A 55,726-nucleotide genomic window follows, 5' to 3' on the forward strand; every position below is an offset into this window, starting at 1 on the left:
GCGCCTTCTGACGAGCGTTCTGCGACTTGTTGCCATGGATGACGGCGGCCTTGAAGCCATCACGATCGAGATCCTTGGTCACCCTGTCGGCGCCATGCTTGGTGCGCGAAAAGATGATGACGGACTTCATCGCTTCATCGGCGAGCATCTTCGACAGCACCTGGCGCTTCTGCTTGGTGCGGGCAAGGACGACGCTCTGGACGATCTCAGCCGCCGCCGTGCTTTGCGGCGCGACTTCGACGCGAACTGGGGTCTTCAACAGGCCCTTGGCCAATTCGGCGATCTCGTCCGGCATGGTTGCCGAGAACAGCGCCGTCTGGCGGTCGGGCGCGGTCGCCTTGGCGATGCGCTTGACGTCGTTGATGAAACCCATGTCGAGCATGCGGTCGCCTTCGTCGAGCACCAGCCATTTGGTGTCGGCGAGGATCAGATCGCCCTCACGCACCAGGTCGGTCAGCCGGCCGGGCGTGGCGATCAGGATATCGACGCCGGGCGCGATCTTCTTCACCTGGCTGAAGCGCGAGACGCCGCCGAGCACCAGCGCGGTCGAGACATGCGCGCCCTTGGCGAGGATCTTGATCGTGTCCTCGATCTGCACGGCGAGCTCGCGCGTCGGCGCCAGGATCAGCGCACGTGTGGTCTTCGGCCGGCGCTTGGTGCCGAGTCCGATGATCTTCGAGAGGATCGGCAGCGCGAAGGCCGCGGTCTTGCCCGAACCGGTCTGGGCGATGCCGAAAATGTCGCGGCCTTCCAGCTGCGGCGGGATCGCCTGGACCTGGATCGGCTTTGGATCCGTGAAGCCCGCGGCATGAGTGGCCTTGAGCAGCGCGCCGGAGATCCCGAGCGCGGCGAAACCATTCTGTTCCGCTGTGTTTTCGTTGGTCAAAATAATCTTCTTTCACGCGGCCTTCTGGCCGCAACATCGATGGCGGCAGGGCGCAACCTGCCGTCGAAAAATTGTCATGGAACGACAAGGCGGCGGACGGAACGTCCGCGCGGCTGCGCTGTCGTGCCCGCAAGCATCATGCCTCGGGGCTTTTTCGCCACTTTGTGATGTACCGGAAAGAGAGGCCGATATACCGGAAAGAGGGAAAACAGACGCAACCAGTCTCATTCGTCGAGAAGGCCGGACAATGCCGGCCCAAGCGCCTATGCCGCCGCATATGGACGAGTTCGCTTCGAAATGCAAGGGCTGCATGCTGCAATGCAGCAAAACGGCGGCGAAAGTGGCGCTTGCACTCCCCTGCCCGCATCATTTACGACAAACGCACCTATCCGTTTGGGGGACCGGCGATGAAGGACGTGCTGAAGGAACTTGAGCGCCGCCGCGAGATCGCCCGCATGGGCGGCGGCAAGGCCCGCATCGACGCCCAGCACCAGAAGGGTAAGCTCACCGCCCGCGAGCGCATCGATGTCTTCCTCGACGAGGGCTCGTTCGAGGAGTTCGACATGTATGTCGAGCATCGCTCGACCGATTTCGGCATGGAGAAGACCAAGATCGCCGGCGACGGTGTCGTCACCGGCTGGGGGACGGTCAATGGCCGGCCCGTCTACATCTTCGCCAAGGACTTCACCGTGTTCGGCGGCTCGCTGTCGGAAGCGCATGCCGAGAAGGTCATCAAGGTGCAGGAGATGGCGCTGCGCAACCGCGCGCCGATCATCGGCCTCTACGACGCCGGCGGCGCCCGCATCCAGGAAGGCGTGGCGGCACTCGGCGGCTATGCCGAAATCTTCCAGCGCAATGTTCTGGCCTCCGGCGTCATCCCGCAGATCTCGCTGATCATGGGCCCTTGCGCGGGCGGCGATGTCTACTCGCCGGCGATGACCGACTTCATCTTCATGGTGCGCGACACCTCCTACATGTTCGTCACCGGGCCGGATGTGGTGAAGACCGTCACCAACGAGACGGTGACCGCCGAGAGCCTCGGCGGCGCCTCGGTCCACACCACCAAATCCTCGATCGCCGACGGCGCCTACGACAACGACGTCGAGGCGCTGTTGCAGATGCGCCGGCTGGTCGATCTCTTGCCTGCCTCCAACACCTCGGAAATCCCGGAAATCGAGTGCTACCAGTCGGTCACCGACCACGACCTGTCGCTCGACCGGCTGATCCCCGACAACGCCAACAAACCCTACGATATCAAGGAATTGATCCTGAAAGTCGCCGACGAGGGCGACTTCTTCGAGATCCAGCAGAGCTTTGCGAAAAACATCGTCACCGGTTTCGGCCGGGTCAAGGGCCGCACGGTCGGCTTCGTCGCAAACCAGCCGATGGTGCTGGCCGGCGTGCTCGATTCCGACGCCAGCCGCAAGGCGGCGCGCTTCGTGCGCTTCTGCGACTGCTTTTCCATTCCGATCGTCACCTTCGTCGATGTCCCGGGCTTCCTGCCCGGCACCGCGCAGGAATATGGCGGGCTGATCAAGCATGGCGCCAAGCTTCTGTTCGCCTATGCCGAGGCGACCGTGCCGAAGATCACCGTCATCACCCGCAAAGCCTATGGCGGCGCCTATGACGTCATGGCGTCGAAGCATCTGCGCGGCGACATGAACTACGCCTGGCCGACAGCGCAGATCGCGGTGATGGGCGCCAGGGGCGCGGTCGAGATCATCTACCGCAAGGACATCGGCAATGCGGAAAAGATAGCAGCGCATACAAAGGCTTATGAGGATCGCTTCCTGTCGCCCTTCGTCGCCGCCGAACGCGGCTATGTCGACGAGGTGATCATGCCGCATTCGACCCGCCGCCGCGTCGCCCGGGCGCTGAGGATGCTGCGCAACAAGGACATGCAGAACCCCTGGAAGAAGCACGACAACATCCCGCTGTGACCTGAATGTCGCGCTTCATCATCAGCGCTGGGCGGCGGTTCGGCAGGTTCGCGGTGCTGTCCGCTGCGGCGCGAGATCATGGGAGCCTTGCGACCGCCTCGACCGCCGCTTGCCCGCCTTCTGGAAATGGCCGCAGACTTGTCGCAAAGCCAGTATTTGAATGGTTGCGCCCAAAGGGCGTGGGAACGTCCGGATGACGGCAAGTCGACACACCCGTCATGGGCACAGCGTCTGGCCGCGCTGGGATACGTGGAGACGCCTGAGATCGAACCGATACGGCGGACAGCACTCTCCACGCTGCTTAACCCAGAGACGGCCGAACAACAGATCGCCGGGTTTAACAACAGATGGACCGAGCGGATGGAGGACTATCTCCAGCGCTAAGCGGCGGTCCTACTCGTAGTTTTCGTAGGATTTTTCCTCGATTAGGGAGGAGCTGAGCAACACGTTTATCTCGCGCTTCAGCGCGGCGCGGCGGTCGTTGGTTCGGTAGACGCCGCGGGCGAGTTCGATGAAACGATCACCGAAGCGCTTGTTGAGTTCTTCGACGCGGATATCGTCCTCGATGACCCAGAGCGCCTGGTTGACGGCCTTCAGTTCCGCGTAAAGGCCGGCCAGCGTCTCCGACGCCGGGAGGTGGTCGTCGCGAACGCGCGATAGCTCCTCCAGTTCGTGCAGGACGTTCGCCAGTTTGGACGCGTCGGCGATGCTTGCCGCCTTGATCTCGAGGATCGATATCTTGTCCAGCAGTTCGCCGGGGGCGATCTCGACGCGTATGGGGCGGACCATGCAATTGCCCTTTTCTGATGAGCCTTGTCAAACATCGCCGGCGGGGAATATGGACCCACCGGACGGAGTAGCGGCAATAGGCAGCCGAAACGAGCCAAGTCAATCTCCTGGATGGCGGCGGCTGCGCCGACGCCGATGAATTGAAAGGTATGCGTCTTGGATCCAATCCTCTTGGTCGGCTTTCCGGCGGTCGGCGATTTCGTCCGCTGTCATTCGGCCATCCGCATCCTCGCGGAGCGGTTTCCCGAGCGCCCGATCGACGTCGTGACCTCGCCCGGCAACGTCTCTTTTGCGCGGTTCATGCCGCATGTCCGCAAAGCGTGGCCCCTAAAGAAGCGTCATATGGAGCTCGGCCTGGCGGAGCGCCGCAGCCTGGTGCGCGAGCTTCGCCAGCAGAACTATGGCTCGGCCTATCTCATGACGAGCACGATCAAGGCGGCCCTGATACCGTTCATGGCCGGCATACCGGAGCGCATCGGCTACCCGCAGGAGCTGCAGTTCGGGTTGGTCAATCGCTTCCCAGCCGGCTGGCTGCGCCATTTGTGGGCGTTCGGTCCGCGCAAGACGCGTCTCTATGAGGAGGTTTGCTCCATCGCCACCCTAGACGCGAGGCCGGCCAACGTCGATTGGCCAGCGCCGCAGCTGGTCATCCCGGCCGCGGAATTGGATGAATGGCGCAGCCGTGCCGGGGTCGAGGCCGGCAAGCCAGCACTGGCAATCTTCACCGGAGACATGACCAGCTCCCGATCGTGGCCAATGGAGCGCTTTATCTCGGTCGCCAAGGACCATTCCAATCGCGGCTGGGCGGTATGGATCGTCGGCGGTCCTCGCGAACACGATGCGGCGAACCGAATTCGCGCCGAGCTGCCGCAAGCGGTCGATTTCACCACGACGCCGCTGCTCGACGTGATGTATCAGCTTGGCGCGTCGGCGCTGTTCCTTGGCGTCGATGGCGGCATGTCTCATGCTGCCGCGGCCTTGAATGTTCCCTGCGTGCAGATCTTCGGCTCGAACCTTTCCTACATACATGGGCCGGTCAACGACCATGTTCGCTTTCTCGAGCCGCCCATTTCGACCCCGAGCTGGATCGAGGATACATCGGGGGTCAGCGAGGAACGGGTGCGCGAGGCGCTGGCCGCTGCCTTCGCGGAACCGCGCCGCCAGCAAGGCGCCTGATATCAGCTACTCCTCTTGCGCCGCTCCGAAACCCGCACCCATGGTGGCGCGTGCCGCGCTCGCCCAGGGCGTGGCGTGATTGTCGATGCGCATCTGGAAGATGAAATAGGTCGGCGAGCAGAAGCCGATGCCCTTCACCTTGGCGGCGCCCGGCGTGTCCGCCGGCAGCGACTGGCACATATAGTCCTCGCGGCAGAAATGGTCCGCCGAGCAGGCCGGCCGGTTGCCGCGATTGACGGCGCCGCCGAGGCACTGGTCGAAATTGTTTGTCGCCACGCAGGTATCGAACTTCTTGCCGCCGACCAGTCCGCAGATCTCGTTCGGCATCGGCTTGCCGGCCTTGAAGGCGGCGAAGCTGCGGTCCTTGTCGTCGCAAGCTCGATAGGCGATGCCTGCCGGCACGCCGATCTTCGGCGGCCGGCAAGTGTAGGCGGTGCGTGAAATGTCGGAGGCGAACGCCGCAAACTGCCCGGCGATTGTGTAGCGGTCGTTGAAGGGCTGCGCTTCATTGCTGGCGATCGAGCCGGCCAGGCACGGATGGCCGGAAAACATCGCCTTGCTGTCCTTGGGCAGCAGGCATTGCGCCAGCGTGGTGCGCACGCCCGAAGCCGTGGCGAGCGGTGTGCAGATGGTGCCGCCGCCGCACTGCCAGGTCTGGCCGAAGCGGGCGGCGTCCTCGGGCCCCAGGCACGGCATCGCCATCTCGGCCGGCGCGTAGGCGACTTCGCCGGCACCCCTCCATTCGGCCGGCGGTGCGAATGAGAGCGGGCGGAAACGGTTCGGCTCCTTGCCCTCGGTCACGGCGCGCAGCCAGGCCTCGCGGCGCGTGATCTCGGCATGGAGATGCGGCGAGATGCCGACCTCGATGCGGTTGAGCGGCGACGTCGTCTTGTCGTCGAGGCCGATGAAATGGAAGCCGGCGGTGGAGCCTGCCTGATGGCAGCCCTGGCAGGCGCCATTGTCCAGCCGTTCGACCAGCGCCTCCGGCGTGCGCGCCAGCTTCAACCCGGAATAGTCGAGCCCGGCGAAATCGGTAGGCTCGAACAGCGACGTGAACGGATGGTTGGCCTGCCTGGCGCTGCCGAAGGTCGACCATGAGATGACCTTCTTCGCCAGGAACTCGTCCGGCATCTCATAGACGCCGAGATCGACCGGGCCGACATTGGCCCGGACATAGTCGGCGAGCTTTTTCTTGAGCACGGCATCTTCCGACAGCCGCGCGACGTCAGGCGTGTTCTCCAGCGGCTTTTCGCTGACCGTGGCGCCACCGATCCCAAAAATCCGCATGAGGTAGGCGGCCTGGCCGCCGAACTCGGTCTCTTGGCCGGAGGGAAAGCGCACCACTTGCGCGTTGAGTTCGAGCTGCTTGAAGGTCAGTTCTTCCGGCTCCAGCGGCCCGCCGGCCAGCCAGCCGGCATCGACGGCCTCGTCGAGCTGCGGCGTCCAGCGCCCGGCAACCCCGACGCAACCGCCGTCGGCATCCGGAGCGACGCTGTAGACGGCATTGAAATTGAACGGCAGGCGCGAGGCCAGGACCTTGCCGTTCTTCCTGAAACTGTAGGCCAGGCGGTAGATGAAGCGCACCTCGCCGCAATTCTTGTCGCCGCTCAACGCGGCGAAGTCGCGCCGGTCGAGCCGGTTGACGACACCGACCAGCCGGAAGCGCGCCGCGTTCGTCTTCAGCCAGCGCATGTCCATGATGCGGCCGACATTGCCGTCGGTCACCTCGTAGAGGGTGCGCCCGCCGGCTTTCATCTCGGCCCTCAGCGCGGCGACGTCGGCTGCCACCGTCTCGACGATGGCGTGATAGGCGGGCGCTTCCTGATAGAGCGATTTCAGGTCGTCATCGCCGTCCATGGCGAAAATGCCGGCGAAGCCGAAGCCCTTGGCATCGAGGGCCGCGAGGACCGCCGGATCGTCGACGATGGTCACAGGCTGCTGAGCGCGCGCGCCGCACGGCACCAATAGCGCGACGACAGCCGCAATGACGAGAGCGAACCGCTTCATCAGGTGGCATCCGCCTGCTGTGCTTCAACCAGTTCGTGCAGCACCGGCACCATCGCCAGCGGCAGGTCCTCGGCGATCAGCCCGGGACCGAAGCGGCTGCCGGCCTCGGCGTGGATCCAGACCGCCGCCGCCGCCGCTGCGAACACTGCCATGCCTTGTGCCAGAAGTCCCGCGATGATGCCTGCCAGCACGTCGCCCGACCCCGCCGTGGCAAGCCATGGCGCGCCGTTGCCGTTGATGGCCGCGAGGCCGTTCGGTGCCACAATCACCGTATCGGCCCCCTTGTAGACGACGACCGCATTGGCTCGCTGGGCGGCTGCGCGCGCCTTGGCTAGTTTGGAGAGATTTTTGTCTGCGGCAATGTCCGGAAACAGGCGAGCAAATTCACCTTCATGCGGTGTCATCACCAATGCGGGAGCGTGCGGCTCGTGAGTTGCTTCAAAGAGGCTCGCAGGCTCATCGCGAAACGAGGTGATGCCATCGGCATCGAGGACCAGCCCGCCGATCCCGCTGGCAGCGCCTTGCCGCCCGGCTCGCAGTATCGCCAAGGCAAGATCCCGTGTCCTCTCGCCGACGCCGAAGCCAGGTCCGAGAACAAAGGCCGAAGGCCGGCGCTCGCCGATGAAGTTGTTCAGGTCGGCTACGGTGTCGGTCCTGCGCAGCATGATCGCGGTCAGGTGCGCGGCATTTATCTGCATGGCGTCCGCTGGCGACAGCACGGTTACCGCTCCTGCCCCTGCCCTCGCGGCGGCAAGCGCCGACAACCGCGCGGCGCCGGTTGTCGACGGCCCGCCGGAAAACACCCCGGCATGGCCACGTTTGTATTTGTGCGCGTCGGTGGCTGGAACCGGCAAGTTCCCGAGCCAGAGAGCCGGCTTATTCTCGAACGTTCTTGGAATGAGGTCGTTGACGACACTGTCGGGGATGCCGATGTCGGCAAGCACGATCTCACCGCAGAGTTCGCGACCTGGCAGCAGCAGATGCCCGGGCTTTTTTCGAGCGAAGGTAACGGTGATGTCGGCCCGAAAAGCTTCTTCCCCAAGCACTGCACCGGTATCGCCGGAGACTCCCGAAGGCAAATCGATCGCAACAACCGGCAAGAGCAGGGATTTGGCAAAATCGATGGCGTTCGTAGCGTCGACGGGCAGCGACTTCGACAGCCCTGCCCCGTAGAGCGCATCGACGACGATTGAGCCGAAATCAGGGGCAAATGTCGTCAGCGGTCGGGGCGCGACCGGGCACTCCGCCGCGGCAATCGCGGCGTCGCTGCCGGCCCGCGGCTTGCCCGATACCCACACCGCGACATCGACGCCGGCCTCGGCCAGCAACCGCGCCACGACATAGCCGTCGCCGCCATTGTTGCCGGTGCCGCACAGCACATGCACGGGCGTCGCGGCCGGGTAACGCGCCAGCACAACGGCTGCGACCTCCGCGCCGGCCCGCCGCATCAGGCCGTAGCCGTCGAGCGGGCCAGCAGCGATTGCCAGCCGGTCGGCCTCGGCCATTTCAACCGGAGATAAAAGTTCGTTGCTCATGGATTGCCGTCCGCCCTCCGGTGAAGCATTGTCCAGTTTTCGGTTTGAAGCAAACAGCGAACACTGCCATTGCCTATAAAGGCATCGTTCGATGCGATGCGCCAACGGGCAAAACTGCCTGCAGATTGCGCTATTTGCCTAATTATTGTGCGGACGGGAGGGTCAGCAATGTATAGGCTTCGAGCGTCGATGACGCTTCCAATGCAGCGAATGACGCGAATGCGCATCGGGACGCGGCATGGTAATGAAATCGCCCAATGGCGCTTCGAATCCGTCCGGACTGGCACAGTTCGTGCTTGATCGAAGCCGCAAGCGGGGCACAAAACCCGTCTTTTGGCAGTGGAGGCCATTTTTTACATGAAAAAGATCGAAGCGATCATCAAGCCATTCAAGCTGGACGAAGTGAAGGAAGCGCTTCAGGAGGCCGGACTGCAAGGCATCACCGTGACCGAGGCCAAGGGCTTCGGCCGGCAGAAGGGCCATACCGAACTCTATCGCGGCGCCGAATATGTCGTCGACTTCCTGCCCAAGGTGAAGATCGAGGTGGTGCTGGGCGACGACGCCGTCGAAGGCGCCATCGAGGCCATCCGCAAGGCGGCGCAGACCGGCCGCATCGGCGACGGCAAGATCTTCGTCTCCAACATCGAGGAAGTCGTGCGCATCCGTACCGGTGAGACCGGGATGGACGCCGTCTGACGCCTTTCTGCAACGTCATCATCAAAAAAACGTCACACAGGGATACATGACATGACGACAGCCAAAGACATCATGAAGCAGATCAAGGACAACGACGTAAAGTTCGTCGACCTGCGCTTCACAGATCCGAAGGGCAAGCTGCAGCACGTAACCATGGATGTCGTCGAGGTCGAGGAAGACATGTTCGCCGACGGCGTCATGTTCGACGGCTCCTCGATTGCGGGCTGGAAGGCGATCAACGAGTCCGACATGGTGCTGATGCCCGATCCCGACACGGTGCACATGGATCCGTTCTTCGCCCAGTCGACCATGGTCATCCTGTGCGACATCCTCGATCCGGTCTCCGGCGAATCCTATAACCGCGACCCGCGCGGCACCGCCAAGAAGGCCGAGGCCTACATGAAGTCGGAAGGCATCGGCGACCAGATCTTCGTCGGTCCGGAAGCCGAGTTCTTCGTGTTCGACGACGTCAAGTACAAGGCCGATCCCTACAACACCGGCTTCCGCCTGGACTCCACCGAACTGCCGTCCAACGACGACACCGACTACGAGACCGGCAATCTCGGCCATCGCCCGCGCATCAAGGGTGGCTACTTCCCCGTGCCGCCGATCGATTCCGCCCAGGACATGCGCTCGGAAATGCTGACCGTGCTCGCCGAAATGGGCGTGCGCGTCGAGAAGCATCACCATGAGGTCGCCGCCGCGCAGCACGAGCTCGGCATCAAGTTCGACACGCTGGTGCGCAACGCCGACAAGATGCTGATCTACAAGTACGTCGTGCACCAGGTCGCCAACGCCTACGGCAAGACCGCCACCTTCATGCCGAAGCCGATCTTCGGCGACAACGGTTCGGGCATGCACGTCCACCAGTCGATCTGGAAGGGCGGCAAGCCGACCTTCGCCGGCAATGAATATGCCGGGCTGTCGGAGAGCTGCCTCTACTACATCGGCGGCATCATCAAGCACGCCAAGGCGATCAACGCCTTCACCAACCCGCTGACCAACTCCTACAAGCGCCTGGTGCCGGGCTACGAGGCGCCGGTGCTGCTCGCCTATTCGGCGCGCAACCGCTCGGCGTCCTGCCGCATTCCGTTCGGCTCGTCGCCGAAGTCGAAGCGCGTCGAGGTCCGCTTCCCCGATCCGGGCGCGAACCCCTACCTCGCCTTCGCCGCCATGCTGATGGCCGGCCTCGACGGCATCAAGAACAAGATCCACCCGGGACAGCCGATGGACAAGGATCTCTACGACCTGCCGCCGAAGGAGCTGAAGAAGATCCCGACCGTCTGCGGCTCGCTGCGCGAAGCGCTGCAGAGCCTCGACAAGGACCGCGGCTTCCTCAAGGCCGGCGGCGTCTTCGACGACGACCAGATCGACAGCTACATCGAGCTGAAGATGGCCGAGGTGATGCGCTTCGAGATGACCCCGCATCCGGTCGAATACGACATGTACTACTCGATCTAAACTTCTGATCGGATTGAGATTTGAAGCCCTCGGAGGTCTCCCTCCGGGGGCTTTTTCATTGTCGTCCATGGTGATTATGCGAGCTATCGCGAGCCGGTGCTCAATAGGCGACGCGCACGTTCGCCGTCAGCGTGTTTCGCCACGTGCGCGATTTCTGTGCCGCCGCTTGGGCGATCTCCATGCAAAAAAGCCCCGGCGTTTCCGCCGGGGCCTTCTGGTCGCAGAGTATTCTGTTGCGGCGCGAACGCGCGCCGAGCGGATCAGGCGGCAGCCGAAACCTGGCCGCTGGCCGGGACCGACGCGATCGTCTTCAGGATCTGCGAAGCGATCTGGTAGGGGTCGCCCTGCGAGTTCGGACGGCGATCTTCCAGATAGCCCTTGTAGTCGTTCTTGACAAACGAGTGCGGCACGCGGATCGAGGCGCCGCGGTCGGCTATGCCGTAGCTGAACTTGTTCCACGGCGCGGTCTCGTGCTTGCCGGTCAGACGCTTGTCGTTATCCGGGCCGTAGACGGCGATGTGATCCATCAGGTTCTTGTCGAACTCGGCCATCAGCGCTTCGAAATAGGCCTTGCCGCCGACTTCGCGCATATAGGCGGTCGAGAAGTTGGCGTGCATGCCCGAGCCGTTCCAGTCGGTGTCGCCGAGCGGCTTGCAGTGGTACTCGATGTCGATGCCGTACTTCTCGGTCAGGCGCTGCAGCAGGTAGCGGGCCATCCACATCTGGTCGGCGGCCTTCTTGGAGCCCTTGCCGAAAATCTGGAATTCCCACTGGCCCTTGGCCACCTCGGCGTTGATGCCTTCATGGTTGATGCCGGCGGCGAGGCACTGGTCGAGATGCTCCTCGACGATCTGGCGCGCGACCGAGCCGACGTTCGAGTAGCCGACGCCGGTATAGTACGGGCCCTGCGGCGCCGGGTAGCCGCTCTCGGGGAAGCCGAGCGGACGGCCGTCCTTGTAGAAGAAATACTCCTGCTCGAAGCCGAACCAGGCGCCCTCGTCATCGAGGATGGTGGCGCGCTTGTTGGAGACATGCGGCGTCACGCCATCGGGCATCATCACTTCGCACATCACCAGCACGCCGTTGGTGCGGGCCGGATCCGGGAACACGGCGACCGGCTTCAGCACGCAGTCGGAACTGTGGCCTTCGGCCTGCTGGGTCGAGGAGCCGTCGAAGCCCCACAGCGGCAGCTGCTCGAGCGTCGGGAACTCGGCAAATTCCTTGATCTGGGTCTTGCCGCGAAGATTGGGGACCGGTGTGTATCCGTCGAGCCAGATATACTCGAGCTTGTATTTGGTCATTCTAGAGCCTCTCGTTGCTTGATCACCGCGCAGGGCGACGACGCATGGCCGGGCCGAGCCGACCTGCCGCGTCTTAAAAAGCAATTCGTGTGCCACTCGGGCAGTGGAGGGTGCGGCAAAATGGTCGTCACAAAGCGCTGAATTTGCTGAGCCGCCTCAGCGATGCGTTCAGATCGATCAAAAGCATAGTTTGCACAAAAATAGTGCAAATACTGATCTTTTTGTGGGCATATTGCCTAAATGAGTCGCAACCACTATCTTGGAAAGTAGATGAATCGACAGGCTCCTGGAGAAGAAGGGAGATCGCCAATGCAAGTCACCCCGTCCCGTCCGTCGGCAAAGATTTTGATGTTCCCCCTGGCAGGGCGCAAATCTGCCTCAAATTTAGGCGCAAAGGCCAAGTTCGCGGCAGAGCTTGCTTCGCTGCGCAACACGCATGCCGATTTTGACGGCTGGTACCACGAGGCGGCGATCGAAGAAGAGAGCACGCAGCGCAAGAGCTGATCGAGCCCTCCAGGGATTTCAGGATGGGAAAAGCCCGGCGTGATCGCTCACGCCGGGCTTTTGCTTTGAGCGCCTGGGCAACGCCTACTGCTTGGTGTTGAGGTCGGTTCCCAGCGTATCCCTGACGAAGATCATGCCGATGATCAGCGACATGGCGGCGATCACCACCGGGTACCAGAGGCCGTAATAGATATCGCCCTTGTAGGCGCTGAGCGCGAATACCGTCGCCGGCAAGAGACCGCCGAACCAGCCATTGCCGATGTGGTAGGGCAGCGACATGCCGGTGTAGCGGATGCGGGTCGGGAACATCTCGACCAGGATCGCCGCGATCGGCCCGTAGACCATGGTGACGAACAGCACGAGGATGAACAGAATGCCGATGGTCATCGGCCAGTTCACCGCCGCCGGATCGGCGAACATGGCAAACGCGCCGCCGCCCGGAATGCTGTAGACGGTGATCTCGGGCGCACCCGCCGCCTCATCCTTGGTCAGCAGCTTGTCCTTGACGGCTTGGTCGACAGCAACCGTCGTCTTCTCGCCGCCGCGGATCGCCGCCGCGTCGAGCTTGAGCTCGGGATTGGCCGCGATAAAGGCGTCGAGCTTCTGGTCCGGCACCTTGGCCGCCGCGCGCTTCAGCGGATAACCGCCGTCCCGCAACGACATGTTGACCGCCTTGACGAAGGCAGCGTCCTTGGCCTTGGCCTGATCGCCGGCGGCGACGGCGTCGTAGGACTCCACCGTCTCATTGCCGATCTTGACCGATGCGGCCGTTCCAGGTGCCGCCGTCGTGACCACGTCGTAAGGCACCGAGTTCTTGGTCAGGAACGAGGTGGCGATATCGCAGGACGTCGTGAACTTCGCCGTGCCGACCGGGTTGAACTGGAACTTGCAGTCGCCGGGCGCCGCGGTCACCGTCGCACGGGTGTTCTGCTGCGCGGTGGCGAGCGCCGGATTGGCAGCCCAGGTCAGTGCCTTGAACAGCGGGAAGGTGCAGACGATGCCCAAGGCGAGGCCGGCCATGATGATCGGCTTGCGGCCGATCTTGTCGGATAGCCAGCCGAACACGACGAAGAAGATCGAGCCGATCGCCAGCGCCACAGCGATCATGATGTTGACCGACTGCGGGTCGACCTTCAGCACGTTCTGCAGGAAGAACAGCGCGTAGAACTGGCCGTTGTACCAGATCACGGCCTGGCCGGCGGTGAGGCCGAGCAGCGCCAGCAGCGCGATCTTGGCATTCTTCCACTGGCCGAAGGCTTCCGAGAGCGGTGCCTTCGAACCCTTGCCTTCCTCCTTCATGCGCTGGAACGTCGGCGACTCCGAGAGCGAGAGCCGGATCCAGATCGAGATGGCGAGCAGCACGAAGGAGACGATGAAGGGAATGCGCCAGCCCCAATCGGCATAGGTTTCCTTGCTCATCGACCCCTGCACGATGAGGATGACGATCAGCGACAGGAACAGACCGAGCGTCGCCGTCGTCTGGATCCAGGAGGTGTAGAAGCCGCGGCGATCGTCGGGGGCATGCTCGGCGACATAGGTGGCGGCGCCGCCATACTCGCCGCCGAGCGCCAGGCCCTGCAGCATGCGCAGCCCGATAAGGATCACCGGCGCGGCGATGCCCCAACTGGCATAGCCTGGCAAGAGACCGACCAGGAAGGTCGACAGGCCCATGATCGTCATGGTGACGAGGAAGGTGTATTTGCGGCCGACAAGATCGCCGATGCGGCCGAACAGCAGAGCGCCGAAGGGGCGGACCAGGAACCCGGCGGCGAAGGCGAGCAGCGCGAAGATGTTGCGCGTCGCTTCCGGCGCCGAGGAGAAGAAGGTGGCGCCGATGAAAGCCGCCAGCGAGCCGTAGAGATAGAAGTCGTACCATTCGAAAACGGTGCCGAGCGAGGAAGCGAAGATGACCTTCTTCTCCTCCCGCGTCATGCCGCGGCTTGTTCCGCCGGCGGTCGATGCCATTGCCATTGAAAAGTCCTCCCGTGAGATCCCGTCTGTCCGCGACGGCTGCGCGCCATCGTCCGCCTCTCCTGCGAGAGCAGACTCAAAGACGCAGCCACAGGTAAAAAGTGGCAGAAAGCGCCGGCGAAAGGCACCGCGACGATGGGATTATGACTTTCGTATTAGGTGCAGTGCGAAAGCGGAGCGCTGCGCTCAGGCTTTCAGCGCCTCGAGCAGGCTGACCGCCGCCATCATGTCGCGCTTGCGGGCCGAGCGGCGCGCCACGGCCTCGGCATCCTGGCCCCAATGCTCGATCTGCCAGTCCTCGTCGACATGGCCGGCGGACCATGCCGTTTCGCCATCGAGTTCGCCGAAATCGACAGCTATGGCCAGCAGCGCCGATCCGGTCAGCGAGGTCATGACATGGATGGCGGCGAGCCGCAGCGGCTCGTTGCGCTGCGCAAGATGGGCGCCGAGCACGGCGATGGTCTCGCGCGGCTGCTCGACATGAACGATGCCCTCGGCGAGAAGGAAGCGGGCGCCAAGCGCGCCGCGCGCCCAGTCGATGACCGGGTCCCAAAGCTGGTTCTGCCGGTCTACCAGCCCTTGCGGGCCATCGGCGCGGTAGCAGAGCAAGTCGGACGAGGCGAAGCGCAGGATATCCTCCAGCACCGCCTGCGGATCGCTGGCGACGCCGTCGATGGCGGTGTTGACGAGGCGCATGACCGGCATGGTGACGGGGTCAATGACCTCGCCTTGCGCGTCGAACTCGCCGGCAACCAGGGCCGCCGCCTTTTCGGTTGGCAGCGCCAGCAGTGCCTTGCCCGGCGTGCGTACCGGCCTGCCGTCGAGATGGACGGCGAAGCCCTCCTCAACCGGCGCGAGCGAGACGGCCTTGTAGAAGCGCTTCGGCAGCGGCGTCTTCATCTGGATCTGGGCGCGGCGCACGGGATCGGGATCGGAGAGCTGCTTTCCCGCTTCGAGGTCATTGAGGATGTCGCGCATGTCGAACTCCTTACGCTGGAACCTGCCTGCGCGGCCGGTTGACGATGATCAGGCCGGCGGCGATCAGGCCGAGCGCCAGGAAGATCCTGACCGTCGGTGGTTCGCCCAGCAGCACCGCGCCGCACAGAACGCCGAAGACCGGGGACAGGAAGGCGAAGCTCGACAGGCCGGCCGCCGGATAGCGCGTGAGCAGCCAGAACCACAACACATAGGTGAATGCGACGATATAGAAAGACTGGAACAACAGCGCCAGGGTCGGCAAGGCGGTGACCGCGCGGATCGGCGGGCCGGCGAAAGGCATTACCAGCAAACCGACAACAGCTGCGCCAGCCAGCTGGTAGAGCAGCAGTTTCTCGGCGCTGGTCTCGACCAGTTTCGACCGCTTGATGACGATGCTGGTCATCGCCCACAGGATCCCCGACCCGAGGCTGAGCAGATCACCGGTGAGTGTGGCAGTGTTGCCGGCAACGATGCCGTCGGAGAAGACCGCCGCAAGGCCGCAGAAGGCCAGAACCAGTCCGCCCAGCTTGCGCGCGTTGATGCGCTCGCCGAGCAGGAAATGACCGCCGATCAAGACCCAGAACGGCATGGTGTTGACCAGCAGCGTGTTGCGGGCAACGGTTGTGTATTCCAGCCCGATATAGAGGCACAGGAACTCGACCCCGAAGAGCACCCCGACAATGATGCCGGCGACAAGCGTCCCGTCCGCTTCGAACAGCTTGATGCCGCGGAGCCGACACCAGCCGAGCACGCAGAGCCCGCCGAGGATCGAGCGCGCGATCGAAACGAAGACGGGATCATAGCCGGCGTAGGAGACCTTGGCGGCGACATAGTTCAGCCCCCAGGAGAAGGTCAGCCCGACCATGATCGCGGCGGCCGCCATGTCGACCGCATCGCGGCGGTCGAGCGTGCCGGTGACGCCGCTCACCCCTCCTCCTCCGCGCTCTGCTCATCGAAGCCGATCAGATTCCAGCTCTGGCGCATATGCGGCGGCATCGGCGCGGTGACGTCGATGACGCCCTTGTCCGGGTGCGGGATGAGGATGCGGCGCGCATGCAGATGCAGTCGGTTCTGCATGCCGCCTGGAAAATCCCAATTGGTATCGGCCTCGAAATATTTGGGATCGCCGATGATAGGGCAGCCGATATGAGCGGCGTGGACGCGCAGCTGATGGGTGCGGCCGGTATAGGGCTCCATCTCCAGCCAGGACAGCGATTGCGCCGCCTGCTCGACGACGCGGTAGTAGGACACCGCATGGTCGGCGCCCTTCTCGCCGTGTTTGGCGATGCGCACGCGGTCGCCGTCCGGCGTCGGCTCCTTGATCAACCAGGTCGAGATCTTGTCTTCGCGCTTCGGCGGCACGCCCTTGACCAGCGCCCAGTAGGTCTTCTTGGTCTCGCGCGCCCGGAAGGCTTCCGACAGCTTCATCGCCGCAAGGCGGGTGCGGGCGACCACCAGTACGCCGGAGGTGTCGCGGTCGAGCCGGTGCACCAGGCGCGGCTTCTCGCCCTTCTGGTTGCGCCAGGCCTCCAGCATGTCGTCGACATTGCGGGTGACGCCGGAGCCGCCCTGCACGGCGAGCCCCGCCGGCTTGTTGAAGACGAAGACCTTCGCATCCTCATGCAGAAGCATCTTGGCGAGCACATCGGCGTCGCCCTGGTTGCGGATCGAATGGCCGGTGAGCGGCGCATCGCCCTTCTTGTCGACCTCGAGCGGCGGAATGCGAACCGTCTGGCCGGGCTCGACGCGGGTGTCGGCCTTCACCCTACTGCCGTCGACGCGGATCTGGCCGGAGCGCAGGAGCTTCTGCAAATGGCCGAAGCCGAGACCCGGAAAATGGGTCTTGAACCAGCGGTCGAGCCGCATGCCCGCCTCGCCGGCCTCCACCGTGATCTGTTCAACGCCTGCCATTTGTCTCGCTTTGCCTCTTCGGAAGCGGGGGCAATAGCACTAATGCATGTCGCCCAAAAGTGTTTGGCGGTTTTGGGACAACGACATGCATGAACAAACCTAAGGCAGGCTTCTTGCGAGCCAAAGACCCAGAAACAGGGCGAGGATCGCGCCAATGACGCTGGCGAGCGCGTAGCCAAGCGCCGGCAGCGTCGCGCCGCGCTCCCAAAGCGTGGCGAAATCGAGCGAAAAGGCCGAGAAGGTGGTGAAGCCGCCGAGGATGCCGGTGGCCACGAACAGCCGCACCTCGTTCGAGCCGCCGCGCCGCGCGAGCACGGCGATGAACAGGCCCATGACGAACGAGCCGAGGATGTTGATCGCCATCGTGCCCCAGGGATAGTTGGGGCCGACCAGGCGCAGGGCGCCCATATTGGTCAGGTGGCGGATGCCGGCGCCGATGCCGCCGCCGATGACAACGAGAAGTAGATTGGCCATGGCGGCTTTCTGCCGTTGCCGGATTGCCCGGTCAATCCCTCTCGATGGCGGAGGGAACCACGCAGATCGTCGAGCGCGTCAGAAACCGCCTCTCGCGGCCATTGTCGAGCGAGAACATGCCGCCCCTGCCCGGCACCACGTCGATGATCAAATTCGTGTGTTTCCAGGCCTCGTACTGTGAGGCGCTTATATAGACCGGCGTGTCGCCGATCTCGCCCAGCATGACGTCGCCGTCGCCGACGATGAAATCGCCGCGCGGGTAGCACATCGGCGAGGAGCCGTCGCAGCAGCCGCCGGATTGGTGGAACAGAACCGGGCCGTGATCGGCGATGATCTCGGCGAGGAACGCCTCTGCCTCCGGCGTGGCGGACACCTTGCCCAGCGATATCTTGTCCATGATCTTCTCCTGTTCGAGGGAGGAGCGCGGCGAACCGCGCCCCTCCCTTCCCCGCGCCACGGGAGCCGATCAGAAGAAGCCGAGCTTCTTCGGGCTGTAGCTGACCAGCATGTTCTTGGTTTGCTGGTAGTGGTCGAGCATCATCTTGTGCGTCTCGCGGCCGATGCCGGACTGCTTGTAGCCGCCGAACGCCGCATGCGCCGGATAGGCGTGGTAGCAATTGGTCCACACGCGCCCGGCCTGGATGGCGCGGCCGAAGCGGTAGCAGCGGTTCGCGTCGCGGCTCCAGATGCCGGCGCCGAGCCCGTAGAGCGTATCGTTGGCGATCGACAGCGCCTCGTCATCGTCCTTGAAGGTCGTGACCGACACCACTGGTCCGAAAATCTCCTCCTGGAAGATGCGCATCTTGTTGTGGCCGCGGAACACGGTCGGCTTGACGTAGTAGCCGCCGGCAAGGTCGCCAGGCAGATGGTTCTGTTCGCCGCCGGTCAGCACCTCGGCCCCTTCCTGGCGACCGATGTCGAAGTAGCTCAGGATCTTTTGCAGCTGCTCGCTCGACGCTTGCGCGCCGATCATCGTCGCAGGGTCGAGCGGATCGCCCTGGACGATCGCCTCGACACGCTTCAGCGCCCGCTCGATAAACCTGTCGTAGATCTTCTCATGCACCAGCGCCCGGCTCGGGCAGGTGCAGACCTCGCCCTGGTTGAGCGCGAACATCACAAAGCCCTCGATCGCCTTGTCGAAGAAGTCGTCGTCCTCCGCCGTCACATCCTGGAAGAAGATGTTGGGCGACTTGCCGCCGAGCTCCAGCGTCACCGGGATCAGATTCTGGCTGGCATATTGCGAGATCAGCCGGCCCGTCGTCGTTTCGCCGGTGAAGGCGATCTTGGCGATGCGGTTGGACGACGCCAGCGGCTTGCCGGCCTCGAGCCCGAAACCGTTGACGATGTTGAGCACGCCCTCCGGCAGAAGGTCGCCGACGAGGTCGGCCCACAGCATGATGGTCGCTGGTGTCTGCTCGGCCGGCTTCAGCACCACGCAATTGCCGGCGGCGAGCGCCGGCGCCAGCTTCCACACCGCCATCAGCAGCGGGAAATTCCAGGGAATGATCTGGCCGACGACGCCGAGCGGTTCGTGAAAATGATAGGCGACGGTGTCGTGGTCGATCTCGGAGATCGAACCCTCCTGGCTGCGCAGGACGCCGGCGAAATAGCGGAAATGGTCAATGGCCAGGGGCAGGTCGGCCGCGGTCGTCTCACGGATCGGCTTGCCGTTGTCCCAGGTCTCGGCCAGCGCCAGCAGGTCGAGATTCTCTTCCATGCGGTCTGCGATGCGGTTGAGGATGAGCGCGCGGGCGGCTGGACTTGTCCTGCCCCAGGCGTCCTTGGCCTTGTGCGCGGCGTCGAGCGCCGCCTCGATGTCGCTGGCGTCCGACCGGGCGACCTCGCCCAGCGGCCCCCCGGTCACCGGCGAGATGTTCTCGAAGTACTTTCCGGAGAGCGGCGCCACCCATTTGCCGCCGATGTAGTTGTCGTAGCGCTTGGCGAAGGGAACCTTGGCCGTGCGGGAAAATTCCACCTTGTTCATTGTCTGCCTCCCAGCAAAACAGCGCCACGGAATGTGTCGCGTCGCGGGAGACAGTCGCGGATGGCTTTTAGCTTGTCAGCCTGGGGTCGGACGATCGCAGCCGCCGAGTGTCGCAGAACTGCGACAGGTCGGGTCCGGGAAAATCAATGGGTGCGGTGGATGCCGAAACGGGCAAGCTTGCGGTGCAGCGTGGCGCGGGAAATGCCGAGGTTCTGGGCCGCGGCGGAGACGTTGCCGCCGGTGCGCGCAATTGCGCGCTGCACCACCCCGCGCTCGGCATCATCCAAATCCTCGGAGGTTTTGGCTGCATCGCCGAGGAGATCGGCGGCAAGCAGCCCCTTGGCAAGGGCTTCTCGGGTTATGCCGAGCGCAAGACGCGCGGTGCGCGTCGCACCGACAACCAGATCGTCGGCATCGACGGCGATGAACGCGCCGGCGCCGCGCTCGGCGACCGGGGCGAGCAGGATGCGGGCGCTCGAGTACACCATGCGGAAATTCTCCGCCTCGATCCGGCGGGCGGCGTCACCGACCGCAACCGCGATGAGCTGGACAAAACCTTCCGTCAGATCCGACCGGCAGGACGACACGTCGAGCGCCGCCGCCAGATTGCCTTCGTGGTCGTAGACCGGCGCCGTGGTGCAGCTGAGCAAAGTGTTGCGCGAGAAGAAATGCTGGTCGCGATGGATGGTCAGCGCCCGTTGTTCGGCGATGCAGGTTCCGATTCCGTTGGTGCCCTCGGCGTCCTCGCTCCAGACCGTCCCGGTCCAAAGGCCCCATTCGTCGAATGTCTCGTCGTCGGCGACCGCGCCCCTGCGCTCGATGGGGATGCCATTCCGGTCGGCCAGCATCACACAGCAGCCGACGCCGCCGACCGCGAGATAGAGCCGGTTGAGACTTGCCTCGGCGGCGCGGGCCAGTGGCTCCATGCGCTGCCTGGCCAGCATCAGCTCCGCTTCAGTCAACCGCCTAGGCGCCTTGCGCTCGGCCGGATCGAGACGGTGCAGCTGGAGAGAGCGCCGCCATGAGGCGACCAGCGCCGAATGGGCCGCGTCGCTCCTGGCGATCGAGGCCTGGACATGATCCGCATGCACGACTGATTGCCGACCGATCAACCTGACCCTCCCGTGAGCGAGACCTCCTCCCGCTCAGTCGTCATGTTGGCTAGAACATATTCGACACCCAAGGCAGTTCAGCTTCGATAGAACGCTGACCCCGAGACGTATTTGATTTTGCGCAATTCGGGACGGAAAATCGCTACGCAATCGTCCCAGAATTGCTCTGGCGTTCTAACGGTGGCTGCCGGCCGGCGCCATTGGACGTTGGTTTAAGACCGATTGGCGAGATCCTGTCGTAGATCAGTTCGCACCGGCCTTCCTCGGTTTGCTGGAGCCGATCATCTTCCAGTTCTTGTAGAACATGGCGTTGACGCGCTCGACGCTGACCGAGACGACCGCGAGAAGACCGGCGATCAGGCCCGGGAACGGGGACGGACGGATGATGTCCATGAAGACGCAATAGCGTCGCCCGTCATACTCGTTGACCGAGCGGTGCAGCAGCGTGTCGTCGAAAATGTAGAGCGGATTGTCGTGCCAGTAGTTCCTGGCGTCGTTGCACTCGACGAAAACCTCGGCCTTCACCGGCAGCAAATTGTAGAGAATGCGCAGGCTGAGCCGAAGCGGACCGAAATGCCAGGAGGTCGATTCCTTGCCCCTGAAGACGGACACGGCGATGGTCTTAATGTATTTGAAATCCTTGTTGAATTCCGCCACGTTGTCGATCTTGTGCTTGCCGTACCACTGATAGACATACATGCCACGCCGGCCGGTGCCGAAATTGGCGTCGATATCGGCGATGATCTCGTCCTTGCGCGCCTTGAAGACGTCGAGAACCTCGTTGACCTCTCGCTGATAGTCGGCGGGAAACTGCTCCAGCTTCCAGACGCCAGGGTTCCGGTAGCAAAGCAGGTCGACAAGCAGGTTGAACGGCGACAGCAGCCAGGTGAAGAGGCCGTTGCCGAGAAAATAACCGCGGAACAGCGACAGGGTCTTGTTCTTGTTGCGCAGCACGTCGATCAGGCCGCAGACGATCCAGATCGTCGTCAGGATCGGGATGAAGTAGAAGCCGAGCGCGAGAAGCGGAACCGCTATGATCAGCTGGCGGAGGGATTTGCGAAGGGTTTTTGTCATTGGTTGCTCGCGCCGGGCGCGATTCCTGTTCCGAATGATTATCGCCAAAGGCTCTTGGCCGCGACCACCACCCAGGTCGTGCGCCTTGATAAGGTCTTTTGTTGCTCGGCACAATGCCGTCGCATACGGCCCGAATGGTCGACGGCTGTTGCCAACAAGAATATTTGGAGTCGGCCGCTCCACTTAAGGTCAATGCGCTGCCGGCAGGCCGAGGTCGTCCCATTTCTTCTTCGGCACGACATCGCCGACCGGGAATTCGATGCGTCGGCGCTTCGCCTCGCTTGGCCAGCCTCGCGCTCGCTGTCAGCACCATGAAAAAAGCCCCGTTTCCGGGGCTTTTCGATCGTGGGGGCCCTCAGCCCTTGCGCGGCAACTGGGGCACAAGGCTGCGCTTGCCGCCGTCCTTGCCCTTCGGCTCCGGCTTCTGCGCCACCGCCTTCTTGGCTGCGGGTTTCTTTGCCGCCTTGCGGGGCTTCGGCGCTTCTTCCGGCTCTTCCTTCTTCGGCTTCACCGGCGCTTCGTCGGCCAGCGATTCGAGCTTCAGGCCGGTCTCGCCGGTTTCCTTCTTCTCGACGGTGACGCGCACCGTGCCGCCCTTCTTGAGCTTGCCGAACAGCACCTCGTCGGCCAGCGGCTTCTTGATGTGCTCCTGGATGACGCGGCCGAGCGGACGGGCGCCCATGCGCTCGTCATAGCCCTTGTCGGCCAGCCAGGCGATCGCGTCCGGCGACAGGTCGAAGGTGACGCCGCGCTCGGAGAGCTGGGCCTCCAACTGCATGACGAACTTCTGCACCACCTGATGGATGACCGGCACCGGCAGCGAGCCGAACGGGATGATCGCATCGAGGCGGTTGCGGAACTCCGGCGTGAACAGCCGGTTGATCGCCTCGACATCGTCGCCTTCGCGCTTGGTCGAGCCGAAGCCGATCGCCGCGCGCTGCGCATCCGACGCACCCGCATTGGTGGTCATAATCAGGATGACATTGCGGAAGTCGATCTGCTTGCCATTGTGGTCGGTCAGCTTACCGTGGTCCATCACCTGCAACAGGATGTTGAACAGGTCCGGATGCGCCTTCTCGACCTCGTCGAGCAGCAGCACGCAGTGCGGATGCTGGTCGACGCCGTCGGTCAGCAGGCCACCCTGGTCGAAGCCGACATAGCCGGGAGGCGCGCCGATCAGCCGCGAGACGGTGTGGCGTTCCATGTATTCCGACATGTCGAAGCGGATCAATTCGACACCCAGCGAGGCGGCGAGCTGCTTGGCCACTTCCGTCTTGCCGACGCCGGTCGGGCCCGAGAACAGATAGGACCCGATCGGCTTTTCCGGTTCGCGCAGGCCGGCGCGCGCCAGCTTGATCGCGGAGGTCAGCGCGGTGATCGCGGTGTCCTGGCCGTAGACGACGCGCTTCAGCTCGACGTCGAGACCCTGCAGCACCTTCTCGTCGTCGGCCGAAACCGTCTTCGGCGGGATGCGCGCCATGGTGGCGATCGTGGCTTCGATTTCCTTGATGCCGATCGTCTTCTTGCGCTTGGCCTCAGGCACCAGCATCTGCGAGGCGCCGGTCTCGTCGATCACGTCGATCGCCTTGTCCGGCAGCTTGCGGTCGTTGATGTAGCGCGCCGAAAGCTCGACCGAGGCCTTGATCGCCTCGCTCGTGTAGCGGACCTTGTGGAACTCCTCGAAATAGGGCTTGAGGCCCTTCATGATCTCGATGGCGTCCTCGATGGTCGGCTCGTTGACGTCGATCTTCTGGAAGCGCCGCACCAAAGCGCGGTCCTTCTCGAAGAACTGGCGGAACTCCTTGTAGGTGGTCGAGCCGATGCAGCGGATGGCGCCCGACGACAGCGCCGGCTTCAGCAGGTTCGACGCGTCCATAGCGCCGCCAGACGTGGCCCCTGCCCCGATCACGGTATGGATCTCGTCGATGAACAGCACCGCGCCCGGGTAGTCCTCGAGTTCCTTGACGACCTGCTTCAGCCGCTCCTCGAAGTCGCCGCGATAGCGCGTGCCGGCAAGCAGCGTGCCCATGTCGAGCGCGAAGATGGTGGCGTTGTGCAGAACCTCCGGCACGTCGCCCTCGACGATGCGCTTGGCCAGGCCCTCGGCGATCGCCGTCTTGCCGACGCCGGGATCGCCGACATAGAGCGGGTTGTTCTTGGAGCGGCGGCACAGCACCTGGATGGTGCGGTTGATCTCCGACTCGCGGCCGATCAGCGGATCGATCTTGCCGGCCTTGGCCTTGTTGTTGAGGTTGATGCAATAGGCCGTCAGCGCGTCCTGCTGCTGCTTCTTCTTGCCGTTCTCCTCCTGCGGCTCGGCGCCGTTCTGGCCGCCCTGCTCGTCATCGGCGCCGCGCGGGGTGCGGCTCTCCGACGCGCCGGGGCGCTTGGCGATGCCATGCGAGATGTAGTTGACCGCGTCGTAGCGGGTCATCTGCTGTTCCTGCAGGAAATAGGCGGCGTGGCTTTCGCGCTCGGCGAAGATGGCGACAAGCACGTTGGCGCCCGAGACCTCTTCGCGGCCAGACGACTGCACGTGGATCACGGCGCGCTGGATGACGCGCTGGAAACCGGCGGTCGGCTTGGAATCCTCATCATAGCCGGTGACGAGATTGTCGAGTTCGGTGTCGATATAGGTGAGAACCGTGTGCTTCAATTCGTCGAGGTCGACGTTGCAGGCGCGCATGACGGCGGCCGCCTCGGTGTCGTCGATCAACGCGAGCAGCAGGTGTTCGAGTGTTGCGTATTCATGGTGCCGCTCATTGGCGAGCGTCAGCGCCTGATGTAGCGCCTTTTCCAGGCCTTGGGAGAAAGCCGGCATGTTACCTCACTTCTTCTCCATCACGCATTGCAGCGGATGCTGATTCTGTCGGGCGAAATCCATGACCTGGGACACTTTGGTCTCGGCCACCTCGAATGTATAGACCCCGCACTCGCCCACTCCATGATTGTGAACATGAAGCATGATGCGTGTGGCGGCTTCGCGGTCCTTCTGGAAAAAACGCTCCAGCACGTGAACCACGAACTCCATGGGCGTGTAGTCGTCGTTGAGGATGAGGACCCGGTAGAGACTGGGCTTCTTGGTCTTGGTTTTGGTGCGCGTGATGACGGCCGTACCGCGACCGGCCTCGTTGCCGTCGCCTTCACTCTGCATCCGCACCACGCCTGCCGTGGCAGTCAAACCGATCGTCACGTAGTCCTGCCTTTTTCGAATCCCCATGCGAGTTCGACATGTAGGTGTTCGATGAACGATTTTAAGCCCTTCTGTTTAGCTGACAATATGGCTAGGTGGGCAAACTTCAGCGATTTTCGCAATCGTGAAGGCAGCAAAGCCGCCGGATTGGAGCGAACATGAAAAAACCCGGCCGCGCATCCGCGACCGGGTCTGTCTTGCAGGCCGGCTAGCCTAATTTCAGTGCCTTGCGGCGAAATTACTTCGACTTGGCGACGATCGATTCGAACGGCTTGTAGGCTTCCTTGGCGAGTTCGGCATAGAGGTCGCCGATCTTGGCGGCCTCGGCGACGAAGCTCTCGTAGCTCTGTTTGGCGTAGTCGGACTGGATCTCGATCGCCTTGTCCAGCGACTTGGCCGAGAACAGCTTCTCGACGGCGGCACTGCCGGCCTCGAAGCTCTTCTTGGTGTACTCACCCGCTTCGGTGGCGATCGCCTGCGCGCCCTTGGTGAGCGAAGCAAAGCTCTTCAATCCGGTGTCGGCAAATTCCTTGCCGTATTTGCTGAAGTCCTCGTAGGTCTGGGCCATTTCACGCTTCCCTTCGTGGTTGAAACGCCCTTTTGCCCCGGGCGCCCTTGTGCAATGCACCGTAAATATATTGTGCGATGCACAAAAGTCAAGTTTTTGCCTGTTTGCTGGGCATAGGCGGACGGGAAGAGTCCAAAATTCGAATAAAAAGAGGCTCAAATCGCCAGAAAATGGTGAACGCGGCGGTTACCATAAACGGATTGGTAACGCTGCCCGCGATAGCTTGACCGGAAGCGAGGCAGGCTCACGCCGCCGCCTCCGGGGCAACGAAAATTCAGGGAAGTATCAGTGCGTCAGGCGTTGTCGGGCTTCGTCTCCAAATCCTCCTCATTCCTTAAGGCGGCCACGATCGTCGCCCTGGCGATGGGCGTCGTCGTCGCCGATGCCGCCTCGTCGATGGCGGCGAAGTCGGCCGCCATCGTCATCGACGCCAAGACCGGCAAGGTGCTGTATTCCTCCGACGCCAATGGTCGGCGCTATCCCGCTTCGCTGACCAAGATGATGACGCTCTACCTGACCTTCGAGGCGCTGGCGAAGGGCCGGATCTCGAAGAACACGCCGGTGCCGTTCTCCGCCCACGCCGCGGCCGAGCCGCCGACCAAGCTCGGCGTCAAGCCCGGCGGATCGGTGTCCGTCGACACCGCCATCCTGTCGATGGTGACCAAGTCGGCCAATGATTCCGCGACGGCGCTGGGCGAGCTGATTGGTGGCAACGAAGCCAATTTCGCCCGCATGATGACCGCCAAGGCGCGTCAGCTCGGCATGAACGGCACGGTCTTCCGCAACGCCAACGGCCTGCCCGATCCGGGCCAGTTCACCACCGCCCACGACATGGCCATGCTCGGCATCGCGTTGAGGGAGCACTTCCCGCAATATTACGGCTACTTTTCGCAGCGCTCCTTCCTGTACGGCCGCCAGCGCATCAACGGCCACAACCGCTTGCTCGGCCGCATCAAGGGCGTGGACGGAATCAAGACCGGCTACACCCGCGCTTCCGGCTACAATCTGGTCTCGTCGGTCAACGACGGCGATCGCAAGCTCGTCGCCGTGGTGATGGGCGGCGCCTCGGGCCGCTCGCGCGACAACCAGATGGCCGGTCTGATCAACGCCTACATGCCGAGGGCATCGACGCGCGGTGGTGGCGCCCTGGTCGCCAAGGCCGGTGGCGGCAATCCGATCAGCGCCCTCGCCAAGGTGTTCCTGCCGAAGCACGATGCACCGACCCCGGACGAAAAGCCGGCGGTTGAAGACGAGGCGACGGTCGCCTCCGCCGACGACAGCGCGCCCGTTGTCGAGGAAACCGCCCCGGTCGTCGAGGAAACCACGCCGGTCGTCCAGATCAAGAAGGTCAAGACCGTGGCTGTCGCCGCTGTGGCTGCGGCCCCGGCGCCGCAGGCCGTCGCCGCCTATGCCGAACCTGAGCCGGCGGCGGCGGTCGATCCGGTCAAGACGGCCTCGGTGCCGTCGGGCTGGGCGGTGCAGGTGGCGTCCTCGCCGAAGCAATCGGAAGCCCAGGCCTTCCTCGACAAGACGAGCAAGCAGGCGCCGAAGGTGCTGGCCGATGCCTCAGCCTTCACCGTCGCCTTTGACAAGGACGGCGTCACCTACTACCGCGCCCGCTTCGGCGGCTTCTCGTCGAAGGACGCCGCGTGGAATGCCTGCACCGCTTTGAAGAAGAAGAAGATCAGCTGTTACGCCGTCCAGCAGTAGGGCGGCATTGGAATCTCCCGGGAAATTTCTGCGTCGAAGGAGACTAGTTGTGGTTGGAGAGCAAGACGTCCTTGGCTTCATTGATCCGCGCCGCAAGGAACGACGTGCCGCCGATATCGGGGTGCAGGCGCTGCATCAGGCGGCGGTGCGCCTTGCGGACATCCGCCGCGGCGGCCCCCGCTTCAAGACCAAGGATCTTGTAGGCCTCCTCCTTAGTCATGGCGCCCGCACCTGGCGCAACACCCAGCCCTTCGCCACTGTCCGGCTCTGCGTTTTTGCGCCAGACGGGAAATCGGCCGTCAAGATACGTCTCTAGCAGCTGGCGGCTCTCCGGATCGCCGGAGAGCTCACGATAGAGGTGCTGCAGCTCGGCCAGGTTCATCGCGCCAAGCATCTTGCCTTCATGGCGGCCGGCCAGAACGAGCCCTTCCAGTCCGCCGGTCTTGTGATCGAGCTCCATTTCCAGCGCGGCAGTGCGCACGGTGGAGCGTTTTCGCGGCGGTTGCTGCGCCGGTCGGTTCATGCGCATCGTACCGTACCAGGCTGCCGCGCCGACCAGCATGATCCCACCGAGGCCGCTGCGCCCGACGGCGAATATCGCTGCGCCGGCCAGGGCAAGGAGAATCGGCCCCAGCGTCTTCATGCCATCCGCCATTTTCGCAGGATCGGCGCGCACGAAAATCGTGACGGCGCCTAGAAGCACCAGAAGCAATGCGACCAATGCGATCAGTATGCCCATCGGTTCCCGTCGCCCTGCAACGTCACGACAGACCGCTCGTTTGACCGCCATTTCCTGCCGGAGTCATGACCCTTCCGGCAAGCCGGGGCCCGCGCGGGGCGCGCCTGAGCGATCTGCTGATTGTCGCACATAGGTTGAAGATGTGGCGCGGCGCCAATGCTTGCAAGTCCCATGTCTCACCATGGGGAGGGCCAGCAGGCGCCGGCGGATCGCAACCCCGGGGCAGAATCGTCCGCCCTACAGCAGGCCCAGCTCGGCCAGTTCCTGCCTGAGCTTCGGCGGCATCTCGACCAGGCCTGCCCTGCCCTTGCCGAGATCGGCCGGCGCGTCGGACGGTTTCAGGTAGCGCCAGCCCTGGAAGGCGCGGCGCGGCTGCCATTCGGTGCGCACGACTTGCGGGTCGAGCATCAGGTGACAGCGGCCGATGCCCTCATCGTCGGTGAACGGCCGGATCTCGGTGATCAACTGGCGGCATTGCACGCTGCCCTTGATCACCCAGTAGAGCGAGCCGCCGTCGGTGACCTCGTCGCCGCGCGACGGCACCATGCGGGTGGTGTGCCAGTGCTCGGCCGGCTCGCCGGCGCGCCGCCGCTCGTCGAGGCGAAAGTCGATCCACTCTTCGAGATCCTCGACGCTGTCGCAGCCGACGCAAAGTTTTAGGAGATTGAGAGCCATCGCTTAAGGTTTAGTCCGGCACGCGAAACCGTCAACGCCCCTGCCCGACTTCTCCACAGTGCCAGCGACGGCGTTCAGCACTCGACGACGTTGACGGCGAGACCGCCGAGGCTGGTTTCCTTGTACTTCTCGTTCATGTCGAGGCCGGTCTGGCGCATGGTCTCGATCGCCGCGTCGAGCGGCACGAAGTGGGTGCCGTCGCCCTTGATGGCGAGCGAAGCGGCGGTCACCGCCTTGACGGCGCCGAGCGCATTGCGCTCGATGCATGGCACCTGCACCAGCCCGCCGACGGGATCGCAGGTCATGCCGAGATGATGCTCCAGCGCGATCTCGGCTGCATTCTCGACCTGCTCCGGCGTGCCGCCCATGACGGCGCAAAGGCCGGCCGCCGCCATGGCCGAGGCGGAACCGACCTCGCCCTGGCAGCCGACCTCAGCGCCCGAGATCGAGGCGTTCGACTTGATGATGCCGCCGACGGCGGCGGCGGTGAGCAGGAAGTCGCGGATGCTCGGCTGGTCGGCTTCGGGATGGAAATGCAGCCAGTAGCGCAGCACCGCCGGCAGCGTTCCGGCCGCGCCATTGGTCGGCGCGGTGACGACGCGTCCGCCGGCGGCGTTCTCCTCATTGACAGCCATGGCGTAGATCGACAGCCAGTCATTGGCGAGCAAGGGGTTCGGCCGGTTCTGCTGCCACTGTTCCTGCAGCTTGTCGTGCAGTTGCCGGGCACGACGGCGCACCTTCAACCCGCCCGGCATGATGCCGTCCTGCGACAGGCCACGGTCGATGCAGCCCTTCATGGCGCCCCAGATGGCGTCGAGACCCGCGTCGAGCTCCTCGCGCGACATCTGCGTCTCCTCGTTGACGCGCTTCATCTCGGCGATGGAAAGCCCGCTCTTGGCCGCCATCTTCAGCATCTCGACGGCATTCTTGAAGGGATAAGGCACCTTCTTGCCTTCCGTCGTCACCGAGCCCTTGGCCTTCATCCGCTGCAGCTCTTCCTCGGAAACGACGAAGCCGCCGCCGATCGAATAATAGATGCGCTTGAGCAGCAGCCGGTCGCCGGCGTCGTAGGCATAGAACGCCATGCCGTTGGCGTGGCCGGTGAGCGGCGTCTTGCGGTCGAGCACGAGATCGGTCGCGGGATCGAAGCGGTAAGTCGGGTGACCCGGCGGCGCGATGCGCTTCTCGGCTGCGATCCCGGCAACGATGCCGTCGGCGAGGTCAGGATCGACCGTCTGCGGCGTCTCGCCGGCAAGGCCGAGGACGACGGCGCGGTCGGAGCCATGGCCGATGCCTGTATAGGCGAGCGAGCCGTGCAGGCTTGCGCCGATGCGGTCGACCCTGGCGCCTGCCGGGCGTGGCCAGTCACCGGCGAGGATTTCGTCCAGAAAACGCCGCGCGGCGGTCATCGGCCCCATCGTGTGCGAGCTCGATGGGCCGATGCCGATCTTGAACAGGTCGAAAACCGAAAGGAACACGCGCCGTTGTCTCCTGAATCCGTCTCGGCATACATATAGGAATTGCTGAGATGTTTCCGCTGTTTTGCGGATCGCGGCTGAGCGCCCGCCGACCTTGTCTGCTCCGGCAGCGACATTGATTGTCGGGTCACGCCGGCGGGGCTATTCTCCGAGACGCCAGGTAATCGTTGGGGAGGAAGCAATGCTTGCGTTGGATGCCAAGCCGGAACCGGTGTGCATCATGCCGGCGCAGACGGCCATCATCGTGGTGGACATGCAGAACGCCTTCGCCTCGGCGGGCGGCATGTTCGACCTGGCGGGCTTCGACATATCGGGCGCCGCACCGGCCATCGAGGCCAACAAAAGGCTGCTTGCGGCCGCGCGCAAAGCTGGCCTCACCGTGGTCTATCTCCAGATGTCGTACAGGCCCGACCTCGGCGACGCCGGCGATGCTTCCTCGCCGAACTACCACAAGGAACTGGGGATGGTGCTGATGCGCCAGCGCCCCGAGTTATGCGGCAAGCTGTTGATCGACAACAGCTGGGACTGGCAAATCGTCGATGCGCTGAAGCCGGAGCCGGGCGACCAGATCATCCGCAAATCCCGCTACAGCGGCTTTTGCAACACCGGTCTGGAAGCGTATCTGCGGGCTCGCAATATCCGCCATCTGCTGTTCAGCGGGGTCGCCACCAATGTCTGCGTCGATGCGACGGCGCGCGACGCCTACATGCTGGAGTTCTGGCCTGTCCTGGTCGAGGACGCGATGAACCATTCGGGCCCCGACTTCAACCGCCAGGCAACGCTGTGGAATTTCGAGAACGCGTTCGGATGGGTCACCAGGACGGACATTGTGGTCGAGGCCCTGCGCGCGAAAGCCGCCCAACCCCTGCCGGCCTAGCCGACCGTCGAAGCGGCCGGCTCGCCTGTGGTACAAGGGGACATGGGCGATTCCTTCCATCTTTCGACGGCCGACCTCGCGGCGCTGGCCTTCTTCCTCATCGTCTGGGTGCTGCATACACTGGCCTCCGACGGCAGACTGGTCAGCCGCGTCTCGTTGACGACGGCGATGAACGCCCAGCGCGCGACCTGGATGCGAACCATGGCCGAGCGCGAGATCCGTATCGTCGACACCGCCATCATGACCGGTCTGCAGCAAGGCACCGCCTTCTTCGCATCCTCCTCGCTGATCGCGCTTGGCGGCTGTTTCGCGCTGCTCGGCGCCTCCGACCAGGTGCTTACGGTGCTGAGCGACCTGCCGCTGAGCGCGACCTCTTCGCGCGAGGCTTTCCAGATGAAGGTTTTCGGCCTGGTGCTGATCCTGGCCTTCGCCTTCTTCAAGTTCGGCTGGGCCTACCGTCTGTTCAACTACTGCTCGATCCTGATCGGCGCGGTGCCGATCCCGTACGGCGAGGCTTCGCGCAATCCGGTCACCGAGACGGCGGTCTGGCGCGCGACGCGCATGAACATGCTGGCCGGCAAGCATTTCAATTCCGGCCTGCGCGCGGTCTTCTTCTCGATCGGCTATCTCGGCTGGTTCATCGACCCGGTGATTTTCGTGCTGTCGACGCTGCTGCTGCTGGCGGTGCTGGTCCGGCGCCAGTTCTTCTCTGCGGCCAGGGAGGCGGTCCTCGGTCAGCCGCCCGGGAAGGGCCGGTCGATGCGGCCGGACAGCCAGTAAGCGGCAAGCCCGATCCATTCGCGGATCGCCATGGTTGCCACCTGCAGCGAATCGGCCGGGTTGTCGCGGAACAGGCCGATGCCTTCCTTGCCCGAGGTGCGGTAATCCACCGGCCATGGGATGGTCGGGAAGCCAGCCTTGTCGAACAGCGCCTTGGCGCGCGGCATGTGGAAGGCCGAGGTCACCAGCAGCCAGGTCTCGCCCGCCTTCGGCGCCACCATCTGCCTGGTGAAGACGGCGTTCTCATAGGTGTTGCGCGACTTGTTCTCGAGGATCAGCCGATCGGCGCCGACGCCGAGCGCGCCAAGCAGGCGCGGCGCGGTGTCGGCATCGCCCTCGCCGTCCAGGAACAGTTCTCCGGTCCCGCCGGATACCACCACCTTGGCCTGTGGGAACCGCCGGGCGAGGATCGCGGTCTCGACCATGCGGTCGCCGCCACTGTTCAACTCATAGCCGCCGCGTGCGAGGTTGATGGCGCCCTCGAAGCCGCCGCCGAGCACGACGATGCCGTCGACTTTTTGCGGCGGCGACGGTTTGGCAAAGCGCTCCTCCAGCGGGTTGAGCATCATCGCGCCAAGCGACGTCCAGGCCGAAAGGGCGAGGATCAGGAAGGCGAGCACGCTACCGGTGGCGGCCAGCCGCCGACGGCCGAACACTACCGCGAGCAGGCCTGCCAGCAGCAGGAAGATCGCCAGGTTGAGCGGCTGGATGAAGAACCAGAAAATCTTGGAAAGATAGAAGAACATCCCTCACCCCATTACAGCGCCGCGCGCCCCCTGGACGCGCAAAGGACGCTGTAACACTTTGATCTTGCGCACGTTCCTTTCCGAAAATCGATTCCGATTCTCGGAGCCACGAGCTAGATGAGGGATGACCCTACCACCACTTTTCCGGCTGAAATGTGCCGGCCGCCTGCTCGATGACATGCGCCGTCTGGAACAGCGTCTCCTCGTCGAAGGGACGACCGATGAGCTGCAGGCCGAGCGGCAGGCCCTTGGCGTCGAGACCGGCGGGTACGCTGATGCCCGGCAGGCCGGCCATGTTGACGGTCACCGTGAAGATGTCGTTGAGGTACATCTTGACCGGATCCGACGCCATGTCCTCGTCGGCAACGCCGAAGGCGGCCGACGGCGTTGCAGGCGTCAGGATGACATCGACGCCAGCGGCAAAGACGTTCTCGAAGTCGCGCTTGATCAGGGTGCGGACCTTCTGCGCCTGCAGGTAGTAGGCATCGTAATAGCCGGCCGACAGCACATAGGTGCCGATCATGATGCGGCGCTTGACCTCGCGGCCGAAGCCGGCGGCGCGGGTCTTCTCGTACATGTCGACGATGTCCTTGCCCGGCACGCGCAGCCCGTAGCGGACGCCGTCATAGCGGGCGAGGTTCGAAGAGGCCTCGGCCGGCGCCACGATGTAATAGGCCGGCAGCGCGTATTTGGTGTGCGGCAGCGAGATGTCGACGATCTCGGCGCCGGCTTCCTTCAGCCAGGCAATGCCCTTCTGCCACAGAGCTTCGATGTCCTGCGGCATGCCGTCGACGCGGTATTCCTTCGGAATGCCGACCTTCATGCCCTTGATCGGTTTACCGATCGCGGCCTCGTAGTCCGGCACCGGACGATCGACCGACGTGGTGTCCCTCGGGTCGACGGAGGCCATCGACTTCAACAGGATCGCGGCGTCGCGCACGTCGCGCGCGATCGGGCCGGCCTGGTCCAGCGACGAGGCAAAAGCGACAATGCCCCAGCGCGAGCAGCGGCCGTAGGTCGGCTTGATGCCAACCGTGCCGGTGAAAGCCGCCGGCTGGCGGATCGAGCCTCCGGTGTCGGTGGCGGTGGCGCCGGCGCAAAGGAAAGCCGACACTGCGGAAGCCGATCCGCCGGACGAACCGCCCGGCACGAGCTGGGCATTGTCCAGCGTGCGCTGGGTTTTCGCGCCGCCGGCCGAGACGAAGCCGCCATCGCCCTGATGCGTGGTCGGCATCACCACCGTATCGAGGCGCGAGCGCCGCCACGGATTGATGACCGGACCGTAGTAGGAGGTCTCGTTGGACGAGCCCATGGCGAACTCGTCCATGTTGAGCTTGCCCAGCATGACGGCGCCGTCAGCCCACAGATTGGCGGTGACGGTTGATTCGTAGCGCGGCTCGAAGCCATCCAGCACGTGGCTGCAGGCCTGGGTGTGGACGCCCTTGGTGCCGAACAGGTCCTTGATGCCGAGCGGAATGCCTTCCAGCGCCCCGCCCTCGCCCCTGGCGAGCTTGGCGTCGGAGGCCTTGGCCATGTCGCGCGCCTTGTCGCCGGTGACGGTGACATAGGCATTGAGCACCGGATTGGCGCGCTCGATCGCCTGGAGATAGGCCTCGGTGATCTCGGCCGCGGTGATCTCCTTGCCGCGCAGCCTGGCGCGGGCCTCGGAAATCGTCAGATGTGTCAGGTCGCTCATCAGGCAAGGCTCTTTTCGTAAAACACCGACCACTCGGAGTCGGGATAATCCAGCACCGGGCCGCAGCGCGAGAATCCGGCGCGTTCATAGACGGTCCAGGCGGCGGGGTGGCGGTCTCCGGTTTCCAGCACAAGGCGCTTCATCCCCTCGCCACGCGCCAGCGCCTCGACCCGTTCAACGATTTTCGCGCCGATCTTCTGGCCGCGATGCGAGGGCCTGGTGTACATGCGCTTGACCTCGCCAACGGCGCCGTCATGACGCTTCAGCGCGCCGCAGCCGATGGCAAGACCATTGTCGCGGGCGACGAAGACGGTGGTGTCCTTGCCTGCCATCTGCTCGACGGTCATGTGGTAGCAGTGTTCTGGCGGCGTCAGTTCGAGCAGCGTCGCGTTGAGCTCCTCGACCAGCGTGCGCACATCGTCCTGCAAGGCGGTCTCGACGGCGATCTCGATTGCCATCGGCCGGTTACTCCACGACCTTCGGAACGAGGAAGAAGTTCTCTTCGGTGGCCGGCGCGTTGGCGACGATGTCGGAGGCCTTGTTGCCGTCGGTCACGATATCCAGCCGCTTCTTCATCTCCATCGGCGTCACCGATGTCATCGGCTCGACGCCGGAAACGTCGACCTCGTTCAATTGCTCGACGAAGCCGAGGATGGTGTTCAGTTCGCCGGTCATGCGCTCGGCGTCCTCCTCGCTCACTGCAATGCGGGCAAGGTGCGCGACACGCTTCACTGTCTGAAGATCAACGGACATTTCTGTTGCCTCTGGAAAACCAGCGCTATAGCGGCGCCGCGCGCGCCGCGCAACCTGCATCGTCGCGCGCGGATGGCCGAGATCTGGGCTTAAGGCGGCGTCACGCCTTCGCAGAGGAAATAGCTGCCGCTGTTGCCGGCCTGCTCGCTTTCGTCGTCGACCGGGCGGACCGATACAAGATCGAGCTGCTTTGGGCTCATCTGCGTTACCGACAGCACATCGGGAAAGACAAAGCCCGGCTCCTGGCAGATGGCGGTGACCGCCCAGCTCGGCGAGCGTGTCGCCTTGGTGACCTGAAGGAACTCGCAATTGTATTCGACGCCTTGCAGGCCGTGGGCCGACAAAACGATGTTGCCGGCCTCGATCACATCCTGCAGCTTGCCCTTCTTGGCCTGCGCGCACAGCTCTTCGGATTGCAGGTAGACACCGTCGATGAAGTCCTCCGCCGCCGGCGCGGGAGAAGCGGCAACCAGCATCGAAACGCAAAGTGTCTGCCTCAAAGCCATGATTTCATTCCATTTCTCTCATGAATGATCTCGGCGCGACGCGCCTCTCGGCCCTATATCGTGATGGTCTGGCCGATTGCCGGCAAGGCCACTTTCACACCTGAGCCCTCCATTCCCGCGACGAATTTGTCGGCGGTCTGGTCGATGATCGGAAAGGTGCCGAAATGACAGGGCACGACTGTGTCGAAATGGAAGAAGCGCCGGCAGGCGAGCGCCGCCACCGCGCCGCCCATGGTGAAACGGTCGCCGATCGGCACGAGGCCGATCTTCGGCTCATGCAGTTCGTTGATCAGCGCCATGTCGGAGAAGATGTCGGTGTCGCCCATATGGTAGAGCGTCTTGTCCTCCGCGAAATGCAGGACCAGACCGCCGGGATTGCCGAGATAGGTGTTGGCGCCGCCCTCGCCGCCGAAGGACGATGAGTGCAGCGCCTGGACGAAAGTGGTGGTGAAGGCGCCGCAATCGACGGTGCCGCCGATATTGCCGGGATTGATCCTGCTGCCGTTGGCGCCTTGGCCGACCAGATACATGCAGATTTCGTAATTGGCGACCAGCATGGCGCCGCTCTTCTTCAGCACCTCCAGCGCGCCGCTGACATGGTCGTTGTGGCCATGCGTCAGGAGCACATGGGTCACCCCTTCGGCCGGTCCTTCCCAGCCGCCCGTCCAGGACGGATTGCCGACCAGATAGGGGTCGATCAGGATATTGGCTCCCGCCGTCTCGACGCGGAACGCCGAATGTCCATACCAGGTCAGTTTCATCAACGACTTCCTCGATTTTTGTTGCGCCAGAGGATAGAACGCCTCCGGCAAAATTAAAGTGCCATCACATTCGGTGCGTCAAGAAGGATGCGCCGCAACGTGCGTCTGAAGGAAAGCCGCTTGGGCATCATATCGATCGAGGACTTGCCGGCGCGCCTCGTCGGCGGCAGGACGCTCGCCGGGCTCGACCTCGGCGACAAGACGATTGGCGTGGCGGTCTCCGACCGGGGCCTGGCCTTCGCCCATCCGCGCCCCGTCATCATGCGGCGGAAATTCTCGCTCGACGCGGCGCTGCTGCTCGCGCAGCTGGAGAAGGACAATGTCGGCGCGATAGCGCTCGGCCTGCCGGTCAACATGGACGGTTCGGAAGGCCCGCGCGCGCAGAAATCGCGCGCTTTTGTGCGCAACATGGCTGCCCTGTCGGACCTTCCCTTCGTGCTTTGGGACGAGAGGCTGTCGACGGTCGCGGCCGAGCGGACGCTGATCGAAATGGATTTTTCGCGCAGGAAGCGTGCCGGCAAGATCGATTCGGCGGCGGCCGCCTTTATTCTGCAGGGAGTACTGGACCGGCTTCAGTCGCTCGGTCCAGACGCTCTTGCGGAACCGGATTCCCCCAGCGGGTCCTGACCCAGGCGGCGATGTTGCGGCGGCGTCGGAACGCCCACAGCGCCATCAGCAGGAAGCTGTCGAAGACGCAGGCCTTGGCCACGATGCCGGGAATGAGCGCCGGATCGATGCCCAGCATCTCGCCGTAAAGCTGGAATACCAGGTCGTGCAGCGGGCGGCTCAGCATCACATAGCCGAAATTCATGTCGTTGAGCGACAGGAAGAACCAGCCCCAGAACAGGAGCAGCGGAGCAGCCCAGAGCGCGAACAGCGTGCGCATCAGCGGCCATCCCTCGAATTCGCTTCCGGCCGCCCGGAAATGCGTGACAGCAGTGAACTGTGCGCGGCGCCTCGTGCCATGACATGGGCGGTCGCGCGGACTTCGGTGTCAGCCGCAAACGCCTCGACCCGCGCCGTGCGCTGCTCGGCCAGCACCGCGACATAGGATGCGAGCAGCGCGGTCAGTTGCACGGCGACGACCATGAACAGTCCGTCGATGCCTTGCGCCGCGCCGCCGACCAGAACCAGCGACAGCACGGCAGAGGCGGAAATGAAGGCGATGCGCACGACACTGTCCGTGGCGTCGGGACTGGCCGCTATGTTGATCAGCGTCTCGACGAAGGCCCAGCAGAACAGCACCGCCACCACCAACAGCGCGATCGCCAGCGGCGCCACGATGGCGGCGTTCTCCAGTCCGGTGATGCGGCCGTTTTCGACCTCAAGGCCGAGCACCGCAAGGGCCGCGGCGACGCCGCGATTGCCGTCGATGCAGATATACGCCAGCAGGGCGAAAACGATCGCCCAGTGCAAGGCCAGAAAGGAGGTCAATACGTGCCGCATGGCGTTCCTGCTTCGCAGGGCAAGGAACGGCATGGTTAACCAATCCTTGCTCCGGTGAGAACAGTGGGCCCTGCGGGTCGCCGCCGCAATGGAAACCATTCGTTAAGGTTAACGTGTATCCACAGGCTACGCGAGGGCCTGGCGGAGTTCGCTCAGTTCACCGGCGGATAGAGCGTGTCGACGATCATGCGCGCATCGTGGCGCGAATCGAGCATGCCATAGGTGTTGCGCCATTGGCCGGCGAGACGCGTCTCGACGAAGGCGTCGGCGATCCGCCCTGCCCCCAACCGGCGAAGCTCGGCTGCCGCCGCCGACAGCGCCAGTTGCTCGGTAAGCAGGCGCGCCGAACCCTCGTCGGTCGCCGCCACCTGCATGGCCGCCTTGAGCACGCCGATGGTGCCGCGGCCGCCGGCGCCGAGATCGCGGTCGATGCCGGCGAGCACCTCCTCGAACAGGCCCGGCGCGCGGCCGAGCACGCGCAGCACGTCGAGCGCCATAACGTTGCCGGAGCCTTCCCAGACGGCGTTGACCGGCGCCTCGCGATAGTAGCGGGCAAGCGGCGCCTCCTCGACATAGCCATTGCCGCCGAGGCATTCCATGGCTTCGTAGAGCAGCGGCGGCGCGATCTTGCAGACCCAGTATTTGACCACCGGCGTCATGGCGCGGGCGAAGGCCGCCTCGCCGCGATCGCTCGCCGCCTCGTCGAAGGAACGCGCCAGGCGGAACGACAGCGCCGTGGCGGCTGCGACATCGAGCGCCATGTCGGCCAGCACGCGCTGCATCAGCGGCTGGTCGATCAGGTTGGCGCCGAACACCTGGCGATGGCGGGTGTGGTGAATGGCCTCGGCCAGCCCTGCCCGCATGATCGCGGACGAGGCGACCGCGCAATCGAGCCTGGTCAGCGTCACCATGTCCATGATCGTCTTCACGCCGGCGCCCGGCTCGCCGACCATCTCGCCGATGGCGTTGACGAACTCCACCTCCGAAGAGGCGTTTGAGCGGTTGCCGAGCTTGTCCTTCAGCCGCTGGAAGCGGAAGCCGTTGCCGGAGCCGTCGCCGAGGATGCGCGGGACGAGGAAGCAGGAAAGCCCCTCCGGCGCCTGCCCGAGCACCAGGAAGGCATCCGACATCGGCGCCGACATGAACCATTTGTGGCCGGTGAGTCGATAGAAACCGCTGCCGGCGCGTTCGGCCCTGGTGATGTTGGCGCGCACGTCGGTGCCGCCCTGCTTCTCGGTCATGCCCATGCCGAGCGTCAGCCCGGTCTTCTCGACCGGCGGCTTCTGGCTCTGGTCGTATTTGCGCGTGGTCACCCGCGGCGCCCATTCGCGGAACAGTTTCGGGCTCGCCATCAGCGCCGCCAGCGAGGCGCTGGTCATGGTGATCGGGCAGAGGTGCCCGGTCTCCAACTCGGCGGTGATATAGAAGCGCGCGGCCCGCACCTGGTGGCGGCGGCCGATCTCCGCGTCGCCGTTTTCCCAGACCGAGGAATGCAGTCCATTGGCGACGGAACGGCGCATCAGGGCATGGTAGGCAGGGTGGAACTCGACCTGATCGATGCGCCGGCCCTGGCGGTCATGCGTCCGGAGCTTCGGCGTCTCGACATTGGCGAGGCGGGCCAGTTCCTGCGCTTCCTGCGTCAGCACGAAACGGCCGAGCCCGTCGAGGTCCTTGCGCACCGGCTCGGAAAAGCGCTCGGCAAGCTGGATCAGCAACGGATCGCCCCGCCAGGCGTTGCCGCCCGTCAGCGGCGGCGGCTGGTTCGTCACGTCGTCGGTCACGCCCTGTCCCTATCATGCGAAGGCCACGAATCCGAAGCCATCGGGCCTTATAGCCCAAGCGATGCAAGGCGCGCGACGAAAATACCGGGGAGAACGGCCGCAATCCAAAGCTGGTGCTTGCGGCTGGGGACACCGCACCCTATAGCAGCGCCTTGAGATGACCGACGCTTCGTCCCTGCCGCTCTATCCCCATCGCCATCTTCTGGGCATCCGCGATCTTTCCCCCGCCGATATCGAGCTTTTGCTCGACCGGGCGGACCGGGCCGTCGCCATCTCGCGGCAACCCGAGAAGAAGACCTCGACGCTGCGCGGCCGCACCCAGATCAACCTCTTCTACGAAGCCTCGACCCGCACGCAGTCGTCTTTCGAGCTTGCCGGAAAAAGGCTCGGCGCCGATGTCATGAACATGTCGGTGGCAAGCTCTTCGGTGAAGAAGGGCGAGACGCTGATCGACACGGCGATGACGCTCAACGCGATGCGCCCGGATATCCTCATCATCCGCCACCAGTCTGCGGGCGCGGCGGCCCTTCTGGCGCAGAAGGTCGGCTGCTCCGTGGTCAATGCCGGCGACGGCGCGCACGAGCATCCGACGCAGGCGCTGCTCGACGCGCTGACCATCCGCCGCGCCAAGGGGCCGCTGTCGAAGCTGATCGTGGCGATCTGCGGCGACATCCTGCATTCGCGCGTCGCGCGTTCCAACATCATGCTCTTGAATGCGCTCGGCGCGCAGGTGCGCGTCGTCGCGCCCTCGACGCTGCTGCCGTCGGGCATCGACAGAATGGGCGTGATCGTCGCCCGCTCGATGGCCGAAGGGCTGAAGGACGCCGACGTGGTGATGATGCTGCGCCTGCAGCGCGAGCGCATGGAAGGCGCCTTCGTGCCGTCGATCCGCGAATACTTCCGCTACTTCGGCCTCGACGCCGAAAAGCTCAAGGCGGCCAAGGACGACGCGCTGGTCATGCATCCCGGCCCGATGAACCGCGGCGTCGAGATTGCGTCCGAAATCGCCGACGGCCCGCAGAGCGTCATCCAGGAACAGGTGGAGATGGGCGTCGCCGTGCGCATGGCGGTGATGGAAGCGCTGCTCGACCCGCGCCGCAACCACGAAGGGCGCGGCGCATGACGACAACGGTCTTCAGCAAGGCGCATGTCGTCGATCCCTCGCGCGGCATCGACGAGGTCGGCACGGTCATCGTCGACGGCAGGAAGATCGTCGCCGCCGGCAAGGCGGCGCTGAACCAGGGCGCGCCGGAAGGTGCCGTCGTCATCGACTGCGCCGGCAAGGCGATCATCCCCGGCCTCATCGACAGCCGCGTCTTCATAGGCGAGCCGGGCGGCGAGCATCGCGAGACGATCGCCTCGGCAAGCATCGCCGCGGCGGCCGGCGGCCTCACCTCCATCGTCATGATGCCCGACACCGATCCGGTGATCGACAATGTCGCGCTGGTCGAATTCGTGCTGCGCACCGCCAAGGATACGGCCAGCGTCAACATCTTCCCGGCGGCGGCGATCACCAAGGGGCTCGACGGCCGCGAGATGACCGAGTTCGGCCTGCTGCGCGAGGCCGGCGCCGTCGCCTTCACCGACGGGCGCCATACCATCGGCAACTCCCTGGTGATGCGCCGGGCGCTGACCTATGCCCGCGATTTCGGCGGCGTCATCGCGCATGAAACGCAGGACGCCGACCTCGCCTCGGCCGGCGTGATGAATGAGGGCCTCTATGCCAGCTGGCTCGGCCTTGCCGGCATTCCGCGCGAGGCGGAATCGATCCCGCTGGAGCGTGACCTCGCCCTGGCGCGGCTGACGCGCGGCGCCTATCACGCGGCCAAGATATCGACGGCGATGGCGGCCAATGCGGTGAGCCGGGCGAAAGCCGACGGCGCCAATGTCACGGCCGGCGTCGCCATCCACAATCTGTCGCTCAACGAGAACGACGTCGGCGAATACCGAACCTTCTTCCGGCTGACGCCGCCGCTGCGCGCCGAGGAGGATCGGCTGGCGATGATCGAGGCCGTGAAGGACGGTACCGTCGACATCATAGTTTCCTCGCACGATCCGCAGGACGTCGACACCAAGCGCCTCCCCTTCGCCGACGCCGCTGCCGGCGCGATCGGGCTCGAAACGCTGCTCAGCGCCGCGCTCCGTCTCTACCACAATGGCGATGTCCCGCTGCTCAGGCTGGTCGAGGTGCTGTCGACCGCACCGGCGAAACTGTTCGGCCTGCCCGGCGGCACGCTGAAGCCGGGCGCGATTGCCGACCTTGCGCTGGTCGATCTCGACGAACCTTGGATCGTCAGCGAGAGCGGCCTTCGCTCGCGCTCGAAGAACACCTGCTTCGAGGGCGCGCGGCTGCAAGGCAAGGTCTTGCAAACGATGGTATCGGGCCGCACAGTGTTTTCAATCTAGGCCGATGGCGGCATAGTCCGCCATTTCGTGCGGTGAAGGAAACGCGGGGGAAACAATGAGTTATGGCGGTATCCTGGCGCTGCTGTTCGGCTATCTGCTGGGCTCGATTCCGTTCGGCCTGCTGATCACCCGCGCGGCCGGCCTTGGGGACGTGCGCAAGATCGGCTCCGGCAATATCGGCGCCACCAATGTGCTGCGCACCGGCAACAAGGGGCTCGCCGCCGCAACGCTTCTGCTCGATGCGCTGAAGGGCACGGCGGCGGTGCTGATCGCCGGCCGCTTCGCGCCGGAGCTTGCGCTGTGGGCCGGTTTCGGCGCTTTTATCGGCCACCTCTTTCCGGCCTGGCTCGGCTTCAAGGGCGGCAAGGGCGTCGCCACCTACCTCGGCGTGCTGATCGGCCTTGCCTGGCAGGTGGCGCTGATCTTCGCCGTCGTCTGGCTCGCCGTCGCCTTCCTGTTCCGCTACTCCTCGCTCGCGGCGCTGACCGCTGCGGTCGCGGTGCCGATCGCGCTCTACTTCCTCAGCACGCCGGCGATTGCCGGACTGTTCGCGGTGATGAGCCTGATCGTCATCGTAAAACATCGCGCCAACATCTCGCGGCTTACCGCCGGCACCGAGGGCAAGATCGGGGCCAAGGGATGACCAAGCCCGCCGCCGGCCCGCGCCTCAGCGACCGGCAGCGGCTGAGCTGGCTTCGCCTGATCCGCACGCCGAATGTCGGTCCGGCCTCGTTCCGCGAACTGATCAACCGCTTCGGCTCCGCCGAGGCCGCGCTCGAAATGCTGCCCGAGTTGATGATCTCCGGCGGCGCCAGCCGCATCGTCCGTATTCCCACGGTGGCCGAGGCCGAAGCCGAGCTGGAGGCGGCGAGGCGGGCCGGCGGCCGTTTCGTCGGCATTGGCGAGGCAGACTATCCGCCCTTGCTGAAGAACATGGACAACCCGCCGCCCCTGCTTGCGGTGAAGGGCGAAGGTGCGGTCTTCCGTCTGCCGGCGGTCGCCATCGTCGGCGCCCGCAACGCCTCGCTCGCCGGCGTCAAGATGGCGCGGATGCTGGCGGCGGACCTTGGCCGCGACGGCTACGCGATCGTCTCCGGCCTGGCACGCGGCATCGATACGGCGGCGCACCAGGGCAGCCTCTCTACCGGCACTATCGGCGTGCTGGCCGGCGGGCTCGACATGCCCTACCCGCCCGAGAATGCCGGGCTCTGCAACGAGATCGCCGAGCGCGGCGGCGCCGTCGTCTCGGAAATGCCGTTCGGCTGGCAGCCGCGCGCGCAGGATTTTCCGCGCCGCAACCGGCTCGTCGCCGGCATGGCGCTGGGGCTGGTGGTGGTCGAAGCCGCGCAGCGCTCAGGCTCGCTGATCAGCGCCAGGCTGGCCGGCGAGATGGGCCGCCTGGTCTTCGCCGTGCCCGGCTCGCCGCTCGATCCGCGCGCGGCCGGCTCGAACGGCCTGCTCAAGGACGGCGCCACGCTGGTCACCGAAGCGGCCGATGTTGCCAGCGCCATCGCGCCGCTGGCTGGCGTGCGCGCGCCTAGGGTTGCGCCGCTGGCTGAGCCGCCCGACCTCTCGGCGACGCCGCCGCCGCGCGAGGATGATCGCGCCGGCGTGCTCGAGGCGCTCGGTCCGACACCGGTGGCGGTCGACGAGATCATCCGCCATACCGGCTTGAGCGCCGCGCAGGTGTCGATGGTGCTCCTGGAACTCGACCTCGCCGGCAGGATCGAGCGTCACGCCGGCGGCAATGTCTCGCTGGTCTTCGGAGAGGCTTGATCCTTGAAGCCTGTCGCCGGCGAGCAGTCGAAGCAAACACGGATCACACGCATGGCCGCTCTTGCCTGGGCGGGCTTGAGTGTCGTGCTGGCCCTGCAATGGTCCATGGACCTCAGCATGGTGGGTTTTCCGGACGGCTACATAACCCCGTTTGCAAAAACCACGCGCCCGCTCCTGGGGGTTCTGACGGCCGCTTGCATGGCTCAGGGTCTCTACTTCCTGTTCGCTGGCCTGCTCGGCAGAACGATGAGCGCGATCGGGCTCAGCCTGCGAATCCTGATCGCCGCCATCCTCACGGTGGCGCCGGTGTTGGTCGTAAAGGATTGCCCGCATTCCGCGACATGCAGCGCGGCCTATGAGGCGCTCACCAACACAATGATGGACGATGGGACGGGCGGCTAGGGCGGTTCAGCGTTTCATAGTCGCCGAACCGACCTAAGCTTTTGTTTTGACGCAATTCCGGACGGAAAACCGCTGCGCACTTTTCCTCGAATTGCTCTAGCGGAACAGATATTTGGACACTTCCGGGTTGCCGCGGCGCCACATCACATTGTCCAGGAAGTAATGATGGACGTTGATGAATATCAGCACGATGAAGAAGAACAGCGATGAGCCGAGGACCTGCCTGTCGTAGGGGATCAAGGCAGTCAGCACGAACGGGATCAGCCAGAAACCGAGATAGCCCAGCGCACCGCCTCCGACGATGAATCCGAGGACACGAAGCCGGTAGAGAGGGCCGAGAAACGACAGGATCTTCGGTTGCGGATCCTTTCCGGCATCCTGGCCGTCGCGCTCGACGTTGGTCTGATAGCGCCAGACCACCGCAAGGTACTGGAGCGAGTGGAGCGCGGGCACTACCAGCAGCCAGAGCGGGTTTATCCTCGCGATCAGGATCCAGAGGTAGAGCGATGCGACATACGCCACGATCCCATTGTACGGCAGGCCGCCGCCGTTCTTCCGCCAGCGGCTGGCCAGCATCAGAACCGTCGCCGCGGTGGATGCCAGGGCCACCAGCAGGGCAATGTCGGTGATCCACGAAGGGGCCGCGAATGTGTAATATTCCAGGCCATAGTATTTGCCCGCGGTGACCGCCGTGTTCGTCTGCAGCCAGGCCAGGATCCAGACGGCATAGCTGTTGACCAGCAGCACCTTCTTGTCCCGGTCGTCGAAGAATTTGCGCTTGAGCACGGCATCCACCATCAGCATGCCGTAGCCCTGCTTGACGTAGTGCCAGCCGACGAAGAAGAACATGGCGTTGGTCGCATATCCCAGCAGCCGTGTGTTCGCCGTCGCCGCGCCGTAGGCAAAGAAGGCGCTCATGATCAGGGGAACGGCGATGCCGGCGAAAATGTAGCGGATCCGGAGGCCCTTGTCGTATCCGTCGCCGCTCACCTTGCGCCCGAAATTGCGGTAGAAAATCTGATATGAGTGGGCGAAGTGGGGATAGTTTACCAGGTAGGCCACGAAGACCATCGTAGCGGCAACGAGGCCTTCGTATTCGAGCGGCACAAGAAACAGAAGCGGCAGGATGAGAAACGCGCTGCCGCCGAGCATAAGGAAGTCGGCGATCGGGCCGAACAGATATTTCTGGGGTTTCGCCACCGCGGGGGCCAGGGTGTCCGCCGAAAGGTGAAGTGCCATGTATCGCCTCCCTTGCGAACGCCGACTCTAGCCGCCGCCCCGTCTGGCGACAAGCTTGGCGCCGCCGGCCCACGCCCTCGTTGTGGATATCGAAGCCATCACGAGACGCGTTTCGGCGACTGCAGCTCGCGCCCCATCCTGGCTGCCTGAAAGATCGTCATCAAAACCAGGACAGGCTCGCCATCGGTCGGATTGATCATCAGGGCGACGCGGCCAAGCTCGTCGCTCATGGCACAGTTCCAGTCCTTGATCGCGATCACCTTTTTCTCGGACAATTATTGCCCTCCCCTGGCGCCCTTTTGTGCCCTTCCGCTGCGCACGAGCCGACTGTCGGAGAACTCCGGGATGTCCTTCAATCCGCATGATCCAGCAGTTTGGTGGTGATCGTGGCTTCGCGACGGTGTTCGGCATTGGCCCGATCGATGCCTTCCACGGTGATGGCGAAAGTCCCGTTTTCGGTCCTCGCTATCCAGCTCTTTGCCTTCAGATACCAGAGATGAAAATCCAGATGCTCCCGCGGGCAGCCTGACAGGCGTTCGAGCTCGTCATCGCCAATGCCTGGATTGTTGACGTCCTGGCGGCGCCTTACATAGAGAAGCGCCAGCAGTTTCGCCTGGATCACGACATCCCGCTCAAGCCCCTTGGTATTGCTGGCCTCCTCGGTCAGCTCACGGCGCAGGCCCAAATTGTCTCTGTACTGGATGTCGTACTGCGCGCGCTTGACCGGATCCTTGAGCGTGTTGTGGGCTTCCACGATTTCGCTGAAGCGTGAATCATCGCCGGTGTCCCGATTGTCGGGATGATAGCGCATGGCAAAATAACGAAATATCCGCTCAATCGTTTCCGAGTTGGCGTTCGGGCTGATTTCAAGAAGTTCGTAGTAGTCAGTGAACATTGGTGGTGCTGCCTCGAATCTACACCACTCCCCCGCGGTCAGCTTCGCGCAACTGGTACCCACATGCAAGCTCGCTTCCCGCGAGGGACTGGCTGGCGACCAGCGCCAACTGGCGCACGGCTACCTCTGTCCCGGTTCGGGACCAAAAGCTGGCACCTGTCTTGCGTCGGAGAGATTGCCGGGACACCTCCACCGGTCCTGATCGTGGGGTCGGGTTGTCAATCTCGCCGGGCCATGGGTTTGGGGTTTCATGCCCGGCGAGTCTTTCTTTCAACGGTCCAACAATGCTGAAGCTCCGCCGAAAGCCGCAACGCAACTATCCGGACAGCGATCGCTTCGGCGAGGACGGCCTGCGCCTCTATAGCGCCTACGAAGCGGCGAAGGTTCGACAGCGATTGCAACAAGGTGGGATGAAACGCATCCGGGCAGCCGCGATCGTCCTGGCCGCCATCGCTTTTGTGCTACTCGTGATCGCTTTCCAGCTGCCCGGCGGCTAAGGGCCAGGGCGCTCGCAGTTTGGGCTGGTGCCTCGATGGCGCCGGTTGGCGAGCTTTTAAGGCTCAATGGCTATCCGGCCAAGCTACCGGCGTCCCTGCCGGCGCTGACTCCTCGATTCAACGCTTGTAGCCGGTAGGTAGATCGGCCACTGCCAAGCGGTAGCTGCGCTCTACTGCCGAAGAATATCGGCCTTCGTTGGCCAGATTGTCCCATATGAAGAACACGGCCACGACGGCAAGGATCAATAGAACCGCTCGCATCGGAAAGCCTCCCTCATAGCGGCCCGGCACCCGCGGCGGGGTAGGCCAGTGAGGCCGGGCCTGACCGGTGGGCCTTGGTTGGGGGCGTCGCCGGCTGAGCTATTTTAGGCCATTTCATGCATCATTGCTAATTTAGTAAAATGCGTCATGTATTGCCTGGCCATCAGTAGACCGGGGCCTTGAGCTGATGCCAATCTGGGTAGCTCCTAGCGCTTCCCCTTCACCCTCATCTTGAGACCGTAAACACTGGTGGTCGCGGTGATGAAGAGCAGGTCGTTATCTTTGCCAGCAAAGGTCACATTGGTTGGCGTTTCCGGTACTTCGATACGTTCGATCCTTTTGCCCGTCCTATCGAACACCATCACGGCGAACTCGGTAAGATAGACATTGCCCTCCTCGTCGATGGTCATGCCGTCTGAACCGAAATCGCAGAAAAGACGTTTGTTCGTAAGCTCGCCGTCGGGATTTATGTCGTAGGCGTAGGTCTTGCCCGCGCCGTAGTCCCCCACGTAAAGCACCTTGCCGTCTGCCGTACCAATGATGCCGTTGGGCTTAAACAGGTCGTTCGTCACACGCGTAACGGTCTTGTGGTCGGGCGTGACAAAGTAGACGTTTTGCCCCTCCACCCTCGTACTTTGGTCGTGATCCGAATAGAAATCAGGGTCGGTAAAATAGATGCCGCCGTCTGGACGGATCCACAAGTCATTCGGGCCGTTGAATACCTTGCCGTCGAAGTTCGTCACAAGCACCGTGACTGTCTTGTCGGGTGCGATGGACCACAGTTCGCCCTTCTCGGGGGCAACGACGATCAGGTTGCCGACCTTGTCGAAATCGGTTCCGTTCGCACGTCCGGCTGGCTTGAGCCAGTCGGAGAATTTCCCGTCTGCCGCGCTCCATTCAACAATCCGGTTATTTGGGTCGTCGGTAAAGAACACATTGCCATCACCATCCGCCGCCGGGCCTTCGGTGAATGAATAGCCTTCAGCCAACTTTTCCAGCTTCGCACCTGGGGCGATGATAGGCGAATCCCCTGCGAAGGTGGAATCGGCTGTGAGCGACAGAACGGCGAGAAGGATGCTGAATGCTTTCATTGTTCGCATGATTTGCTCCTCCGGAAAAAACCACTTTGTGCCTCTGGAGACCGCCGAACAAGCCTTTCTGAAGCTTTGGCAAGCGATTGCTCTGGCGCAGCGGCCCGGCGGCCGGTGCGGCGAATTGGTTCGCAAGCGTCCGCTAATATATGGATAGCCTGTCGCCGAGCCGCCGTGTTAAATTAGGCGGACATGGCGAAGCTCTTTTTAATCGCGCTCACCGTCGCTCACAGCTGGTACACCGGCTACCACGATCCGGTCACCGGCTATGAATGCTGCGACGCCAAAAAGGACTGTGGGATCATCGCTCCGCGCTTTGTCGAGCCGTTGCCAGGTGGCGGTTTCAATGTCCGGACCGGATCCAAGTCCCGGTATTTCATCCCCAAGAACCGCGTTATAGAAAGCGAAGACAGCCAGTATCACATCTGCCTGTCCCCGCCGTTTTCTTATATTCGGTGCTTCTTTGCGCCCCGTACCGAAGCGAGCCGGGAGAGGTCGGCACTGGATCACTTCGAGTGAGTGTAATCAAGCTACAGCTAATATAGCTCGCTGCGCAGCCTCGCCGGGTGTAGGGTGCCTCGTGGTCCGACCTAAGGCCACGGACGATGGAGCATGCACGGAGCATAGCTATGCGTGGTTTGATCCTTGGCCTGGCTGCCCTCGTGGTCAACTCATCATTTGCGCAGGCAGCAGGCGACAGCATCGCCGGCCGGAAAGTCATGGTGCAATGCCAAATGTGCCACGGCACGGATGGCCTCGGCAAAATGTCTTACACGCCCAATATCGCCGGGCAGAAGTACGACTATCTGGTCCACGCGCTGATGGCTTACAAGGCCGGAGAGCGCAAGAGTTCAATGATGTCGCTGGTCGTCAAGAAGCTGAGCGACGAAGACATCGCCAATGCCGCGGCCTACTATGCCGCGATCAAGATTACCGTCGAAGTTCCGCCCTGATAAGGCACGATCCTGTCGCGCATTGACGTCTTGCGCTGCGCTGCCTGAAAAGCACCGCCGAAGAAACGTCTTCGAGTTTCGCCGCGAAACTTGCTCCCTCACGAGCGTGGCGGCCCAGCGGCCGGGGGTGTGGGTGGGGTGGCGCGACCGCCGGGCCTAACCGGCAAACAGCAAGTTTGGGGGACGTTTGTCGGCGGCCGCAATTATAGGCCGATATAACGGGATATAAAAGCAGAAGGTGGCCGACGCCTTGTTGGGGCGCACGGCCCGAGAGGGCGAACCTCTCATTATTTGATCTTTCTTGATTCCATAGGTCCCAGCCCAACAGACACGCTTCGCGCTCGCCCCTGACTAGATGATCGATCGCGCTGGACGCACGTCGCGAAGAACTTGCAGCAGCCCGTTAGCCTCGTGGGAATCCAGCTGCGTTCGTTTCAGGCGAAACGATATCTTTCTGAATTCGTTGATTAATGTGGTGAGCGCGATGGGATTCGAACCCATGACCTACTGATTAAAAGTCAGTTGCTCTACCGGCTGAGCTACGCGCTCCCGCGGGCTCGAATAAGGCCGCCCTCGAAATTGGGCGGAACATAGGGAGAGTGCATCGACCGGTCAACCGGAAAAACATGGCCTCCAGGCCGTGTCCGGCGCGGCATTGTGAGCCATGCGAGCGTGCGCGGCACAGCGCGCGAGTGGGTCGAAGGCTGGGCCTTGCATCCAAGCGCTGCTACCATCGGGGCGCATTCTGCAATCTGGACGGGAACGTGGGAACAATTGCCTACGTCACCCGTTTTTTTCCCACAAGGGACATCAACACCCTTCGAGGAGAAGAGCGATGAACAGGATCGCATCAAGCCTGCTGGCGGCCGCGCTGTCGGCTTCGTTCGTGGCAGCGGACGTCATGTCCGTGAATGCCCAGCCAATCTATGCGCCGCAGCCGCAAGGGCTTTCGTCTGATGTCCAGACCGTCCAGTACCAGGAGTGGCGACGGCACCGCACAATCTCGCGCAACCGCGTCTATTCGCGCAACGGTGACATGTACTGGAATGGCCATCGCGGCTATCGCGAATATCGCCGCGGCTATCGCCGCCATGGCGACTTCTGGTTCCCGCTGGCTGCCTTCGCGACCGGCGCGCTGATCACCGGCGCCATCGTCAACAGCAACCGGACCCGTGTCTATCGCGGCGGCGATGCGCATGTGCAGTGGTGCTACGACCGGTACCGGTCCTATCGCGCCTGGGACAACACGTTCCAGCCGTATAATGGCCCGCGTCAGCAGTGCTATTCGCCCTACTGACCTGATCATCGGAACACGGGAGGCTGCGAAGGCCCGTGCCGGCAACGGCACGGGCCTTTCGCGATATCCCTGTCGCAAAGGAAGAGATGCGCGAATCAGCTGGCCCAGCTGATGGTCTTGATAATCAGATACAAGCCTCCGCCCTCCCCGCGTGGGGAACGGTAGGCTCCGAGCGCTTCGCAAATTCGAACCATGGCGCCGGTCAGTTCCCAGCCCAGCGCCTCAAGGTCGTTGTTCGTATCGAGCACATAGGCCTGAGCCAGCTCGTCGATGCCTTTTTCCTCGCCGAAGGACCGAACCCGCTTGGCATCACCGAGAAGCTCGCCGGGCAGGTTTGAATTTGCCCAGGCCCACAGCCAGTTGTCGGCTTTGGCGCTCGTAGAGCCCGCAATCTGGATCTCGCTGACCACCTTGACGACGCCTTGGTCTGAAAACAGGAGCTTTCCTGCCTCCAGATCGTAGTCGTAGCGCGGCCAGCTGCCGAGGCGGAAATCCTTCTGCAAGCGGTCGTTCTTGGCGTTCAGCTGATCGAATGCCTCTTCGCGCCAGCCAGCATACCAGTCCGGATCCATCCCCTCTCGCCCCCAGTACTCAGCGCCTGATGGGGCTTCTTATGGCACGCTCAGCGTTCTGCGCACAGCGTCGCGCCAGCCCGCCAGCTTGGCGGAGCGCGTCGCAGCGTCCATCCCCGGCTTGAAGCGGCGGTCGAGCGCCCAGGTCTTGGCGAAGTCCTTCGCCTTCGGCCATACGCCCGCCTTCGACCCGGCGAGCCAGGCGGCACCGAGCGCGGTCGTCTCGAGGATGGTCGGCCGGTCGACCGGCGCGTCGAGGATGTCGGCCAGGCGCTGCATGGTCCAGTCGGAAGCGACCATGCCGCCGTCGACCCGCAGCACGGTTTTCGCGGATGCCCCCTTCCAATCCTTGCGCATGGCGTCGAGCAGGTCGCGGGTCTGGTAGGCGACTGATTCCAATGCCGCGCGGGCAAACTCCGCCGGGCCTGAGTTGCGGGTCAGGCCGAAGATCGCGCCGCGCGCCTCGGCGTCCCAATGCGGCGCTCCGAGGCCGACGAAGGCCGGCACCAGATAGACTTGTTGAGCCGGATCAGCCTCAGCTGCCAGTTTGCCGCTCTGCTCGGCCTTGCCGATCACCTTGATGCCGTCGCGCAGCCATTGCACGGCGGCGCCGGCGATGAAGATCGAGCCTTCCAGCGCATAGGTGGTCTTGCCGTTCAGCCGGTAGGCGATTGTGGTGAGCAGCCGGTTCTTCGAGCGCACCAGATCGGCGCCGGTGTTGAGCAGCGCGAAGCAGCCAGTGCCGTAGGTCGATTTCATCATGCCGGGCTCGAAACAGGCCTGGCCGATGGTCGCCGCGTGCTGGTCGCCGGCGACGCCGAGGATTCTTATTTCGGCGCCGAACAGGCCCTTCTCGGTCACGCCATAGTCATCGGCGCAGTCCTTCACCTCGGGCAGCAGCGCGGCCGGGATGCGCAGGATCGACAGCAGCTCGTCGTCCCACACATTCTTCTCGATGTTGTAGACCAACGTGCGCGAGGCATTGGTTGCGTCGGTGGCGTGGACCTTGCCACCGGTCAGCCGCCAGATCAGGAAACTGTCGATGGTGCCGGCGAGCAGTTCGCCCTTCTCGGCGCGCTTCCTGGCGCCTTTCACCTTGTCTAGCATCCAGGCGATCTTGGTGCCGGAGAAATAGGGATCGAGCAGCAAGCCGGTCTTTTTCGTGAACGTCTTTTCCAGCCCCTGTTTCTTCAACTTCTGGCAGAGCGGCGCGGTGCGGCGGTCTTGCCAGACGATGGCGTTGTGGATCGGCTTGCCGGTCGCCCTGTCCCAGATGACGACGGTTTCGCGCTGGTTGGTGATGCCGATCGCCGCCACATCCGAGGCATTGCTGCCGGCCGTCTTCAGCGCGGCCTTCACCGTCGCCACCACGCTTGCCCAGATCTCCTCCGGATCGTGCTCGACCCAGCCTGAGGCCGGATAATGCTGGGTGAATTCCTGCTGGCCGGTGCCGGCGACTTTCATCTTGTCGTCGAACAGGATCGCCCTGGTCGATGTCGTCCCTTGATCGATGGCAAGCACAAAGCCGCTCATTGCCGTTCCCTCCACTCTTCATGCAACAGGGGAGACGGCAAAAGCCGCCTCCCCCGCAGGATCCATGCGGGCGCTGACGCCCGCATCAGTCAGTCTTACTTCTGCCAGCTCTTGACCAGCTCATCATAGTTGATGGTGATCGGCTTTTCCTTCTCGTTCTCGATCTTCAGCTGAGGCGCGAGATTGCCCTTCTTGACAGCGTCGGCGTTCCAGTAGGCGAGGTCATGCTCTTCGGCCATCTTCGGGCCGATATCGCCCTGGACGCCCGACTTCTCGATGCGGCTCATGACCTTTTCCTGCTCGGCGCAGAGCGAGTCCATGGCTTCCTGCGCGCTCTTGGCGCCGGACGAGGCATCGCCGATCGCCTGCCACCAGAGCTGAGCCAGCTTCGGATAGTCAGGCACGTTGGTGCCGGTCGGCGACCACTGGACGCGGGCCGGCGAGCGGTAGAACTCGATCAGGCCGCCGAGCTTCGGAGCACGCTCGGTGAAGCTCTTGTCGTGGATCGTGCTCTCGCGGATGAAGGTCAGGCCGACATGGCTCTTCTTGACGTCGACGGTCTTCGAGGTGACGAACTGCGCGTAGAGCCAGGCGGCCTTGGCGCGGTCGGTCGGCGTCGACTTCATCAGCGTCCAGGAACCCACGTCCTGGTAGCCGAGCTTCATGCCGTCCTTCCAGTAGACACCGTGCGGCGACGGAGCCATGCGCCACTTCGGCGTACCGTCGTCGTTCATAACCGCCTTGGCGCCGGCGTCGACCATCGAAGCCGTGAAGGCGGTGTACCAGAAGATCTGCTGTGCGACCGCGCCCTGCGCCGGCACCGGGCCGGATTCGGAGAAGGTCATGCCCTGGGCTTCGGCCGGAGCGTAGGCCTTCAGCCAGTCGAGGTACTTCTGGATCGAGTAGACGGCAGCCGGGCCGTTGGTGTCGCCGCCGCGCGCGGTGCAGGAGCCGACCGGACGCGAATTCTCGTCGACCTTGATGCCCCATTCGTCGACCGGCAGACCGTTCGGGATGCCCTTGTCGCCGTTGCCGGCCATGGACAGCCAGGCGTCGGTGAACCGCCAGCCGAGCGACGGGTCCTTCTTGCCGTAGTCCATGTGGCCATAGACCTTCTTGCCGTCGATCTCGCGGCCGGTGAAGAACTCGGCAATATCCTCATAGGCCGACCAGTTGACCGGAACGCCGAGGTCGTAGCCGTACTTGGCCTTGAAGTCGGCCTTGTTCTTCTCGTCGTTGAACCAGTCGTAGCGGAACCAGTAGAGGTTGGCGAACTGCTGGTCGGGCAACTGATAGAGCTTCTTGTCCGGCGCCGTCGTGAACGAGGTGCCGATGAAGTCCTTGAGGTCGAGGTTCGGATTGGTGACGTCCTTGCCGTCGCCTTCCATCCAGTCGGACAGGTTGCGCACCTGCTGGTAGCGCCAGTGGGTGCCGATCAGGTCGGAGTCGTTGACCCAGCCGTCATAGAGGTTCTGGCCGGTCTGCATCTGGGTCTGGATCTTCTCGACGACGTCGCCTTCCTGGATCGTGTCGTGCGTCACCTTGATGCCGGTGATGGCCGAGAAGGCCGGCGCCAGCACCTGCGATTCATAGGAATGGGTGGCGATGGTTTCCGAGACGACCTTGATGTCCATGCCGGCAAACGGCTTGGCGGCGTCGATGAACCACTGCATTTCCTTTTCCTGGTCGGCGCGCGAAAGCGTCGACAGCGGACCGATTTCCTTGTCCAGGAAGGCCTTGGCCTCGTCCATACCGGCATAGGCGTTGCCTGCCCCGAGCAATAGGACAATGGCGGTCGTTGATGTTAAAACTTGCCGTCGCATAAGTTTCCTCCACATTTAGGTTTCAAGTGCGATCTGGAGCGGCCGCCGGCACGCGACCGCTCCAACAGTTTCCCCCTCTATACGTAGCGGAACACGCCGATGGCGTAGACTACGGAGAGAGCGAGAGCCCACCACAGGTTGGGTCCAACCAGACCCAGCCAAGCGAGATGGATGAAGGCGCTGCCAAGCAGCGAAAGGAAGAGACGGTCGCCGCGCGTCGTCTCGAAGCGGAGCACGCCTATGCGCGGATTGCCGCCCGGCGAGGCATATTCCCACGCCGCCATACCGCAAAGCAGCAGGAAGACGGTTCCGAAGAAGGCCGCCGTCGGCCAGGTCCACGCCATCCACGAGAGGTCGAGGTTCATGGTCATACCCTCCCCAGGGCGAAGCCCTTGGCGATGTAGTTACGGACAAACCAGATGACCAGCGCGCCGGGGATCAGCGTCAGCACGCCGGCGGCGGCGAGCAGGCCCCAGTCCATGCCGGCGGCCGAGACGGTGCGGGTCATGGTGGCGGCGATCGGCTTGGCGTCGGTGGTGGTCAGCGTGCGCGCGATCAGCAGTTCCACCCATGAGAACATGAAGCAGAAGAAGCAGGCGACGCCGATGCCGCTGGCGATCAGCGGCATGAAGATCTTCACGAAGAAGCGCGGGAACGAATAGCCGTCGATATAGGCGGTCTCGTCGATCTCCTTCGGCACGCCCGACATGAAGCCCTCGAGGATCCACACCGCCAGCGGCACGTTGAACAGGCAGTGCGCCAGCGCCACCGCGATATGGGTGTCGATCAGGCCGAAGGCCGAATAGAGCTGGAAGAAAGGCAGCGCGAACACCGCCGGCGGCGCCATGCGGTTGGTCAACAGCCAGAAGAACAGATGCTTGTCGCCGAGGAAACGGTAGCGCGAGAAGGCATAGGCCGCCGGCAGCGCCACGGCGACCGAGATCACCATGTTCATCACCACATAGGTGATCGAGTTGATGTAGCCCGAATACCAGGACGGGTCGCTGAAGATGGTGCGATAGTTGGCGAGCGTCGGCGCATGCGGATAGAGCGTCAGCGACGAGACGATCTCGGCATTGGTCTTGAAGCTCATGTTGATGAGCCAGTAGATCGGCAGCAGGATGACGATGATGTAGACCGTCGGCACGATCCACCACCAGCGCGATTCCTCGCCGCGGCGCCGCATCAGCCGCGCCACCTCGTCCTGCGACAGGGCGCTGCTCAGCCCTTCCGAAACCGCCGTCTCGCTCACTCTGTTTGTTCTTTCGTTGACGCCGCTCATCTCAGCGCTCCGCGTCGTAGTTGGTCATCACGGTGTAGAAGACCCATGACAACAGCAGGATGATCAGGAAGTAGACCAACGACATGGCCGCCGCCGGACCGAGGTCGAACTGGCCGAGCGCCGTCTTGACGAGGTCGATCGACAGGAAGGTCGTCGAATTGCCGGGGCCGCCGCCGGTAACGACGAAAGGC

At 63.7% G+C, this 55,726-nt stretch carries 57 protein-coding genes and 1 tRNA gene (2 of these 58 running past the window's edge); 18 read left to right on the forward strand and 40 right to left on the reverse strand.

The features are described from left to right. Positions 1–886 carry the 5' portion of a DEAD/DEAH box helicase gene (locus EN786_RS11165; protein ID WP_189340455.1) on the reverse strand. Its footprint begins 536 nt before the window's first position, so 886 of the gene's 1,422 nt are visible here — the first part of the coding sequence; the start codon lies at positions 884–886; the stop codon falls past the left edge of the window. Positions 887–1,293: 407 nt separating this feature from the next. On the opposite strand from EN786_RS11165, the gene EN786_RS11170 reads away from it, so the two are divergent. Then, positions 1,294–2,826, forward strand: a complete 1,533-nt coding sequence (locus tag EN786_RS11170; protein ID WP_127309997.1) for an acyl-CoA carboxylase subunit beta — start codon at positions 1,294–1,296, stop codon at positions 2,824–2,826. Positions 2,827–3,219: 393 nt separating this feature from the next. Here the strand turns inward: EN786_RS11170 and EN786_RS11175 are convergent, their stop codons facing one another. Continuing rightward, a complete protein-coding gene (locus tag EN786_RS11175; RefSeq protein ID WP_127309991.1) occupies positions 3,220–3,615 on the reverse strand; it encodes a DUF6165 family protein in 396 nt (131 codons plus the stop codon). A gap of 156 nt (positions 3,616–3,771) precedes the next feature. Between EN786_RS11175 and waaF the strand changes: the two genes are divergently transcribed. After that, positions 3,772–4,791: a lipopolysaccharide heptosyltransferase II gene (waaF, locus tag EN786_RS11180; protein ID WP_127309992.1), complete on the forward strand. Its 1,020-nt coding sequence runs from the start codon at positions 3,772–3,774 to the stop codon at positions 4,789–4,791. A gap of 6 nt (positions 4,792–4,797) precedes the next feature. Here the strand turns inward: waaF and EN786_RS11185 are convergent, their stop codons facing one another. Both EN786_RS11185 and EN786_RS11190 read right to left on the reverse strand, forming a co-directional pair. Continuing rightward, positions 4,798–6,798: a hypothetical protein gene (locus EN786_RS11185; RefSeq protein WP_127309993.1), complete on the reverse strand. Its 2,001-nt coding sequence runs from the start codon at positions 6,796–6,798 to the stop codon at positions 4,798–4,800. Next, a complete protein-coding gene (locus EN786_RS11190) occupies positions 6,798–8,333 on the reverse strand; it encodes an NAD(P)H-hydrate dehydratase (protein WP_127309994.1) in 1,536 nt (511 codons plus the stop codon). The genes EN786_RS11185 and EN786_RS11190 overlap by 1 nt, the downstream gene beginning before the upstream one ends. Positions 8,334–8,690: 357 nt before the next feature. On the opposite strand from EN786_RS11190, the gene EN786_RS11195 reads away from it, so the two are divergent. Beyond that, positions 8,691–9,029 (forward strand): P-II family nitrogen regulator, encoded by a 339-nt coding sequence (locus tag EN786_RS11195; RefSeq protein WP_006205430.1) that lies wholly within the window; start codon positions 8,691–8,693, stop codon positions 9,027–9,029. 51 nt (positions 9,030–9,080) lie between these two features. Next, positions 9,081–10,490 carry a type I glutamate--ammonia ligase gene (gene glnA, locus EN786_RS11200; RefSeq protein WP_127286113.1) on the forward strand — a complete coding sequence of 470 codons (1,410 nt, stop codon included), beginning with the start codon at positions 9,081–9,083 and terminating at the stop codon, positions 10,488–10,490. Positions 10,491–10,750: 260 nt separating this feature from the next. Here the strand turns inward: glnA and EN786_RS11205 are convergent, their stop codons facing one another. Further along, positions 10,751–11,791 carry a glutamine synthetase beta-grasp domain-containing protein gene (locus EN786_RS11205; protein WP_127312043.1) on the reverse strand — a complete coding sequence of 347 codons (1,041 nt, stop codon included), beginning with the start codon at positions 11,789–11,791 and terminating at the stop codon, positions 10,751–10,753. Positions 11,792–12,100: 309 nt separating this feature from the next. Between EN786_RS11205 and EN786_RS11210 the strand changes: the two genes are divergently transcribed. After that, the gene (locus tag EN786_RS11210) at positions 12,101–12,295 is read left to right on the forward strand and encodes a DUF2735 domain-containing protein (protein WP_127286111.1); all 195 of its coding nucleotides are present in this window, start codon (positions 12,101–12,103) and stop codon (positions 12,293–12,295) included. Positions 12,296–12,379: 84 nt separating this feature from the next. On the opposite strand, the gene EN786_RS11215 is transcribed toward EN786_RS11210, so the two are convergent. The 12 genes from EN786_RS11215 to EN786_RS11270 all read right to left on the reverse strand — a co-directional run bounded on the left by EN786_RS11215 (position 12,380) and on the right by EN786_RS11270 (position 25,560). Then, positions 12,380–14,266 carry an MFS transporter gene (locus EN786_RS11215; protein ID WP_135908357.1) on the reverse strand — a complete coding sequence of 629 codons (1,887 nt, stop codon included), beginning with the start codon at positions 14,264–14,266 and terminating at the stop codon, positions 12,380–12,382. Positions 14,267–14,452: 186 nt separating this feature from the next. After that, a complete protein-coding gene (locus tag EN786_RS11220; protein WP_127310456.1) occupies positions 14,453–15,244 on the reverse strand; it encodes an ATP12 family chaperone protein in 792 nt (263 codons plus the stop codon). A 10-nt stretch (positions 15,245–15,254) separates the two neighbouring features. Further along, positions 15,255–16,127 carry a DMT family transporter gene (locus tag EN786_RS11225; RefSeq protein ID WP_187331409.1) on the reverse strand — a complete coding sequence of 291 codons (873 nt, stop codon included), beginning with the start codon at positions 16,125–16,127 and terminating at the stop codon, positions 15,255–15,257. 41 nt (positions 16,128–16,168) lie between these two features. Next, on the reverse strand, positions 16,169–17,155 hold the full coding sequence (locus EN786_RS11230) for an RluA family pseudouridine synthase (protein ID WP_127310454.1): 987 nt from the start codon (positions 17,153–17,155) through the stop codon (positions 16,169–16,171). 99 nt (positions 17,156–17,254) lie between these two features. Next, a complete protein-coding gene (gene crcB, locus EN786_RS11235) occupies positions 17,255–17,629 on the reverse strand; it encodes a fluoride efflux transporter CrcB (RefSeq protein ID WP_127310453.1) in 375 nt (124 codons plus the stop codon). Positions 17,630–17,660: 31 nt separating this feature from the next. Then, a complete protein-coding gene (locus EN786_RS11240; RefSeq protein WP_127310452.1) occupies positions 17,661–18,026 on the reverse strand; it encodes a DUF779 domain-containing protein in 366 nt (121 codons plus the stop codon). A 69-nt stretch (positions 18,027–18,095) separates the two neighbouring features. Further along, a complete protein-coding gene (gene adh, locus EN786_RS11245; RefSeq protein WP_127310451.1) occupies positions 18,096–19,613 on the reverse strand; it encodes an aldehyde dehydrogenase in 1,518 nt (505 codons plus the stop codon). Between the two features lie 143 nt (positions 19,614–19,756). Next, the gene (locus EN786_RS11250) at positions 19,757–20,704 is read right to left on the reverse strand and encodes a helix-turn-helix domain-containing protein (protein ID WP_245478296.1); all 948 of its coding nucleotides are present in this window, start codon (positions 20,702–20,704) and stop codon (positions 19,757–19,759) included. Positions 20,705–20,968: 264 nt separating this feature from the next. Next, positions 20,969–21,799, reverse strand: a complete 831-nt coding sequence (locus EN786_RS11255) for an aspartyl/asparaginyl beta-hydroxylase domain-containing protein (protein ID WP_127284622.1) — start codon at positions 21,797–21,799, stop codon at positions 20,969–20,971. A gap of 355 nt (positions 21,800–22,154) precedes the next feature. Continuing rightward, complete coding sequence (clpA, locus tag EN786_RS11260) at positions 22,155–24,620, reverse strand: ATP-dependent Clp protease ATP-binding subunit ClpA (RefSeq protein ID WP_127284621.1); 2,466 nt, start codon at positions 24,618–24,620, stop codon at positions 22,155–22,157. A 6-nt stretch (positions 24,621–24,626) separates the two neighbouring features. Then, positions 24,627–24,953 (reverse strand): ATP-dependent Clp protease adapter ClpS, encoded by a 327-nt coding sequence (gene clpS / locus EN786_RS11265; RefSeq protein ID WP_187331408.1) that lies wholly within the window; start codon positions 24,951–24,953, stop codon positions 24,627–24,629. Between the two features lie 277 nt (positions 24,954–25,230). Next, a complete protein-coding gene (locus tag EN786_RS11270) occupies positions 25,231–25,560 on the reverse strand; it encodes a phasin family protein (RefSeq protein WP_127284619.1) in 330 nt (109 codons plus the stop codon). A 288-nt stretch (positions 25,561–25,848) separates the two neighbouring features. On the opposite strand from EN786_RS11270, the gene EN786_RS11275 reads away from it, so the two are divergent. Further along, on the forward strand, positions 25,849–27,270 hold the full coding sequence (locus EN786_RS11275) for a D-alanyl-D-alanine carboxypeptidase (RefSeq protein ID WP_127284618.1): 1,422 nt from the start codon (positions 25,849–25,851) through the stop codon (positions 27,268–27,270). Between the two features lie 43 nt (positions 27,271–27,313). Here EN786_RS11275 and EN786_RS11280 read toward each other — a convergent pair whose 3' ends face one another. The 3 genes from EN786_RS11280 to EN786_RS11290 form a co-directional block, all read right to left on the reverse strand. Then, entirely contained in the window at positions 27,314–28,009 is a 696-nt protein-coding gene (locus EN786_RS11280; protein WP_127312169.1) for a DnaJ domain-containing protein, read from the reverse strand. Positions 28,010–28,246: 237 nt separating this feature from the next. Continuing rightward, positions 28,247–28,684, reverse strand: a complete 438-nt coding sequence (locus EN786_RS11285) for a DUF1489 family protein (RefSeq protein WP_127284616.1) — start codon at positions 28,682–28,684, stop codon at positions 28,247–28,249. 74 nt (positions 28,685–28,758) lie between these two features. Continuing rightward, positions 28,759–30,162: an L-serine ammonia-lyase gene (locus tag EN786_RS11290; RefSeq protein WP_127284615.1), complete on the reverse strand. Its 1,404-nt coding sequence runs from the start codon at positions 30,160–30,162 to the stop codon at positions 28,759–28,761. 181 nt (positions 30,163–30,343) lie between these two features. Here EN786_RS11290 and EN786_RS11295 point away from each other — a divergent pair, with 181 nt between their 5' ends. Further along, a complete protein-coding gene (locus EN786_RS11295) occupies positions 30,344–31,039 on the forward strand; it encodes a cysteine hydrolase (RefSeq protein WP_127284614.1) in 696 nt (231 codons plus the stop codon). 42 nt (positions 31,040–31,081) lie between these two features. Continuing rightward, positions 31,082–31,819 (forward strand): DUF599 domain-containing protein, encoded by a 738-nt coding sequence (locus tag EN786_RS11300; protein ID WP_127284613.1) that lies wholly within the window; start codon positions 31,082–31,084, stop codon positions 31,817–31,819. Here the strand turns inward: EN786_RS11300 and EN786_RS11305 are convergent. The 6 genes from EN786_RS11305 to EN786_RS11330 all read right to left on the reverse strand — a co-directional run bounded on the left by EN786_RS11305 (position 31,774) and on the right by EN786_RS11330 (position 36,281). Further along, positions 31,774–32,565: a YdcF family protein gene (locus EN786_RS11305; protein ID WP_127310871.1), complete on the reverse strand. Its 792-nt coding sequence runs from the start codon at positions 32,563–32,565 to the stop codon at positions 31,774–31,776. The genes EN786_RS11300 and EN786_RS11305 overlap by 46 nt on opposite strands. 130 nt (positions 32,566–32,695) lie before the next feature. Beyond that, positions 32,696–34,261 carry an amidase family protein gene (locus EN786_RS11310; RefSeq protein WP_127286213.1) on the reverse strand — a complete coding sequence of 522 codons (1,566 nt, stop codon included), beginning with the start codon at positions 34,259–34,261 and terminating at the stop codon, positions 32,696–32,698. Next, the gene (locus tag EN786_RS11315) at positions 34,261–34,719 is read right to left on the reverse strand and encodes a GNAT family N-acetyltransferase (protein WP_127286214.1); all 459 of its coding nucleotides are present in this window, start codon (positions 34,717–34,719) and stop codon (positions 34,261–34,263) included. The genes EN786_RS11310 and EN786_RS11315 overlap by 1 nt, the downstream gene beginning before the upstream one ends. Positions 34,720–34,726: 7 nt before the next feature. After that, positions 34,727–35,014, reverse strand: a complete 288-nt coding sequence (gene gatC / locus EN786_RS11320) for an Asp-tRNA(Asn)/Glu-tRNA(Gln) amidotransferase subunit GatC (RefSeq protein ID WP_127286215.1) — start codon at positions 35,012–35,014, stop codon at positions 34,727–34,729. A gap of 89 nt (positions 35,015–35,103) precedes the next feature. Beyond that, on the reverse strand, positions 35,104–35,520 hold the full coding sequence (locus EN786_RS11325; protein ID WP_127286216.1) for a hypothetical protein: 417 nt from the start codon (positions 35,518–35,520) through the stop codon (positions 35,104–35,106). A gap of 53 nt (positions 35,521–35,573) precedes the next feature. Then, positions 35,574–36,281: a metal-dependent hydrolase gene (locus EN786_RS11330; protein WP_127286217.1), complete on the reverse strand. Its 708-nt coding sequence runs from the start codon at positions 36,279–36,281 to the stop codon at positions 35,574–35,576. A 120-nt stretch (positions 36,282–36,401) separates the two neighbouring features. Between EN786_RS11330 and ruvX the strand changes: the two genes are divergently transcribed. Then, positions 36,402–36,908, forward strand: a complete 507-nt coding sequence (ruvX, locus tag EN786_RS11335) for a Holliday junction resolvase RuvX (RefSeq protein ID WP_127286218.1) — start codon at positions 36,402–36,404, stop codon at positions 36,906–36,908. Here the strand turns inward: ruvX and EN786_RS11340 are convergent. The 3 genes from EN786_RS11340 to EN786_RS11350 all read right to left on the reverse strand — a co-directional run bounded on the left by EN786_RS11340 (position 36,826) and on the right by EN786_RS11350 (position 39,508). Continuing rightward, positions 36,826–37,167, reverse strand: coding sequence for a DUF6105 family protein (locus EN786_RS11340; RefSeq protein ID WP_127310870.1), 342 nt, complete (start codon positions 37,165–37,167; stop codon positions 36,826–36,828). The two genes, ruvX and EN786_RS11340, sit on opposite strands and share 83 nt — an antisense overlap. After that, positions 37,167–37,727: a hypothetical protein gene (locus EN786_RS11345; RefSeq protein WP_127286220.1), complete on the reverse strand. Its 561-nt coding sequence runs from the start codon at positions 37,725–37,727 to the stop codon at positions 37,167–37,169. The genes EN786_RS11340 and EN786_RS11345 overlap by 1 nt, the downstream gene beginning before the upstream one ends. A 152-nt stretch (positions 37,728–37,879) precedes the next feature. Then, the gene (locus tag EN786_RS11350; protein ID WP_135908359.1) at positions 37,880–39,508 is read right to left on the reverse strand and encodes a DNA alkylation response protein; all 1,629 of its coding nucleotides are present in this window, start codon (positions 39,506–39,508) and stop codon (positions 37,880–37,882) included. Between the two features lie 157 nt (positions 39,509–39,665). On the opposite strand from EN786_RS11350, the gene EN786_RS11355 reads away from it, so the two are divergent. Genes EN786_RS11355 through EN786_RS11375 form a run of 5 tightly spaced genes read left to right on the forward strand, consistent with a single transcriptional unit; the run spans position 39,666 to position 44,092 of the window. Further along, positions 39,666–40,631: an aspartate carbamoyltransferase catalytic subunit gene (locus EN786_RS11355; RefSeq protein WP_126054689.1), complete on the forward strand. Its 966-nt coding sequence runs from the start codon at positions 39,666–39,668 to the stop codon at positions 40,629–40,631. Continuing rightward, positions 40,628–41,914, forward strand: a complete 1,287-nt coding sequence (locus EN786_RS11360) for a dihydroorotase (RefSeq protein WP_135908361.1) — start codon at positions 40,628–40,630, stop codon at positions 41,912–41,914. Before EN786_RS11355 ends, EN786_RS11360 begins: the two co-directional genes overlap by 4 nt. Positions 41,915–41,969: 55 nt before the next feature. Beyond that, complete coding sequence (gene plsY / locus EN786_RS11365) at positions 41,970–42,557, forward strand: glycerol-3-phosphate 1-O-acyltransferase PlsY (protein WP_127287357.1); 588 nt, start codon at positions 41,970–41,972, stop codon at positions 42,555–42,557. Further along, the gene (gene dprA, locus EN786_RS11370) at positions 42,554–43,690 is read left to right on the forward strand and encodes a DNA-processing protein DprA (RefSeq protein ID WP_135908363.1); all 1,137 of its coding nucleotides are present in this window, start codon (positions 42,554–42,556) and stop codon (positions 43,688–43,690) included. Before plsY ends, dprA begins: the two co-directional genes overlap by 4 nt. Positions 43,691–43,693: 3 nt before the next feature. Continuing rightward, the gene (locus tag EN786_RS11375; protein ID WP_245478419.1) at positions 43,694–44,092 is read left to right on the forward strand and encodes a hypothetical protein; all 399 of its coding nucleotides are present in this window, start codon (positions 43,694–43,696) and stop codon (positions 44,090–44,092) included. 96 nt (positions 44,093–44,188) lie between these two features. Here the strand turns inward: EN786_RS11375 and EN786_RS11380 are convergent, their stop codons facing one another. From EN786_RS11380 to EN786_RS11385, 3 genes are all read right to left on the reverse strand, one after another. Further along, positions 44,189–45,331 carry a hypothetical protein gene (locus tag EN786_RS11380; RefSeq protein WP_127311517.1) on the reverse strand — a complete coding sequence of 381 codons (1,143 nt, stop codon included), beginning with the start codon at positions 45,329–45,331 and terminating at the stop codon, positions 44,189–44,191. A gap of 98 nt (positions 45,332–45,429) precedes the next feature. Beyond that, complete coding sequence (locus tag EN786_RS37680; RefSeq protein WP_189340646.1) at positions 45,430–45,606, reverse strand: hypothetical protein; 177 nt, start codon at positions 45,604–45,606, stop codon at positions 45,430–45,432. Between the two features lie 77 nt (positions 45,607–45,683). Then, positions 45,684–46,226: a J domain-containing protein gene (locus EN786_RS11385; protein WP_127311516.1), complete on the reverse strand. Its 543-nt coding sequence runs from the start codon at positions 46,224–46,226 to the stop codon at positions 45,684–45,686. A gap of 284 nt (positions 46,227–46,510) precedes the next feature. Here EN786_RS11385 and EN786_RS11390 point away from each other — a divergent pair, with 284 nt between their 5' ends. Beyond that, a complete protein-coding gene (locus tag EN786_RS11390; protein WP_127311515.1) occupies positions 46,511–46,723 on the forward strand; it encodes a hypothetical protein in 213 nt (70 codons plus the stop codon). A gap of 467 nt (positions 46,724–47,190) precedes the next feature. Here the strand turns inward: EN786_RS11390 and EN786_RS11395 are convergent, their stop codons facing one another. Next, positions 47,191–48,084, reverse strand: coding sequence for an SMP-30/gluconolactonase/LRE family protein (locus EN786_RS11395; protein WP_210212324.1), 894 nt, complete (start codon positions 48,082–48,084; stop codon positions 47,191–47,193). Positions 48,085–48,267: 183 nt separating this feature from the next. On the opposite strand from EN786_RS11395, the gene EN786_RS11400 reads away from it, so the two are divergent. Continuing rightward, the gene (locus EN786_RS11400; RefSeq protein WP_127311514.1) at positions 48,268–48,594 is read left to right on the forward strand and encodes a hypothetical protein; all 327 of its coding nucleotides are present in this window, start codon (positions 48,268–48,270) and stop codon (positions 48,592–48,594) included. Positions 48,595–48,704: 110 nt separating this feature from the next. Then, complete coding sequence (locus EN786_RS11405) at positions 48,705–49,028, forward strand: cytochrome c (RefSeq protein ID WP_127311513.1); 324 nt, start codon at positions 48,705–48,707, stop codon at positions 49,026–49,028. 473 nt (positions 49,029–49,501) lie between these two features. Here the strand turns inward: EN786_RS11405 and EN786_RS11410 are convergent. After that, a tRNA-Lys gene (locus EN786_RS11410) sits at positions 49,502–49,577 on the reverse strand. A 286-nt stretch (positions 49,578–49,863) separates the two neighbouring features. Between EN786_RS11410 and EN786_RS11415 the strand changes: the two genes are divergently transcribed. Continuing rightward, the gene (locus tag EN786_RS11415) at positions 49,864–50,325 is read left to right on the forward strand and encodes a BA14K family protein (protein WP_127311977.1); all 462 of its coding nucleotides are present in this window, start codon (positions 49,864–49,866) and stop codon (positions 50,323–50,325) included. A gap of 95 nt (positions 50,326–50,420) precedes the next feature. Here the strand turns inward: EN786_RS11415 and EN786_RS11420 are convergent, their stop codons facing one another. The 6 genes from EN786_RS11420 to EN786_RS11445 form a co-directional block, all read right to left on the reverse strand. After that, positions 50,421–50,897, reverse strand: coding sequence for a DUF6882 domain-containing protein (locus EN786_RS11420; protein WP_127311978.1), 477 nt, complete (start codon positions 50,895–50,897; stop codon positions 50,421–50,423). A gap of 39 nt (positions 50,898–50,936) precedes the next feature. Further along, positions 50,937–52,430, reverse strand: a complete 1,494-nt coding sequence (gene glpK / locus EN786_RS11425; protein WP_127311979.1) for a glycerol kinase GlpK — start codon at positions 52,428–52,430, stop codon at positions 50,937–50,939. Positions 52,431–52,525: 95 nt separating this feature from the next. Continuing rightward, complete coding sequence (locus tag EN786_RS11430; RefSeq protein WP_127311276.1) at positions 52,526–54,253, reverse strand: ABC transporter substrate-binding protein; 1,728 nt, start codon at positions 54,251–54,253, stop codon at positions 52,526–52,528. Between the two features lie 77 nt (positions 54,254–54,330). Next, positions 54,331–54,624: a DUF2160 domain-containing protein gene (locus EN786_RS11435; protein ID WP_187331401.1), complete on the reverse strand. Its 294-nt coding sequence runs from the start codon at positions 54,622–54,624 to the stop codon at positions 54,331–54,333. After that, positions 54,621–55,535: a carbohydrate ABC transporter permease gene (locus tag EN786_RS11440; RefSeq protein WP_127287343.1), complete on the reverse strand. Its 915-nt coding sequence runs from the start codon at positions 55,533–55,535 to the stop codon at positions 54,621–54,623. The genes EN786_RS11435 and EN786_RS11440 overlap by 4 nt, the downstream gene beginning before the upstream one ends. Position 55,536: 1 nt before the next feature. Continuing rightward, positions 55,537–55,726, reverse strand: partial view of a sugar ABC transporter permease gene (locus EN786_RS11445; RefSeq protein ID WP_126054723.1) — the 3' portion only. It continues 677 nt past the right edge of the window; only the last 190 of its 867 coding nucleotides appear in the window; the start codon falls outside the window, past its right edge — the gene reads right to left on this strand; its stop codon occupies positions 55,537–55,539.

Source organism: Mesorhizobium sp. M4B.F.Ca.ET.143.01.1.1 (genome assembly GCF_004792275.1).
Classification (GTDB): domain Bacteria; phylum Pseudomonadota; class Alphaproteobacteria; order Rhizobiales; family Rhizobiaceae; genus Mesorhizobium; species Mesorhizobium abyssinicae.

Bases quoted from the DNA above. Each gene is read 5' to 3' on its own strand.
- EN786_RS11170 (WP_127309997.1), top strand. From the start codon at position 1,294: ATGAAGGACGTGCTGAAGGAACTTGAGCGCCGCCGCGAGATCGCCCGC.
- EN786_RS11175 (WP_127309991.1), bottom strand. From the start codon at position 3,615: ATGGTCCGCCCCATACGCGTCGAGATCGCCCCCGGCGAACTGCTGGAC.
- EN786_RS11185 (WP_127309993.1), bottom strand. From the start codon at position 6,798: ATGAAGCGGTTCGCTCTCGTCATTGCGGCTGTCGTCGCGCTATTGGTG.
- EN786_RS11190 (WP_127309994.1), bottom strand. From the start codon at position 8,333: ATGAGCAACGAACTTTTATCTCCGGTTGAAATGGCCGAGGCCGACCGG.
- EN786_RS11195 (WP_006205430.1), top strand. From the start codon at position 8,691: ATGAAAAAGATCGAAGCGATCATCAAGCCATTCAAGCTGGACGAAGTG.
- glnA (WP_127286113.1), top strand. From the start codon at position 9,081: ATGACGACAGCCAAAGACATCATGAAGCAGATCAAGGACAACGACGTA.
- EN786_RS11205 (WP_127312043.1), bottom strand. From the start codon at position 11,791: ATGACCAAATACAAGCTCGAGTATATCTGGCTCGACGGATACACACCG.
- EN786_RS11210 (WP_127286111.1), top strand. From the start codon at position 12,101: ATGCAAGTCACCCCGTCCCGTCCGTCGGCAAAGATTTTGATGTTCCCC.
- EN786_RS11215 (WP_135908357.1), bottom strand. From the start codon at position 14,266: ATGGCAATGGCATCGACCGCCGGCGGAACAAGCCGCGGCATGACGCGG.
- EN786_RS11220 (WP_127310456.1), bottom strand. From the start codon at position 15,244: ATGCGCGACATCCTCAATGACCTCGAAGCGGGAAAGCAGCTCTCCGAT.
- EN786_RS11225 (WP_187331409.1), bottom strand. From the start codon at position 16,127: ATGGCGGCCGCCGCGATCATGGTCGGGCTGACCTTCTCCTGGGGGCTG.
- EN786_RS11230 (WP_127310454.1), bottom strand. From the start codon at position 17,155: ATGGCAGGCGTTGAACAGATCACGGTGGAGGCCGGCGAGGCGGGCATG.
- crcB (WP_127310453.1), bottom strand. From the start codon at position 17,629: ATGGCCAATCTACTTCTCGTTGTCATCGGCGGCGGCATCGGCGCCGGC.
- EN786_RS11240 (WP_127310452.1), bottom strand. From the start codon at position 18,026: ATGGACAAGATATCGCTGGGCAAGGTGTCCGCCACGCCGGAGGCAGAG.
- adh (WP_127310451.1), bottom strand. From the start codon at position 19,613: ATGAACAAGGTGGAATTTTCCCGCACGGCCAAGGTTCCCTTCGCCAAG.
- EN786_RS11255 (WP_127284622.1), bottom strand. From the start codon at position 21,799: ATGACAAAAACCCTTCGCAAATCCCTCCGCCAGCTGATCATAGCGGTT.
- clpA (WP_127284621.1), bottom strand. From the start codon at position 24,620: ATGCCGGCTTTCTCCCAAGGCCTGGAAAAGGCGCTACATCAGGCGCTG.
- clpS (WP_187331408.1), bottom strand. From the start codon at position 24,953: ATGCAGAGTGAAGGCGACGGCAACGAGGCCGGTCGCGGTACGGCCGTC.
- EN786_RS11270 (WP_127284619.1), bottom strand. From the start codon at position 25,560: ATGGCCCAGACCTACGAGGACTTCAGCAAATACGGCAAGGAATTTGCC.
- EN786_RS11280 (WP_127312169.1), bottom strand. From the start codon at position 28,009: ATGGGCATACTGATCGCATTGGTCGCATTGCTTCTGGTGCTTCTAGGC.
- EN786_RS11285 (WP_127284616.1), bottom strand. From the start codon at position 28,684: ATGGCTCTCAATCTCCTAAAACTTTGCGTCGGCTGCGACAGCGTCGAG.
- EN786_RS11295 (WP_127284614.1), top strand. From the start codon at position 30,344: ATGCTTGCGTTGGATGCCAAGCCGGAACCGGTGTGCATCATGCCGGCG.
- EN786_RS11300 (WP_127284613.1), top strand. From the start codon at position 31,082: ATGGGCGATTCCTTCCATCTTTCGACGGCCGACCTCGCGGCGCTGGCC.
- EN786_RS11305 (WP_127310871.1), bottom strand. From the start codon at position 32,565: ATGTTCTTCTATCTTTCCAAGATTTTCTGGTTCTTCATCCAGCCGCTC.
- EN786_RS11310 (WP_127286213.1), bottom strand. From the start codon at position 34,261: ATGAGCGACCTGACACATCTGACGATTTCCGAGGCCCGCGCCAGGCTG.
- EN786_RS11315 (WP_127286214.1), bottom strand. From the start codon at position 34,719: ATGGCAATCGAGATCGCCGTCGAGACCGCCTTGCAGGACGATGTGCGC.
- gatC (WP_127286215.1), bottom strand. From the start codon at position 35,014: ATGTCCGTTGATCTTCAGACAGTGAAGCGTGTCGCGCACCTTGCCCGC.
- EN786_RS11325 (WP_127286216.1), bottom strand. From the start codon at position 35,520: ATGGCTTTGAGGCAGACACTTTGCGTTTCGATGCTGGTTGCCGCTTCT.
- EN786_RS11330 (WP_127286217.1), bottom strand. From the start codon at position 36,281: ATGAAACTGACCTGGTATGGACATTCGGCGTTCCGCGTCGAGACGGCG.
- EN786_RS11340 (WP_127310870.1), bottom strand. From the start codon at position 37,167: ATGCGCACGCTGTTCGCGCTCTGGGCTGCTCCGCTGCTCCTGTTCTGG.
- EN786_RS11345 (WP_127286220.1), bottom strand. From the start codon at position 37,727: ATGCGGCACGTATTGACCTCCTTTCTGGCCTTGCACTGGGCGATCGTT.
- EN786_RS11355 (WP_126054689.1), top strand. From the start codon at position 39,666: ATGACCGACGCTTCGTCCCTGCCGCTCTATCCCCATCGCCATCTTCTG.
- EN786_RS11360 (WP_135908361.1), top strand. From the start codon at position 40,628: ATGACGACAACGGTCTTCAGCAAGGCGCATGTCGTCGATCCCTCGCGC.
- plsY (WP_127287357.1), top strand. From the start codon at position 41,970: ATGAGTTATGGCGGTATCCTGGCGCTGCTGTTCGGCTATCTGCTGGGC.
- dprA (WP_135908363.1), top strand. From the start codon at position 42,554: ATGACCAAGCCCGCCGCCGGCCCGCGCCTCAGCGACCGGCAGCGGCTG.
- EN786_RS11380 (WP_127311517.1), bottom strand. From the start codon at position 45,331: ATGGCACTTCACCTTTCGGCGGACACCCTGGCCCCCGCGGTGGCGAAA.
- EN786_RS11385 (WP_127311516.1), bottom strand. From the start codon at position 46,226: ATGTTCACTGACTACTACGAACTTCTTGAAATCAGCCCGAACGCCAAC.
- EN786_RS11390 (WP_127311515.1), top strand. From the start codon at position 46,511: ATGCTGAAGCTCCGCCGAAAGCCGCAACGCAACTATCCGGACAGCGAT.
- EN786_RS11395 (WP_210212324.1), bottom strand. From the start codon at position 48,084: ATGCGAACAATGAAAGCATTCAGCATCCTTCTCGCCGTTCTGTCGCTC.
- EN786_RS11400 (WP_127311514.1), top strand. From the start codon at position 48,268: ATGGCGAAGCTCTTTTTAATCGCGCTCACCGTCGCTCACAGCTGGTAC.
- EN786_RS11405 (WP_127311513.1), top strand. From the start codon at position 48,705: ATGCGTGGTTTGATCCTTGGCCTGGCTGCCCTCGTGGTCAACTCATCA.
- EN786_RS11415 (WP_127311977.1), top strand. From the start codon at position 49,864: ATGAACAGGATCGCATCAAGCCTGCTGGCGGCCGCGCTGTCGGCTTCG.
- EN786_RS11420 (WP_127311978.1), bottom strand. From the start codon at position 50,897: ATGGATCCGGACTGGTATGCTGGCTGGCGCGAAGAGGCATTCGATCAG.
- glpK (WP_127311979.1), bottom strand. From the start codon at position 52,430: ATGAGCGGCTTTGTGCTTGCCATCGATCAAGGGACGACATCGACCAGG.
- EN786_RS11430 (WP_127311276.1), bottom strand. From the start codon at position 54,253: ATGCGACGGCAAGTTTTAACATCAACGACCGCCATTGTCCTATTGCTC.
- EN786_RS11435 (WP_187331401.1), bottom strand. From the start codon at position 54,624: ATGACCATGAACCTCGACCTCTCGTGGATGGCGTGGACCTGGCCGACG.
- EN786_RS11440 (WP_127287343.1), bottom strand. From the start codon at position 55,535: ATGAGCGGCGTCAACGAAAGAACAAACAGAGTGAGCGAGACGGCGGTT.